Below are 52,726 nucleotides of genomic sequence, written 5' to 3'. Positions count from 1 at the left end.
ACCTGACGGCGACCCAGCCTGGAGCGGTGGCGCCATGACCTTGGCCCGGGCCGCCCGCCAGCCGTGGCGAACGCCGCGGCGGAAGTCTCCGCTGCACGTCTCGAAAGGCCGGGCCGGCGCGTCCGACGATGCGTGCCTTTGTCCGACGCCGACAGCATGCTGTGGATACCGGCGGCATCACGCAGGCTGCCATTCGGCCGGTGCGGCCGACCCGGCGGCAGGCCAGTGAAGCGCATCCCGCAATCTGCGGGTAAGGCAGCGGACGGCCGGGACTTGATTCCGAAAGAGAATTTCCGGTTTCACCGCCGTGCTCTCATGACACGGAGGGTGGACTGGCCATATGGCATGTCTGGCGGTCCGCGGACCGGACGTCGCGTTCTAGGATCCGGGGCCATGGCTCGGATACGGCCGAGGGCATCGAAATGCCCGGTGCATTGGCCACACAGGGGCAGCAAGCGATTTCGAGGATGAACTTGAGGTCCAGCTTCGAGGGCTGCCGCATCGCTGACTGTCGCAGATGGCGTGCGGCTTGGTGTTCATCCCGCCTTTGGTTCGTCCGATCAGGCGACCACGCTTCCCTTTTGGGCGGCCGTGCTGGTCGCCGTTCGATGGGCCTTGAGGTCTGTCGCGTCGATCATCACGGTCTTCTCTTCGCCGTGTTCCGCCGCCAGCCCTCCCATCATCCGTGCGAAGGTCCTTTTTTCGCTCCATCGCTTCCAGCGGCTGTTAAGCGTTTCCAAGGCTTGCGCGGCCCCACCGCGACCACGGTCCGCTTCAACTGTGTGGACCATTGGCAGAAAGAGCATCTCGCTAGCGTAAGCCATTGCGGTTGATGAAGATAATCCCAATCAATACGCGCCTGTCGTCGACCTGCGGCTCACCATGAGACTTCAGAAAGAGACGGGCCAGACGTGCCATCTGCGCGTCGGTCAGCCAGAAGAGATCGCTCATGTCACCTCTCCGTTATCGGAGTCGTGAGGTCATGCTGCGCGACCGAAATCAAAGCACCCTGACCCGAAACCGTTGCCTTCCCGCTGCGCGATTTGGTAGCGTCCGGGCAGGGAGGAAAGACCAATGAGCCATGAACCGGTTATGCCGGCGGTGACGGCCATAGAGTCCGTTCTGGTCGTTGACGATCACCCGCTCTATTCCGATGCATTGGCCGTCGCCCTTCGACATGCTTTTCCCGATGCCGAGATCCAGACGGCCACGACGCTCGCCGAGGGATTGGGGACGCTAGGCTCCGGGTTTCTGCCGGACCTTGTGATGCTTGATCTCAAGCTGCCAGATGTCGCGGGGATCAGTGGCTTTGCCCGGCTGCGCGAGCGACTGCCGCAGGTGCCGATTCTGGTGATTTCGGCGCTGACCTCGGTCGAGGTGGTGACGGCGCTGATGGACGGTGGTGCGGCCGGTTTCGTGCCCAAGGATGCCTCGATTGACGATCTCAGACTGGCCCTGGCCGAGATCCGCGCCGGCAACCGGTATCTGCCGCTGGCCTATCGCCGCGCCTGCCGGTCGGCGGCGCGCGCGCCGCGGGCTGCCAGCGCGCAGGAAATTGGCCGCCGCATTGCCGAACTGACGCCGCAGCAGGCCCGTATCATGCGGCTGATCTGCGCGGGCAAGCCCAACAAGCAGATTGCCTATGAGCTTTCGTTGGCCGAGGCCACCGTCAAGGCGCATATCACGGCGCTGTTGCGACGGCTTGGGGTGCAGAACCGGACCCAGGCGGCTGTGCTGATCGAAAGCGCCACGGTCGATGTCGGGGCGGGGTTCTCGGAGGCCGATGCCCGGTCCTTCCTCAGCCAGTAGCGTCCGGGATGGCGCCGCGCCGCGGCCGGACCCCGGTCCCGGGACCCCCGGCGTCGGCTTGTCGCGGTCGGCCGACCCGGCGCGTGCCGCGTCCGAGGCGGCAGCGCAGATCGACCGGACCCAGGCGCGCTTCGTGCTGGCCTTCATTCCCGACCGGCTGGCATGCGCGTCGCTGGCCGAGGCCCTGGCGCAGCAATTGCCGGGCCTGCCCGTTTTCGGATGCAGCTCGGCCGGGCAGATCACGCCCGAGGGCTATGAGGACGACGCGCTGCTGCTGCTGGCCTTTCCGCGCGCCCATTTCCGCTGTGCCACGCGACTGATCCGGCCACTCTCGCCGTTTTCGATCGAGGAGGTCTCGACCGAGGCCCGCCGTCTGGCCGCCCAATTTGCACATAGCGCACGGTGGAACCGACTGGCGCTGATCTTCGCCGACGGCCTGTCCAAGCAGGAAGACCTGCTGGTCGCCGCGCTGGCGGCGGGGCTTGAGGACGTGCCGGTCTTCGGCGGGTCGGCCGCCGATGCGCTGCGGTTCCGGGAAACCGCGATCCTGCAGGACGGGGCGCTGCACCGCGATGCCGCCCTGCTGGTGCTGATCGAGACCGATCTGGAGTTCCGTGGCCTCGGCTTCGACCATTTTCTTCCGACCGAGCACCTGATGGTGGTGACCGAGGCCGTACCCGAGGAACGGCTGGTGCTGGAACTGAACGGTGCGCCCGCGGCCGAGGAATACGCCCGGCTGGTCGGCTCCCCGGTCGAGGCGCTCAGCCCGCAGGTCTTTGCGGAACATCCGGTGCTGGTGCGCAACAATTCGATCTACCATGTCCGGGCGATCCAGAAGGTGACCGAGACCGGCGCGCTGTCCTTCCTGTCGGCAATCGATGACGGGCTCTTGCTGACGCTCGGACGCGGGCGCGAGATCCTGCGGACGCTTGATGACGAACTTGCCGTGACCGACGCGGCGGGACGGGGGCCGGAGTTCATCCTGGGCTTCGACTGCTTCCTGCGAAAACTCGAGATCGGTCAGAAACAGCTGACCGCGCCGGCCTCCGAGATTCTGCGCCGCCACCGGGTGCTGGGCTTCAACACCTATGGCGAACAGCATTGCGGGGTGCATGTGAACCAGACCTTCGTGGGCGTCGCCTTCTTCGAGCCCCGCACCCGGGGTTTGGCATGATCGACCCGGACGCGCCGCCAAACGTCATCATCGCCCGGCAGGCGCGCATCATCGACGCTTTGATCCGGCGCAGCAACCGCCAGCACGACATGACCGGCAGCGCCTACGGTCTCTTCCAGTCGGCCGTCGCTCTGCAAGGGCAGGTCTGGGCCAAGACGCGCGATCTGGAACGGACCTCGACCGAGCTCGAGCGCGCCCGGGTCGACCGCGAAGAGACGCGCCTGCGGCTGAGCGAGGCGCTTGACGCGATGGAGGGCGGGTTCGCGCTGTTCCACGAGGGGCGGTTGCAGGTCTGCAACGACCTTTTCAGGTTCATCCTGCCCGATATCTCTGCCCGGATCCTGCCCGGTCTGACGGTCGAGGACTATTTCCGCGCGGTGCAGTCAAGCCGGGCGCTGGCCGATCCCGACCGCGCCTGCCGCGACCTGGCCGAGGCCATCACCCGGCGCACCGCCGAGGGCGCGAGCCTGACCTTCGTGCTGGAATTGCAGGGCGACCGCTGGTTCCAGATCGCGCGGCAGCGCACCCGGTCGGACAACCTGATCCTGACCCAGACCGAGATTACCGACATCGTCCGCAAGAACCGGATGGAAAAGGATCTGCTGATCGACATGCAGGCGCATTACCTGCAGGCCGCCTTCGATCACATGACGCTGGGGATCTGCACTTTTTCGCGGACCGGCGAGGTCACGATCCGGAACGGCCGGTTCCGCGAGCTTCTGGCGCTGCCCTACACACTGGTGCAGGACGGCACGACCTTCAGCCAGATCCTGCGCCACGTGAAGGAGAACCGCCTGGTCGCCGAGGCCGACATCGCCGATATCGACCTCTGGCTGACGCGTCTGCGGGCCGAGGGGCAGCTGCGCCGGCGTCTGCGCCACGCGAGCGGCCGGGTACTGGACCTGCATGTGCACCTCTTGCCCGATCGCGGCTTTCTGGCGGACATCTCGGACGTGACGCTGGAATCTCGGGCGACCGAGGTGCTGGAAAAGCGGGTCGAGGAACGCACCTACGAGCTGACCGAGGCCAACCGGCGGCTGCGCGACCAGCATGCGGCGCAGACCCGGGTCGAGGAAGAACTGCGTCAGGCCAAGGCCGAGCTTGAGGCCGCGATGAGTTCCAAGACGCGGTTCCTTGCCGCCGCGAGCCACGATCTGTTGCAGCCGGTCAATGCCGCCAAGCTGATGATCTCGACACTGCGCGACAGCGCGCGCGGCAGCGGGTTAGAGCCGATGGTCGAGCGGTTGCAGGGCTCGTTTGCCTCGATGGAGTCGCTTCTGCGGGCGCTGCTGGATCTGTCGCGGCTGGAAAGCACCGGGGCGGCGCTGACGCCGGGGCCGGTCTGTCTGGGGCCGATGATGCGGGCTCTGGGCGAGGATTACGCGATGGTCGCGGCCGAAAAGGGCATCCGGCTCGATGTGATCCCGGCCGCGCTCTGGGTCGAGAGCGATCCGCAATTCCTGATGCGGTCGCTGCAGAACCTCCTGGTGAACGCGATCCAGTATACCGAGACCGGCCGGGTTCTGGTCGGCTGCCGCCGCCGCCGCGGCCGGGCGCTTTTGCAGGTCTGGGATACCGGGATCGGCATTTCCAGCGAGGATCAGGCGCGGATTTTTGAGGAATTCACCCGGGCGGGCAACGCGCTGCCGGGCTCGGGCATGGGGCTGGGCCTGTCCATCGTCGAGCGGACCTGCCGACATCTGGGCCATGATCTGAGCGTCCGGTCTGCACCCGGGGTGGGGTCGGTCTTCTCGATCGCACTTGACCGGGTGGACCCGCCCGAGGAGGTCTGCCGGACGGGCTGCGACGAGCGGGCAGGCGGCGCGGGCGGCAGGATCGACGGGCTGATCGTTCTGGCGGTGGAGAATGACAGCGATGTGCTTTTCGCCATGACGCGCGCGCTCGAATCCTGGGGGGCGGGGGTGCTGGCCGCGCGCTCGACCGCCGAGGCGCTGGGGCTTGTGGCCGAGATCGGCATGGCCCCCGACCTGATCCTGGCCGACTATCAGCTCGACGGCGAGGATAATGGCGTCCTGGCCATCGACGCGCTGCGCCGCGCCGCGGGCGTGAGGGTTCCGGCGATCATGATCACCGCCGATGCCAGCGAGGACCTGCCGCGGATCGGGGCGGACCGGGGCTTTGCGGTGCTGAGAAAGCCCGTCGATCTGGTGCGGCTCCGGCCGCTGATCGGCCGGACCCTGCGGGAGGGCGCTCCGGTCATGGCCGACGAAAGTCTGGCGTGACAGGCAGGGCCGCGTGGGTAGGCTCGGTGGCAAAGGGAGGACAGGCGATGCGCAGCAGGATGGTGGGTCTTCTGGCCGGGCTTTTGCTGGCGGGGGCCGCAAGCGCGGTATCCGCGGCCGATACGGCGCCCGGCGAGGCCTATGACCTGATCTTCCGGACCGGCACGCTTCACGGGGTGTCCCGCGACGCGGGGCTGGTCTACCAGCGGTCCTTGCAGAACGAGGCCCTGCCGGACGAGGAGGCGGCCGAGACCGGAGAGGTGCGACTGATCTTTCCGCCCGGATCGCCCGATACGGCCGATCTGCGGCTGGTTCAGGGCGAGCGGTTTCGCGCCATCGGCAGCTTTCCGGCCAGGGTCGGCAACCCGGTCGCGATGTATTTCGTCGAGAGCGTGGTGCGCGACATGGCCCGGACCATGGGCGGCAGCCCGTTCTATATCCGCAACCGCCTGAAGGAGGCGCTGATGCGTCCGGCCGAGCGGCGCGCGGTGCAAGTGTCCTGGGGCGCGGGCGAGGTGGCCGCCGAGGTGGTGGTGCTGCATCCGTTCGAGGACGACCCGGCGCGCGCCCGGATGGGGGCCTTCGCCGATATGGAGATCGCGGTGACGGTGTCGGAGGAGGTGCCGGGCTGGTATCGCAGCCTTTCTGCGACGGCCCCCGGACCCTCGGGCGAGGTTTATGCCGTGCGGCTGACCCTGAGCGTGCCGGCCGCGGAGCCCGCGCGATGAGGCGGGCTGTGTTTCTTCTTGCGGCAGCGCTGGGCACCGGGGCGGCCGGGTCGGTGGCGGCCGAGGATGTGGCGGCCGCGCTTAACGACTATCCGACCGCGGTCCGGGCCGATTACGTCTTTGCCTGCATGGCGGTAAACGGGCAGGGGCGCGACGTGCTGCAGAAATGCGCCTGTTCGATCGACACCATCGCCTCGATCCTGCCTTACGAGGACTATGTCGAGGCCGAGACAGTGCTGTCGCTGCAGCAGGTGGGGGGCGAGCGGATGTCGATGTTCCGGACCGCGCCCACGGCCCGGGCCTTCGTGGCCGAGTTGCGCCGCGCCCAGGCCGAGGCCGAGATCGTCTGTTTCGAGTGAGCGCGGGGCTCCCGCCCCCGGCCTGCACGGGGCTTCGCCCCGCTTGTCCGGCGTTGGGCCGGGCCGCGCGCGAGGCGCGCGGCGCCTCCGGCGGGGGTATTGAGGCCAAGAAGAAGACAAGGGATCAGATCTGGCCGTCTTTGGGCAGGTCCTGTTCGAAGACATGGCCGTCGGTATCCTCGGCCCGGACATGCAGGCTGGCGGCGCCATTATCGGAATAGGAGAAGCGGAAGACCGGGTTTTCGCTGATCGAGATGCCGCCCTCGACGCGGAACAGAAGCTCGTCGCCCTGACGCACCTCGATCCGGTCGAGATAGAGCGGCGGGATGAAGAGCTGGGTCACCTGATCGCGTTGCAGGCCGGAATAGTTCGGGTGGCGGATCATGATCTGGGCCTCGCGCCGGGGCGTTGAAAGCGCGGGGGCTGTGTCGGCGAAGGGCTTGAGCCGCATCCGCCCCATTTCGGCCAGTGCCAGTTCGGGGGTCTTGCTGGCCGGGGCCGAGCAGCCGCCCGAGGCCTTGACGAAGCGGCCGTCCATGAAGAGGCCGGTTTCGGTATCGGCGATGACCCGGACGTTGGAATACTGGTTGACGCGGACCCGAAGCTCGAGATCGAGCGGCGCCATGGCCGGGCCGAAGACGATGTCGGCGGCCAGCGGCATCGGGTTTTCATCGATCACCAGGCGGGCGCGGGAGATATGCGCCTCGGGGGCGGTCTGCCGGATCCGGATCGGGACGGTCGCGGCCTCTTCGGCGCGGTAGGGCGCCTCGATCTCGAAGGGCGCGGGGCCTTCGGCGAGGGGGGCGTCCTGGCCGAGGATCTGCGGCCGGATCTCGTCCCAGACCGGGCTTGCGGTCAGCGGGTTGGCGCGGAGGCTGTCTTCGGCGGCTGCGGGCATGGCGGCCAGCGCGGCCAGCGCCGCGGCGATGACGGTCTTCATGGGAACCTCCCTTTTCCGCATGAGATGCCGTTGAGGATGCCATAGCGGCAGGGCTCTGCCCATCGGCCAATGGTCGGTGTCGATCACGGTTGCGGGATCGGGCAGGGTCGGTGCCGGAGGCCCATCGGCAGGGAGGGGGCATGTTCGAGGCGGTCATGACGTTGTGTCTGGCGCTGTCGCGCGAGGTCTGCCGCGAGGTGGCGCTGCCCGGGATCTGGACGGCCGGGGCCGAGGACTGCCGCGCGGCGCTGGCTGCGATGCCCGGGTCCGGTGCGTCTCCGGGGCTTGTGGCGGAGGGGCCGCCGCGCTGCCGGGAGGCGGGGCCCGCGCTGGCCTTCGACGAGATCGCTCCGGGGGTGCTGGTGCATCGCGGTCAGGTGGCCGAGGCCGATGGGGACAACCTTGGCGACATTTCCAATATCTCGGTGGTGATCGGCACGCGCTCGGTCGCGGTGATCGACAGCGGATCGGCGCGTTGGATCGGCGAGGCGGCCTGGCGGGCGATCCGGGCGCGGACCGCGCTGCTGGTCAGCCATGTGATCCTGACCCATGTGCATCCCGATCACGTCTTCGGGGCCACAGCGCTGACCGAGGCCGGGGCCGAGGTGGTGGCCCATCAGGGGCTGGCGCGCGCGCTGGCCGACCGGCAGGCGGGGTATCTCGAGAGTCTCGGTCGGCTGATCGGGTCTGCCGCGCTGATCGGCACCGCCCCGCCGCCGGTCGACCGCGCGGTTTCCGGCGAGGCCGAGATCGACCTTGGCGGGCGGGTGTTGCGGCTTCGGGCATGGCCGCCCGCCCATAGCGGCACCGACCTCACCGTTCTCGACAGCGCAAGCGGCATCCTTTTCGCGGGCGATCTGGTCTTCGACGATCATCTGCCCGCGCTTGACGGCACGGTGCGGGGCTGGGCCGCGGTGCTGGAGGAGATGGGGCAGGACGGCGCCGCCGTCGTCGTGCCCGGCCATGGCGGGCCGGTGCTGCCCTGGCCCGCGGGCGGGGCCGCGACCGCGCGCTATCTGGAGGTTCTGGCGCGGGATGCGCGGGCGGCGGTCGCGACAGGCGAACGGTTGGGCGACGCGATCGGCCATATCGCCGGGGAAGAACGCGGGCACTGGCGCCTGTTCGACGCCTTCAACCCGCGGAATGCCACGGTGGCCTTCACCGAGATGGAGTGGGAGTGACCGCAGCCGCCTGCAGCATCTGCGCGATGGCATAAAGCCGCTTTTCCAGCAGCACCGGCGTTTCGCAGACATAAGTCAGCGATTTCTGCCGGTCGGTATAGATGCGTTCGTCCCAGGCGAGCTGCTCCTCGAGACTGTCGGCGCGGTCGTAGTCCGGCGGGTCGGCCTCCATCGCTGCGTCCATCTCGGCGCGCGCGGCGTCTATCCGTTCGGCGAGAGCGGTCTGTTTCAGCGCGTAGGATTGGATCCCCTTCATGATGGTGCGGCGCTGGGCGGCGAGCCGGTCGAAGCTGGCCTGGAACAAAAGCCCCATAAGCTCGGGCCCGGCCGCCTGCGCGGCTGCGAAATCGGCGACCCGGGGGCCGAGGTCTTCAAGCGAGAGCCGCCGGAGCGCGAGCCGGGCGGCAAGATCCGTCACGGCCGAGCGGGTGTCGGGGTCGAGGGCCGCGAGCCCCTCGGGGTCGATCGGGTCGGGCCACATCAGGCCCGGCGAAAGCCGGTCGACCTTGCGCTGGATGCAGGGCCAGGTCGGGTCCGAGAAATCGGCCGCCGCCGCGGGCAGCGTGCCTGCCAGCGCGCACAGCGCCACCGCCATCGTCGCAATGGTCCGCATGTCAGATCCTCCCATGGGGGACTTTATCGGACCCGCGTCGCCTGTCCACCGGGTCGCATACCAACCAAGGTCGCAATTGCCGGTGGAAGGGGGGGCTTTCATACTCGTAACATAAGAGAATTCTAAGAACCGTCTCCGGAGGAACTATCCCATGAGAACCCGTGCCGCCGTGGCCTTTCAGGCGGGCAAGCCGCTTGAAGTGACCGAGGTCGAACTGGACGGCCCCCGCGAGGGCGAGGTCCTGGTCGAGATCAAGGCGACCGGCATCTGCCATACCGACGAATTCACCCTTTCGGGCGCCGACCCGGAGGGGCTTTTCCCGGCGATCCTGGGCCATGAGGGCGCGGGCGTGGTGGTCGAGGTCGGGCCCGGCGTGAAAAGCGTCAAGCCGGGCGATCACGTGATCCCGCTTTACACGCCCGAATGCCGCGAATGCGACTATTGCCTCAATCCCAAGACCAATCTCTGTCAGTCGATCCGCACCACCCAGGGCCAGGGGCTGATGCCCGACGGCACCTCGCGCTTTCGCACGCTCGATGGCGACCCGATCCTGCATTACATGGGCTGTTCGACCTTCTCGAACTACACCGTGCTGCCCGAGATCGCGGTGGCGAAGATCCGCGAGGACGCGCCCTTCGACAAGGTCTGCTATATCGGCTGCGGCGTGACCACCGGCGTCGGCGCGGTCGTCAACACCGCCAAGGCCGAACCCGGTTGCCGGGCGGTCGTCTTCGGGCTGGGCGGGATCGGGCTGAACGTGATCCAGGGCCTGCGGATGATCGGCGCCGACCAGATCGTGGGGGTGGACCTGAACCCCTCGAAGAAGCAGATGGCCGAACGCTTCGGGATGACCGATTTCGTCAACCCGTCCGAGGTCGAGGGCGATCTGGTGCCCTATCTCGTGAACCTCACCAAGGGCGGGGCCGATTACAGCTTCGACTGCACCGGCAACGTCAAGGTGATGCGCACCGCCCTGGAATGCGCCCACAAGGGCTGGGGCGAGTCGATCATCATCGGCGTGGCGCCAGCGGGGGCCGAGATTTCGACCCGGCCGTTCCAGCTGGTCACCGGGCGCACGTGGAAAGGCACCGCCTTCGGCGGCGCGCGCGGCCGCACCGATGTGCCGAAGATCGTCGAATGGTACATGCAGGGCAAGATCGAGATCGACCCGCTGATTACCCACACGCTCAGCCTCGACGAGATCAACAAGGGCTTCGACCTGATGCATTCGGGCGAGAGCATCCGCAGCGTGGTCCTGTACTGAGGCCGCGCGGGATGGATGTGGTCACCCAGAACAGATGCTTCGACGGGGTGCAGATGGTCTGCACCCACCCGTCCGAGGTCTGCGGCACCGAGATGACCTTCGCGGTCTACCTGCCGCCCCAGAGCGGGACCGGCCCGGTGCCGGTGCTGTGGTATCTGTCGGGGCTGACCTGCACCCATGAGAACGCGATGACCAAGGGCGGCTTTCAGGAACATGCCGCCGCCCATGGTCTGGCCGTGGTCTTCCCCGACACCTCGCCCCGGGGCGACGGCGTCGCCGATGACGAGGCCTACGATCTGGGCCAGGGCGCGGGGTTCTACGTGAACGCCACCCGCGCGCCCTGGGCCACGCATTACCGGATGTACGATTATGTGCTGACCGAATTGCGCGATCTGGTGATGGACCAGTTCCCGCTGGCCGACCGCCACGGGATTACCGGGCATTCGATGGGCGGGCATGGCGCGCTGACGCTGGCGCTGCGCAACCAGGACCGGTTCGACTCGGTTTCGGCCTTCGCGCCGATCGCCAATCCGACCCAGTCCGACTGGGGCCGCAAGCAGCTGAGCGCCTATCTCGGCGATGACGAATCCGCCTGGGCATGCTACGATTCAAGCATTCTTCTTGAGGAATACGGCTGGAAGGACGCGATCCTGATCGACCAGGGCGCGGGCGACCAGTTTCTCGATCTGCTGCGCCCCGAGGCGCTGGCGGGCGTTCTGGCCCGCCGTCGGCAGGCGGGGCTCGTCCGGATGCAGCCGGGCTATGACCACAGTTACTATTTCGTCGCCAGTTTCGCGGGCGATCATGTCGCCTGGCATGCCGACCGGCTGCACCGGCCGCAAAGCTGACGGACCAGAGGGAGGAACCGGCCATGACAGGAGGGGATCGCAGCACGGGACGGCGCGCGGCCCCCGGCTCTGGTCGGCCTGCCTCTCTCGCCGCCGTCGCCGTCGATGACGGACCCGCAGCCGCCCTGACCCGGCCCCGGCGCCGGTCCCGGACCATTTCAGCAGAGGAGGGCAACGCCTGACATTTCCGAACGCGGCGTCGGAGGGAGGACCAAGACACCCGATCGCCGCGCATTCCGGTTTCGAAACGCCAGGACGGTGAGCCCGTCACGCGGCCGAGGCCGGAACAAGGACAAGACCAACGCAAGGGAGTTGAACATGAGAACGATCTACGCCTTGACGTCTGTGATCGCCCTCTCGACGGGGACGGCGGCGCTGGCCAACGAAGCGCTGCAGCAGATGATGGACGACCCGACCCAATGGGCGATCCAGATGGGGGACTACTCGAACCACCGCTATTCCGAGCTCGATCAGATCAACGCCGACAACGTGGGCGATCTGAAGGTGGCCTGGACCTTCTCGACCGGGGTCCTGCGCGGCCATGAGGGCTCGCCGCTGGTGATCGGCGACACGATGTACGTGCATACGCCCTTCCCCAACATCGTCTATGCGCTTGATCTGAACGACAACGGCCGCATCAAGTGGCGCTACGAGCCCAAGCAGGATACCAGCGTCATTCCGGTGATGTGCTGCGATACCGTCAACCGCGGCGTGGCCTATGCCGACGGCAAGATCATCCTGCATCAGGCCGATACCACCGTCGTGGCGCTCGACGCCAATACCGGCGAGGTTCTGTGGTCGGTCAAGAACGGCGATCCCGAGAAGGGCGAGACCAACACCGCCACGGTGCTGCCGGTCAAGGACAAGGTACTGGTCGGCATCTCGGGCGGCGAGTTCGGGGTGCGGGGTTCGGTCACGGCCTATAACCTGGAAACTGGCGAGCGGGAATGGCGGGCCTATTCCATGGGCCCGGACAGCGACACGCTGATGGACCCCGAGAAGACCACCATGCTGGGCAAGCCGGTCGGCGTCGATTCCGGCACCGCGACCTGGGAAGGCGACCAGTGGAAGATCGGCGGCGGCACCACCTGGGGCTGGTATTCCTACGACCCCGAGCTGAACCTCGTCTATTACGGCACCGGCAACCCCTCGACCTGGAACCCCAGCCAGCGCCCGGGCGACAACCGCTGGTCGATGACCATCATGGCCCGCGATCCCGATACCGGAATGGCGAAATGGGTCTATCAGATGACGCCCCATGACGAATGGGACTTCGACGGCGTCAACGAGATGATCCTGACCGATCAGGAAATCGACGGGCAGATGCGCAAGCTGCTGACCCATTTCGACCGGAACGGCCTGGCCTACACGCTTGACCGCGAAAGCGGCGAGTTGCTGGTGGCCGAGAAATACGACCCCGCGGTGAACTGGACCACCGGCGTCGACATGGACCCGAATTCCGACACCTATGGCCGCCCGGCCGTGGTGGCGGAATATTCGACCTCGCAGAACGGCGAGGACGAGAACACCACCGGCATCTGCCCGGCGGCGCTGGGCACCAAGGACCAGCAGCCCTCGTCCTATTCGCCCAAGACCGGGCTCTTCTACGTGCCGACCAACCATGTCTGCATGGATTACGAACCGTTCCGCGTCAGCTACACCGCCGGCCAGCCCTATGTCGGCGCCACGCTGTCGATGTATCCCGCGCCCGACAGCCATGGCGGCATGGGCAACTTCATCGCCTGGGACAACATCAAGGGCGAAATCAAGTGGTCGATCCCGGAACAGTTCTCGGTCTGGTCGGGGGCGATGGCCACGGCGGGCGACATCGTCTTCTACGGCACGCTCGAAGGCTATCTGAAGGCGGTCCGGGCCGATACCGGCGAAGAGCTTTACCGCTTCAAGACGCCCTCGGGCATCATCGGCAACGTGATGAGCTACGAACATGGCGGCAAGCAGTATGTCGCGGTGCTGTCGGGGGTCGGCGGTTGGGCCGGGATCGGGCTCGCGGCGGGGCTGACCAACCCCAATGACGGGCTCGGCGCGGTGGGCGGCTATGCCGCGCTCAGCGACTATACCGCACTTGGCGGCCAGCTGACCGTGTTCACCCTGCCGGACTGATATCCGGCAGCGCTTGCCACAGGGACCGGCGCCGCCTTGCCTGCGCGGCGCGACGACCGGGCGCCGCGCCGGTCCCGACCATAACAGAACAGGGTGCGAAGATGACGAAGATGAAACGCCTGCTTCTCGCGGGCCTTGTGACCGGGATCGCCAGTGCGGGCGCCGCGACCGACAATGCGGCGCAGGAGGCCCGCGGCGACAGTGCCGCCGTCACCGAAGAGAACGGCCGCTATTTCACCGCAGACGGGATTCCCACCTACAAGGTGGCGGCCGACGGCACGGTCGACTGGATGACCTATTCGGGCTTCCGGCGCTACCATTCGGAATGCCATGTCTGCCATGGCCCCGACGGCATGGGCTCGACCTATGCGCCGCCGCTGAAGGATGCGGTCGAGCAGATGGATTATTACGATTTCGTCTATACCGTCTCGAACGGGCGCGAGAATGTCGATGTCTCGCATCAGAAGGTCATGCCCTCCTTCGGGCACAACAAGAACGTGATGTGCTATCTCGACGACATCTACGTCTATCTCAAGGCGCGCGGCGACGGCGCGATCCCGCGCGGCCGACCGGCCAAGAAAGAGGCGAAATCCGATGTCATCGCCGAGGACGTGAATGCCTGCATGGGCTGACATTTTCGCGGCAGCGTCCTGCGCGGCCCTGCTTTGCTCCCTGGCGGGCGCCGGGCAGGCGCAAACCTCGGACCTGGTCTCGAAGACCGCGTTCCGGGTTTGCGCCGATCCGGCCAATCTGCCGGTGTCGGACGATCAGGGCGAAGGCTACGAAAACCGGCTGGCCGACCTCTTCGCCCGCGAGCTGGGGCTGCCGGTGGACTACACCTGGTATCCGATGGCGACCGGGTTCATCCGCAACACGCTTCGGGCCAATCGTTGTGATGTCGTGATGGGCTATGCCCAGGGCGACGAGATGGTGCTGAACACCAACCATTACCTGACCTCGTCCTATGTGCTGGTGGTGCCGCGCGCTGGGCCGCTGGCCGGGGTCGAGACGCTGTCTGACCCCGCGCTGCAGGGCCGCCGGATCGGCATCGTCGCGGGCAGTCCGCCCGCCACCCATCTGGCGCGCGCCGGGCTGATCGGCAGTGCGCATTCCTATCCGCTGATGGTCGACCGGCGCTATGAATCCCCCGCCGAGGACATGCTGAACGATCTTGCATCAGGCGAGACGGCGGCGGCGATCCTCTGGGGACCGATCGGCGGGCCTCTGGTCAAGGCGGGCTATCCCGGGCTGAAGGCGGTGCCGCTGATCCATGAAGAGCTGCCGCCCCGGATGGTCTACCGCATCACCATGGGCGTCCGCCCCGGCGAGAAGGTCTGGCAGCGCAAGCTGAATTCGCTGATCCGCCGCAATCAGGGCGAGATCGACGCGATCCTGCGCGAGGCCGGGGTGCCGCTTCTCAACGACATGGGAACGGCGGTGCTGGACGCAAGCCAGTGAGACGCGGCGCGGCCGCTGTCCTGCTGGCTGCGCTGGCCCTGCCCGCGCTGGCAGGTGTGCCAGAACCATCCGGCTACCGGATGGACGACTTCCGCGCGCCGGTGCCCGGCACGCTGGAAGGCGCCCGCGTGGTTGGCCCCGAAGAGGCGCATGCGCTTTGGGCCTTGGGCGAGGCGGTCTTCGTCGATGTGCTGCCGCGCGCGCCCCGACCCGCGAACCTGCCCGAAGGCGCGTTCTGGCGCGACAAGCCGCGGCTCTCGATCCCCGGCGCGGTCTGGTTCCCGAATTCGGGCTATGGCGCCATCGCCCCGGTGACCGAGACCTGGTTTCGCGACGGGCTGCGCGCGGCCACCGGCGGCGACAGCGCCCGGCCGCTGGTCTTCTTCTGTCTCGACGCCTGCTGGATGAGCTGGAACGCCGCGAAACGGGCGCAATCCTACGGCCATACCCAAGTGATCTGGTTTCCCGAGGGCACCGATGGCTGGACCTTCATGGATTACCCGGTCGAGGCGCTGACCGCTGCGCCGGGCGAGCCCGTCACGCAGTGACCGCCCCCCTCAATAGCCCGGGAAATCTTTCCCCGCATGGGTGATCGTGCCCTCGGTATCGGTCATGGTCGCCTCGGCGTGCCGGGTGCCCGCGGGGACGTTCAGCCCGATCTCGGGGTTTTCCGACAGCGAGATCGATCCGGTGAGCGCAGCGTAAGGCTGGCCGTCAAGTTCGACCTCCAGCCGTTCGACGTAGCGCATCGGGATGAACAGAAGCGTCACCTGATCGCGTTGCAACCCCGACAGGCTCGGATGGCGTATGCCGATCCCCAGCCGCGCCTCCGGCCCGGCATGGGCGAGCGCGGCCAGCCGCCCGGCGGCGCCAAGGGGCGTCATCTCGAGGCTCATCTCGCCCAGCCGGGCCAGCGCTGCCTCGGGGTCGGTGCCGGGCGGCGCGGCGCAGGCGCCCTGGCCCGAGGTCTTGACGAAGCCTTCGGCCAGATAGACCTCGCCATCGGCGGTTTCGGCCAGCACATGCAGGGGTGTCGGTCCGTTGATGCGAAAGGTGACGTCGAAGGCCAGCCAGGGTTCCGGCCGGGCCAGCTCCAGCACCGCCGAGACCGGCATCGGGTTCTCGTCGAGAACGACGGTGACGCGCTCGATCAGCCGCCCGCCCGGGGCTTCGGCCTCGATCCCGATCACGGTGCGGGCGTCGTTCTCGGTGCGGTAGGGGCTGGCGATCCGGATCGCCTCGCCCGCGGGCAGGGGCGTGCGACCCTCCAGCAGCATCGGGGCGATGGCATCCCAGGCGGTCTCGGCGGTCCGGGCCGGGACGGGCGCCGCGGCCAGCAGAAGGCACAGCAGGAACGGGCGCATCAGGGAGCCTTTGCGATGAAGCGCCCGAAGGCGCGGGGGCCGTCGCCGGTTTCGATCTCGCCGGTGGCGGTCAGGGTTTCGGCGTCGATCAGGCTGACGCTGTTGGAAAACCAGTTGGCCACGACGACAGTGCGGCCGTCGCCCGCGCTGTCGATGCCCTCGGGGTATTCGCCGACCGCGATTTCGGCCAGGGGCGCCAGCGTGGCAAGGTCGATGACGCTGACCGTATCGGCATACTGGTTGGTGACGAAGGCGCGCCCGGCCGCGAAGGCCACCCCATAGGGGCGGGCGCCGACCGGCAGCGTCGCGAGGACCTTGCCCGCTTCGGGGTCGAGGACGCTGACATCGTCCGAGCCGACATTGCCGACGAAAAGCCGCCCGTCGGGGGCAAAGCCCAGCCCGAAGGGGCGGCTGCCGACCGGGATACGGGCGTGAAGCCCCAGTGTCGCCAGATCGAAGACCGAGACCTGGTCGGCATCGCGGTCGGCCGAGGCAAGCCAGCGCCCGTCGGGCGAGACCGCAAGCCCGGCGGGCGCGCTGCCCGTGACAAGCTCGGTCGCGACCGTCAGCGCGGCGGCGTCGATGGCCCAGATCCGGGCATTGTACCAGTCCGACACGAAAACCCGTCCGCCCGCCACGGCAACGCCCATCGGCCCGCCCTCGAGCGCAAGCCGCCCGGTCTCGGCGCCCGCCGGATCGAACCGGCGCAGCGTCTTGCCCTCGGGCGAGACGACGAAGACCGCGCCGGGCGCCACGGCCACCCCGGCTGGCTTGCCGGGTACGTCGATCCGGGCGCGTTCGGTCCCGGCCGCGAGATCGAGGATCGACAGCCCGTTGCCGTTCTGCACCGTGACATAGGCCAGATCCTCCGCCGCGGCCGGTACGGCGAGGGTCAGCAGGGCCGCGAGGGCGGCAAGGGGCCTAGGGCGCGCCAAACCGCGCGACCAGCGCATCGAGCCCCGCCTGATAGACCGCCGAGACGGCGGCGATGGCGGCCTCGTCGTTCAGCTCGGGCGGGGGATCGTTGTTGGGGTAGCCGCGATAGAACGCGCCGCGCCATTCGACCTCGGACCCGCCGCCCTCGCGCGGCTTGACGGTCAGGTGCGAGGAATAGTTGGTGACCGGCAGAACCTCGACCTTCACGTCGGTGATCCGGTAGGAATAGCTCATCTTGCTGGCGTCGTACTTGTAAAGCACCTCCGAGATCGTCGGCCCGTCGGCCGTGCCCAGATGCAGAACGCGGGTCGCGTCGATGGCATTGCCGCCCTCGCCGTCGGTGGTGGCGACAGCAGGATGCCAACTCATGTCCTGGAAATTGCCGATGGCGGCCCAGACCTCTTCGGGCGGGGCGGCCAGGTCTGTCGTCAGGGTGATCTTCTGGCGCGTCGGCCCATGGGCCAGCGCCATGGCGGGCATCAGGGCCACAAGGCCCGCCAGGGCCGCGCGTCTTCCGATGGATGTCACGAGTTTCCTCCCTCACTCTTTCCCGAAATAGTGGTTGTCCAGAATATAGCGGATGCCGCGCAGCCAGGACTCGTCGGTGTTCGACCGGATATCGACCGACCGGCCCCGGACCATCCGGCCCTCGGGCATTTCCAGCAGCACCAGGTTCATCGACAGGATCAGGTTCGAGACCTTCTGGACCTCGCCCTCCAGCACATAGGCGGCGCCAAGCTTTCGCCCCATCCGCAGATCGCAGCCATAGCATTTCGCCGGGTTGAGCGTGGCCTCCAGCTCGGCGGCGACCGGGGTCAGGTCCATCAGGGTGAAGCCCTCGGCGCGGAAGCGGCGCGCGACCTCGTCCCGCAGCAGGGCAAGCCGCGCGGTTTCATCGTCGCGGGCGCCGAAATAGGCGCCCTCGGTCGAGGTGTCGAGGAAGGCCACGCCCAGAAAGGCAACCGGCCCCTTGCGGTCAAGCGGCGGACTCTCGGGCGCCCCGGCTTGCGCGGCGCCGAAGGGCAGCGCGGCAAGGAGGACGGTCAGGGCGAAGCGGCGCAACATCGTGCCAGCTTAGGAACGGCCGGGGTCGCTTCAATGCGCCTTTAGTATCGGTTTCCCCCGGCCGGGATCGTCTGCCACAGTCGGGCTGCGGGGCCCGCCAAGAGGCCCGACCGGGAGGATACCCATGCTGCGCCCGATCTGCCTGCTGCTTGCGGCGGCGCTTGCGGTCCTGTCCGCGGGCGGTGCCTTTGCACTTGAGGTCCGGGTGGGCGTGATCCGTGTCGACCGGCCGCAGCTGGCGCCGATCTCGCGCCTTGAAGCATGGCCCCGCGACCTCGGCTTTGCCGGGGGGCGGCTTGCCGACGAGGACAACGCCACCACCGGCCGGTTTCTCGGCCATGCCTATATCACTGAAACAGAAGCGGTTGTGCCGGACGCGGCCCTGGCCGCGCTCGACCGGATGCTGGGCGAGGGCCTTCGGCTGTTCGTGGTGCTGGGGCAGGCCGACGATCTGCTGGCGTTGGCCGACCGGGCCGGGGACGGGGCCTTGGTGCTGAATGCGGGCGCGCGCGAGACACGGCTGCGCGATGCCGATTGCCGGGCCAATCTGCTGCATGTGGCGCCGAGCGAGGCGATGCTGGCCGATGCGGTGGCCGAATTCGCGATCTGGAAGAAGTGGACGCGCTGGGCGCTGATCTCGGGCTCGCATCCCGAGGACCGCGCGATGGCCGAGGCCTATCGCCGGGCGGCCGCGAAATTCGGTGCAAAGATCGTCGAGGAGCGGGTCTTCGAGGATACCGGCGGCGGGCGGCGCACCGATACCGGCCATGTCCTGGTGCAGCGCCAGATCCCGGTCTTTTCCGAGGGGATGAGGGACTACGATCTGGTGATCGCGGCCGATGCCTCGGACGTTTTCGCGCCCTATCTGCCGTTTCACATGTGGGACCCGCGCCCGGTGATGGGCGCGGCGGGGCTGCGCCCTGTCAGTTTTCACGCCGCCACCGAGGCCTGGGGCGCGACGCAGTTCCAGCGCCGCTTCGAGGCGCTCACCGGCCGTCAGGTCCGCGAGGAGGATTATCAGGTCTGGCTGGCGCTGCGGGTCGTGGGCGAGGCCGTGACGCGGACCGACAGCGCCGATCCGGTCGCACTGCGCGACTACATGCTGGGCCCGGGGTTCGAACTGGCCGCCTTCAAGGGCCAGAAGGTGACGTTTCGCGACTGGAACGGCCAGCTGCGCCAGCCGATCCTTCTGTATGACGGGCGGATCAATGTCAGCGTCTCGCCGCAAGAGGGCTTTCTGCACCAGCGCTCGCCGCTTGATACGCTGGGGCTCGATGCGCCGGAATCGACCTGTGCGGCATTCAGATAGGGGGATGGACATGAGAGCGATACCGATCGCGCTGGCGCTGGCGCTGGGGGCAACCGGCGCCGAGGCCAACAAGGTCTTCGTCTCGAACGAGAAGGGCAACACCGTCACGGTGATCGACAGCGACAGCTGGCAGGTCATCGACGAATTCGCCGCCGGCAACCGCCCGCGCGGCATCACTATCAGCCCGGACGGCACCAAATTGTACGTCTGCGCCTCGGACGATGACACGGTGCGGGTCTTCGACACCGCCACCCATGACGAGCTTTATACCCTGCCCTCGGGCCCCGACCCCGAGCTGTTCGTGCTGAACCACAGCGGCAACCCGCTTTACATCGCCAACGAGGACGACAACCTGGTGACCGTGGTCGATACCGAAACCCATGCCGTGCTGGCCGAGATCCCCGTGGGGGTCGAGCCCGAGGGCATGGCGATCAGCCCCGACGGGCGTGTGGTGGTCAACACCTCGGAAACGACCAACATGGCCCATTTCATCTCGACCGAGGATTACCAGATCCACCACAATATCCTGGTCGATCAGCGCCCGCGTTATGCCGAATACACCGCCGACGGCCGCAAGCTATATGTCAGCGCCGAGATCGGCGGCACGGTCAGCGTGATCGACATCGCCGAGGACGGCACGCCCGCGCTGGTCGATACCATCCGCTTCGACGTGCCGGGCGTGCTGCCCGAATGGCTGCAGCCGGTGGGCATCCGCGTGACCTCGGACGGCAAATGGGTCTTCGTGGCGTTGGGCCCCGCCAACCGGGTTGCGGTGATCGACGCGGCGACCGACGAGGTGGTCGATTACATCCTGGTGGGCCAGCGGGTCTGGCAGATGGCCTTCACCCCCGACGAGGCTTTCCTGATCACCACCAACGGCAATTCCAACGATGTCACCGTCATCGACGTGGCGCGCCAGAAGGCGGTGCGCTCGATCCAGGTGGGCCAGCAGCCCTGGGGCGTGGCGGTGACCCCGGACGGAACGCCCGACTGAGCATGTGGAAACGCGCAGCGAGAGGGAGGAGAACGATGCTGAAACGACTGACCGGCGCGGCGCTGGCGGTTCTGGCGCTGCTGGGACCGGCCCGGGCCGAGGATCTGCCGCAGCTGCGCGCGGCGGTGCTGAAGATCGGCACCGTGACCTGGGAGCTTGAGACGATCAAGGCCCATGGCTTCGACCGAGCGCATGGCTTCGAGCTGGTGCTGGCGCCTTATGCCGACAATGGCGCGACCCGGGTCGCCTTCGAGGGCGGCGCGGCCGAAACCATGGTCGCCGACTGGATCTGGGTCGCGCGCCAGCGCGCCGCGGGCCGACCCTATGTGGCGATCCCCTATTCCACCGCGGTGGGCGGGCTGGTGGTGCCCGCGGACAGCGATGCCGAAACGCTGGCCGATCTGGCGGGCCGCAAGATCGGCATCGCAGGCGGGCCTTTGGACAAGTCCTGGCTGATCCTGCGCGCCTATGCGCAGGCCGAATACGGCATGGATCTGGCGGCCCGGACAGAACAGGTCTTCGGCGCGCCGCCGCTGATCTTCAAGGCCGGGATGTCGGGCGAGCTGCAGGGCGCGATCAACTTCTGGCATTTCCTCGCCAGGATGCGCGCGGGGGGCATGCGCGAACTGGTTTCGGTGTCGGAGGCCTCGGCCGCGCTGGGGCTCGACCCGGGCACGCCGCTTCTGGCCTATGTGCTGGACGAGGGCTTCGTCGCCACCCATCCCGGGATCGACCGCGCGCTTTACGCGGCCTCGCGCGATGCCAAGGACCTGCTGGCGACCGACGATGCGGCCTGGGACGAGATCCGGCCGCTGATGAACGCCGGGACCGACGCCGAATTCGAGGCGCTGCGGGCGGACTGGCGCGCGGGCGTTCCCGCGCCCGGTAATGTTGCGCCCGAGGCCGCCGACCGGCTCCTGCGGCTGATGGCCGAGCTTGGCGGCGCCGATCTGGTGGGGGAGGCGACGACGCTGCCCGAGGGCACCTTCGCCGTGGTCGAGTGACCCGCGATGCCGGACCGGATCGTCGTGCCCCTTGTCTCGATCCTGGGGCTTCTCGCGCTTTGGGCGGGGGCGGCCGCGCTGACGGCCGACCCGCAGATCCTGCCCTTTCCCTGGGCGCTGGCCGAGCCCTTCGGCCAAGCGATCCGGTCGGGCGAGCTGCCCTATCATCTGGGCCGGACGCTGACCCGGGTGGCCTGGGCCTTCTGTCTGGCGATGGGGGGCGGGGTTGCGCTGGGGCTGGCGATGGGGCGGCTGCCGCGATTCGACCGCTGGCTCGATCCCTGGCTGGTGGTGTTCCTGAACCTGCCTGCGCTGGTCCTGATCGTGCTGTGCTACCTCTGGATCGGGCTGACCGAGACCGCGGCGATCGTCGCGGTGACGCTGAACAAGATCCCGCAGGTGACGACCGTCATCCGCGAGGGCGCACGGGCGCTGTCGCGCGATCTCGACGCCATGGCACAGGTCTACCGGATGCCGCCTTTGGCGCGGCTCCGCCATGTGGTGTTGCCGCAGCTGGCGCCCTTCATGGTGGCGGCGGCGCGGTCGGGCATCGCGGTGATCTGGAAAATCGTTCTGGTGGTCGAGTTTCTCGGCCGCTCGGACGGGATTGGGTTTCAGATCCACCTGTATTTCCAGCTCTTCGACGTGACCATGGTGCTGGTCTACGCGCTCTCTTTCGTGGCGGTGATGCTGGCGGTCGAATGGCTGTTCCTGCAACCTTGGGAACGCCGCATCCGGCGCTGGCGCGCGGCATGATCTGCCTGCATCTTCTGTCGAAGCGCTTCGGTTCGGCCGAGGTGCTGGGCCGGATCGACCTGCAGATCGCGGCGGGCGAGACCGTCGCGCTGCTGGGGCCTTCGGGGATCGGCAAGTCAACGCTTTTGCGGATCGTGGCCGGGCTCGATGCCGATTTCGAGGGCCGGGTCGAGCGCCCCGGGCGCATCGCCATGGTGTTTCAGGAGCCGACCCTCCTGCCCTGGCGGACGGCGCTTCAGAACCTGCGGCTGGTGCATCCGGGCCTGAGCCGGGCCGACGCGCAGGACATGCTGGCCCGCGTCGGTCTGACCGACAAGGGGCGGGCCTATCCGGGGCAGCTGTCGCTGGGCCAGCAAAGGCGGCTGGCGCTGGCCCGGGCCTTTGCGGGGCAACCGCAAGCGCTGGTTCTGGACGAACCCTTCGCCTCGCTCGACCCCGAGACCGCCGAAGCGATGCTGGCCCTGACCGAACGGCTGATTGCCGAGGCGCGGCCCGCGACGCTTCTGGTCACCCATGCCCGGGCCGAGGCTGAACGGCTGGCCTCGCGCATTCACGTCCTTGACGGCCAGCCGGCCGTGCTGCGGCGGTGAGTGCGATGGCCGAGGCGCTGCGGCTAGAGAATGTGAGCCTGTCCTACGGGGCGCGGCAGGCGCTGGACGATGTGTCCTTCTCGGTCGCGCCGGGGCGGTTCTGCGCGCTGTTGGGGCCGAACGGGGCGGGCAAGTCGACGCTGTTCGGGCTGATGACCCGGCTTCTGGTCACCCGCACCGGCCGGATCGAGATCGCGGGCCATGACATCGCCCGCGCGCCGCGTCAGGCGCTGGCCCGGATCGGGGTGGTGTTCCAGCAGCCGACGCTGGATCTCGACCTGACGGTCGCGCGCAACATGCGCTATTTCGCGGCGCTGCACGGGCTGTCGGGGAGGGCGGCCGAAATCCGGATCGACGCGGCACTGGACCGGCTGGCGATGCGCGAGCGGGCGGGCGAGAAGGCCCGCGCGCTCAATGGCGGGCACCGGCGGCGGATGGAGATCGCGCGCGCGCTGGTGCATGAACCCGACCTTCTGCTGCTGGACGAACCGACGGTGGGGCTCGACGCGATGAGCCGCAAGGCGATCACCGCCCATGTCCACGATCTGGCCGAGGACGGGCTGAGCGTGCTGTGGGCCACCCATCTGGTCGACGAGATCGCGCCCGGGGACGATGTCGTCGTGCTGCATCGGGGCCGCGTGCTGCGGCAGGCCCAGGCCTCGGACATCGCGGGGGCCGAGGGGCTGGCCGAGGCGTTTCTGGCGATGACCGCCGAGGGGGGCGGGGCATGAGCGGCTGGTTTTCTGCGCTCAGGGCCATCGTCGGGCGCGAGGCGTTGCGCTTTCTGCATCAGCGTGGGCGGTTCCTGTCGGCGCTGGTGCGGCCTCTGGTCTGGCTGGTGGTCTTTGCCGCCGGGTTTCGCGCGGCGCTGGGCCTGTCGATCATCCCGCCCTATCAGACCTATATCACCTACGAGGTCTACATCGTTCCGGGGCTTTGCGGGATGATCCAGCTTTTTAACGGGATGCAATCCTCGCTGTCGCTTGTCTACGACCGCGAGATGGGGTCGATGCGGCTTTTGATGACCTCGCCCCTGCCGCGCTGGTGGCTGCTGTTCTGCAAGCTGACGGCGGGCGTCGCGGTGTCGATCCTGCAGGTCTATGCCTTTCTGGCCATCGCCGCCGGTTTCGGCATCGTGCTGCCGCTGGCGGGCTATCTCTGGGCCTTTCCGGCGCTGATCCTCAGCGGGCTGATGCTGGGTGCCCTGGGGCTGTTCATCTCGTCCACCGTGCGCCAGCTGGAAAACTTCGCGGGCGTGATGAATTTCGTGATCTTCCCGATGTTCTTCCTGTCGACCGCGCTTTATCCGCTGTGGAAGATGGCCGAAAGCTCAGGGCTTCTGCGCGACATCTGCGCGCTGAACCCCTTTACCCATGCGGTCGAGCTGATCCGGTTTGCCCTCTACGAAAGCCTGAATGGCTGGGCGCTGCTTTGGGTGGCCTCGGGCTTTCTGGTCTTCTTCCTGCTGGCGCTCTGGGGCTACGACCCGGCGCGCAGCCGCCCCGGGCGGGACTGAGGCGGTCAGCCCGCCGCCGCGCGCCAGAGGATCTCGGGGGCTTCCGCGGTGGCGAAGGCCTCGGCCCTGGCCTGAAGCGCTGCGTGATGCGGTGACTTGATGCAGACCGGGTCGGCCGCCGCCGGATCGCCCGCCAGCGCCATCGCCTGACAGCGGCAGCCGCCGAAATCGACGGTCTTGCGCTCGCAGCCCGCACAGGGCTCGCGCATCCAACCGGTGCCGCGATAGGCGGCGAAAGCGGCGCCCTCATACCAGATTTCGGCCAGCGGACGGTCGCGGATGCTGTCGAAGACAAGGCCCGGGATGGTCTGGGCGGCATGGCAGGGCAGCACCGTGCCTTCGGGCGTGACGTTCAGCCCGGTCGTGCCCCAGCCGCCCATACAGCGCTTGGGATAGTCCGAATGGTAATCGGCCCGGACATAGTCGATGACCAGCACGCCCTTCAGCCGGGCGCGGGCCGCGGCCACGGTGGCATCGGCGGCGCGGGCCTGGGCGCGGGTCGGCATCAACGCTTCGCGGTTCTTCAGCGCCCAGCCGTGGAACTGGACGGTTGCGACCTCGATCCGGCGCGCGCCCATCTCGACCGCCATCTCGATGGCGCGCGGCAACTGGTGCAGGTTCTGGCGGTGCAGCACCGCGTTCAGGGTCAGCGGAAAGCCGATCTTGCCGATCAGCCGCGCGACCTCGAGCTTGCGGTCGAACCCGCCGCGATAGCCGCCGATCCGGTCGGCCATGGCGGCATCGGTGCCCTGCAGCGACAGCTGGATATGATCGAGCCCGGCCGCATCGAGCGCGCGCAGCCGCTTTTCGGTCAGCCCGATCCCCGAGGTGATGAGGTTGGTGTAAAGCCCGGCCGCCCGGGCCTCGGCCACCAACTCGGTCAGATCGCGCCGGGTCGCGGGCTCGCCGCCTGAGAGGTGGAGTTGCAGCACACCCAGATCGGCCGCCTGCCGCAAGATCCCGGCCCAGGCGGCGGTGTCGAGTTCGCTGTCCTTCCGGGTCAGCTCCAGAGGGTTCGAGCAATAGGGGCAGGCCAGCGGACAGCGGTGGGTCAGCTCGGCCAGCATGGCGATGGGGGGCGGAACACTCACCGGCGGACCTCCAGAAAGCGGCGGTCGAGCAATGCGCCCAGAAAGCCCTGGCTGTCGGCGGCGATGGCGGCCTCGGGGGCGTCATAGGTTGCCGCCAGCGCGGCCGCGATGGCGGCGAAGCTGCGGATGCCGTCGATTTCGGCCAGAATCGCCCGGCCGGTCTCGTCAAGCGCCAGCGTGCGTTCGGGCGCCAGCAGCACCCAGCCGCCGCGCAACCGGTCCCGATGCAGACGCACGCCCCGCGGCAGGACGGGAATGTCCTCGGGCCCGATCATGATGCCCGCGCAAGCGCCAGCCCCTCGCCCGGCCGCCAGGCGCCGGGCGGAATGCGGGCGGGTGCGACATAGGCGGAATGGAGCGCGTCGAGCTGCGACCACAGAACATCGGTCTTGAAGATCAGCGCATCGGCGGCGGCATCCTGACGGTCTGCGGTATCGGCGTGATCCAGCACCCAGGCCAGCCCGAAGGCCACGTCCTTCGGCGCCTCGGTCAGACGCTTGCGGAAATAGGACAGGCTGCTGTCATCGGCGAACTCGTAGTTCCGCAGCAGGCCCTCGATCCGCTCGGCATGGATCTTCGGCGCGAACAGTTCGGTCAGCGACGAGGCCACGGCTTCGAGCAGGGTGCGTTCGCGCACGAAGCGCACATAGGCATCGACGGCAAAGCGGGTGGCGGGCAGCACGCCCGCGCAGGAGGCGACATAATCGGGATCGAGCCCCACGGCCGAGGCCAGCCTGAGCCAGCGCGCGATGCCGCCCTCGTTGCCGTCGCTGCCGTCGTGATCCTCGATCCGCGAGCGCCAGGTCCGGCGCAGCGCCGGGTCCTCGACCCGCGACAGGAAGGCCGCATCCTTCATCGGGATGCGGGATTGGTAGTAATAGCGGTTGATGACCCAGGCGCGCACCTGATCGGGGCTGCACTGGCCCCCATGCAGAAGGCCGTGGAACGGGTGCAGGTCGTGATAGCGCTCGGCGCCGATCCGGCGCAGCCGGGCCTCGAAGGCATCGCGTGTCGCGGGGGTGTTCATGGGACGATCTCCAGTCCATCCTGTCCGACGATCCAGCCCGCCGCCTCTGCCTCGGCCCGTTCGGGGCTGGAGGGATCGAGCACCGGATTGGTGTTGTTCATGTGCACGAAGACCTTCTGTCCCACCTCGAGCCCGGCGAAGGCCCGGATCGAGCCCTCGGGACCGCTCATCGAGATATGGCCCATCCGCCGTCCGGTCTTCTCGCCAAGCCCGGCCCGGATCATCTCGTCGTCGCGCCAGAGCGTGCCGTCGAAGAAAACGAGCGCCGCGCCGGTCAGCCGGGCCGCCAGATCGGGGGGGACGGCGGCGCAGCCGGGGATGTAGAAGGCCTCGGTCCCGCCTGCCTCGAGCCGGACGCCCACGGTCTGCTCGCCGACGAGGTCCGTCTCAACCGTGTCGCCCTCGAGATACAGCGGCACCTTGCCCGGCACCGGGAACAGCTCGGCCGTGAGGCCGGGTGCCAGCGCGAAGGGGCGGCCAAGCGCCACCGTCTCGCGCCTGACGAGGCCGGGTTTCAGCGCCGCGAAAATCGGGTTGGCGTCCAGCACCTCGTGGATCGCGGCCGTGGCCATCAGCGCGAAGGGCTGCGCCTCGCGCAGGGTCAGAAGCCCCGCGACATGGTCGATATCGCCGTTCGTCACCAGCACTGACCGCAGCGGCATCTCGCGCAGCCCGGTCGGATGCAGGTCGGGGCAGTTGGCCAGTTGCTGGCGGATATCGGGCGAGGCGTTCAGCACCGCCCAGTCGCGCCCGTTGCCGGTCACCGCCAGCGAGGACTGGGTCTGGGACGGAATCCGGCCCGCGCGGGCCGCATCGCAATTCGGACAGCCGCAATTCCATTGCGGCAGCCCGCCGCCGGCTGCCGCCCCGAGGATGCGCGCGCGAAGCGCCATCGTCGCGCTCCGCGCGCCGACGGGTCAGAACAGGACGCCGTCGTCTTCGCCGCTGTCGGGGCCGTACATGTTGATTTCCATGCCGCATTCGATTTCGCGGATGACGGGGGTCTTCCAGCTCATGTGATCTCCTCCCAGAGTCGGTCTTGGAACAGATCCAGAGTGTCCGGCGGAACCGCATGCCGGTCAAAGACTATGTTCTAAGAAAAATTAAGGATCGGGCGACGAAAGCGGCTTAGTCCGAGGTCAACTGAAGCACAAAGCCGCGATTGCGGAGGGTCTTGATCTCGAGCCCGTAAGTGGCGGCCGGGGCGAGCTTGCGGCGCAGATAGCCGATATAGACATCGACCACGTTTTCCGAACTGGTGCCCTCGCGCGCCCAGAGCCGGTCGAACAGGGCGGCGCGGGGCAGGACATGGCCGCGATGGGTCCAGAGACATTCAAGCAGCGCGAATTCCCGTTCGGTCAGCGCGACGCTGCCCTCTGGGCCGTGCAGGCTGCGCGTGGCCGGATCGAGCCGCGGCACCGGATCGCGCCGCGCCCCGGCGGCACGGCGTTCCTGCACCTTCAGCCGGGTCACCAGCTCGTCGAAGGAAAACGGCTTGGCGATGTAGTCGTCGGCCCCGGCATCGAGCCCGGCGGCCCGATCCTCGACCTCGCTCAGCGCCGACAGCATGACGACCGGGGTCCGGTTCCCCGTAGCCCGAAGCGCGCGGACCAGGGCGATGCCGCTTTCGGAACCGATCCGGACATCGACGATGGCGGCGGCGAAGCGGGCGGCGCCAAGCTGCGCCAGCGCCTCGTCGGCGCGGTGGACGCAGACCGCCTCATAGCCGTGCAGCGCCAGCCCGCGCGCAAGCGCCGAGGTGATCTCGGGGTCGTCGTCGACAATCAGGACAGAGGGCCGGGGGGTGGCGGTCATCGGCGGGGCTCAGTCGGCAAGGGGCACATAGGCGCTGACCAGCGTACCCGGGGCCGTGCCGAGGCGAAAGCCGTCCGGCACCGGGCTTTCAATCGCGATCCGGCCGCCTTGCTGGTCCAGCACCCAGCGGGCCAGCGCCAGACCGATGCCGAAGCCTTCGCCGGGCGGGGCGCCGCTGCCACGGCCGAACCGTTCCAGAACGCGGATGCGGTCCTCTTGCGGGATGCCGGGGCCGTTATCGACGACCCGGACGCAGCCATAGCCCGCCTCTGGCCCGACCGAGAACCCGACCCGGCCGCCCTCGCGGGCGTGGCGCAGGACGTTGCGCGCAAGACCCGCGATCACCTGGCGCAGCCAGTTGGGATCGCCCGTCACCTGAAGCGCCGGGCCCGACGTCACGGTCACCTCCAGCCCGGCTGCCTCAAGCTCGGGCCGGGTTTCTGCCAGCGCTTCGGCCAGCGCGATCCGCAGATCCATCGGTTCGGGGCACAGCTCGATCCGGCCGCTTTCGGACCGCGCGACCCGCAGGAGATCGTCGATCCGTCGGCTGAGCCGCTGCGCCCGCCCCTGGATGGTGGCGAAGGCGTCCTGCGGGGCAGCCCCCTTCAGGCCCAGTTCGGCCTCCATGAGGATCACGGTCAACGGCGTGCGCAGCTCGTGGCTGATATCGGCAAAGAACCGGCGGCGATCCTCGTCGATGCGGGCCAGCGCGGCATTGGCGGCGCGCAGGTCCTCGGTGCGGGCGCGGATCGTGTCGTTCAGTCGGGCGCGGTCGCGGGCCAGCGCTGTCGCCGCGCGGTTGGTCTCGGCGAAAAGCTGGCCGATCTCGTCGGCGGTGCGTTCCGGCAGATCGGCGGCGAAATCGCTTGCGCCGATCCGGCGGGTCGCATGACGGGCGCGGTCGAGCCGGGCGAATTGCGGGCGCAGCAGGCCCAGATAGAAGCCGCCCACCATCACCGCCGCCAGTGCCGCGACCGCGAGCGCAAGCCCGGTCAGCGTCCGGCGCAGGGCGGCGATCCGGGTCAGGATCGCGTCGCGGGTGCGGATCTCGTCGCCGACGGCCTCGTTCAGCAGCGGGTCGAACGCATGGGCAAAGCCGTTCAGGACGCCCTGCAGCCGCTCGCGGTCCCGGGTCTCCGAGGTCAGCCCGGCGCGGGCTGTCCCGAAGAGGGCATCCATCCGCGCGATGGCAATGCCCTGGGTGGCGCGGCGCGATTGTTCGGCAAGCCCGAGTGCTGCGGCCTCGTCGACGGCCGCCGCAAGGTCCTTGCGCATCAGGTCGAACGTCCGGTCAAGGTCCGCGGACACCGGCGAGAGCCGGGCCGCGCGGGCCTCGGGGGGCAGGCCGGACTGGATCGCCTCGGCCGCCACGACGAGGAAGGTCGAGACCTCGGTCGACAGCACCGCGTAGCGGGCGATCCGGCGTTCAGCCTGCAACGATGCCGCGATCCGGTCGCCGACCCGGTCCATGCCGACTACGGTCAGCGCGCTCGACAGAAGCGCGACCATTCCGATCATGCCGGCCCCGGCCGCGAGTCTCGTTTTCAGCGAAACAGCCCGGCGCGGCGGCGCGGCAGGATCATGCTGCGTCGCAGCGAAAGCGCCCGAAGATGAGGCAGGCGCCGGGCAAAGAGGCGCGTTTTCGGGATTCTCCGCGATTTGCGCAGTCGGAGACACCGGCTTCTCCTGGAACGGTCCGGCTGGAACTTTAACCGTTCCAAAATGGAAAGATGCAATACCAAGGGCTGAATTGACAATCGAGGTCCCGCCATGGTCGAATTGCTGTTTGTTGCGTGCATGAGCCTGTCGCAGACCAATTGCGAAGAGCGCAGCCTGATCTTCACCGATGTCTCGCCGATGTCCTGTATGATGGGCGCCCAGCCCGAGCTTGCGAAATGGGTGCGCGACCATCCGAACTGGACGGTTTCTCGGTGGCAGTGCCGGTACCTGAACCGGACCGAGCGCAAGGCCTGATCGCGAGTTTCCGGTGGAACAGGGGCAAACCCGGTGCCCTCCAACGTCGCCCTGCAGCCAGATCGGTCGTCCAAAGCCCCCCGTCAGGTCCCGGTTCGCCGGGCATCCCTTTACGGCGCCGCGTCCGGCCGGGCGTGCCGCGCCCATCGCCGGGATGGCACCGAGGTCTTTGGCCGTCCGCAGCCCTGAAAGGGTCTGACGCTTGCCGCCGGGCCGGGCAGGGCGGTCAAAGACGGTCTGGCGCCGTGCGTGCGGCCGGGAATGGCACAGATTCCGGGGGCAGGTGCCCGACTGACGCCAAGGCGTGCCGCTGCAATCGCAGCACAATTGCGGCCATCTCTTGTTCGCCGCTTTCCGCCGCTCTACATGCGAAGACATGAAACGGTGGCTTCCCTTCGTCAAATCAGATCCGCTCGTCTCGGTCGTCCGTCTTTCCGGCACGATTGCCGCTTCGGCCCGCGCAAACACGCTGTCCGATGTCGCGCTCGCTCCGGTGATCGAGCGGGCCTTCAAGAAGGGCAAGCCCGATGCGGTCGCCCTGATCGTGAATTCGCCGGGCGGGTCGCCCGCGCAAAGCGCGCTGATCGCCGCGCGCATCCGGCGGCTGGCCGAGGAACGCAACACGCCCGTCATCAGCTTTGTCGAGGACGTGGCCGCCTCGGGCGGCTACTGGCTGGCCTGCGCGGGCGACGAGATCTGGCTTGATGCCTCGTCGATCGCGGGATCCATCGGGGTGATCTATGCCGGGTTCGGCTTTCAGGACCTGATCGCGCGGTACGGGGTCGAGCGGCGGGTCCATACGGCGGGTGAAAGCAAGAGCTTTCTCGATCCGTTCAAGCCAGAGAAGCCCGAGGACGTGGCCCGGCTGATCCAGCTGCAGGAGCCCATTCACGAGGCCTTCAAGGCACATGTGCGGGCCCGGCGCGGCGACAGGCTGAAGACCGACCGCGATCTCTTCACCGGCGATGTCTGGGTCGGGCAACAGGCCGTCGAGGTCGGTCTGGCCGACGGCATCGGGCATCTGGTGCCGAAGATGAAGGAGCGCTTCGGCGACAAGGTGCGCTTTGCGCTGCATACGCCGCGGCGGGGGCTCCTGTCGCGGCTGGGCGCCCCGGGCGTTGCCGCTGTGGTGGACGAGGTCGAGGCGCGGCTTCTCTGGTCGCGGTACGGTCTCTAGCCCATGCTGCTGAAGGTCGCGCTACTGTTTCTCGTCGGAATGGCCGTTCTCGGCATGTTCGGAAAGCTGCGTCTGCCGCGCCCGCGTGGCGGTGGGCTCGCCCTGGGGCGCCGCCGCCCCGCTCGATGTCCGCACTGCGGGCGGTTCAGGATCGGCAGCGGGCCCTGCCCCTGCGGCAAGGGGTAGGGCCGGATGGCAAGCGATCTGCTGAACGCGGGACTGGGGCTGGCCTTGTTGCTGTTGGCCGGGGACAGTCTGGTCAAGGGCGCGGTGAACCTGTCGCTGCGCCTTGGGGTTCCGGCGCTGATCGTCAGCCTGACGATCGTGGCCTTCGGGACCTCGGCGCCGGAACTCCTGATCTCGATCAAGGCCGTTCTGGACAATTCGCCCGGCATCGCCATGGGCAACGTGGTCGGGTCGAACATTGCCAATGTGCTGCTGGTGCTGGGGATACCGGCCCTGATGACCGGCATTCGCACCGATGAATGCGACACGCGGCGCACCTATGCGCTGATGGTCGGATCGACGCTCTTCTTCCTCTTCGTCTGCATGATCGGGCCGATCACCTGGATCCACGGCATCGGGCTGATGCTGGCGCTGGGCTTCGTGCTGGTCGATGCGTTCCTGTCGGCGCGCAACCATCGGCGCGAGGCCGCGGTCGCCGCCGAGGCCGCCCGATGCGCGGCCGCGGACGAGGCCGAAGAGGTGGAGGGCGCCGACCCGTCGCTGGGCTGGTTCAAGATCGGCATGTTTCTGGTGCTGGGGCTTCTGGGCCTGCCGCTGGGGGCCGATCTGCTGGTCGATGCCTCGATCAGCATCGCGCACGAAATCGGCGTGTCCGACACGGTGATCGGCCTGACGCTGGTCGCCGTCGGGACCTCGCTGCCCGAACTGGCGACGACGGTGATGGCGGCGTTGCGCCGCCAGGCCGACGTGGCGATGGGCAACGTGATCGGGTCTAACATGTTCAACCTGCTGGCCATCATCGGCATGGCCAGCTTCTTCGGCGATATCGCGGTGCCGCCCGAGATGCTGCGCTTCGATTTGTGGATCATGTTGGGGGCGGCGCTTCTGCTGACGCCCTTCGTGGTCTGGAAGCTGGCCCTGGGCCGCGCCTGGGGGGCGGTGTTCTTCCTGCTCTACGCGGCCTATGCCGGGGTGCTTCTGCTGTGACCGGCCGGGCGCTCGTCATGGGCGGCGCACCGGGGCTGGTCGCGGCGCTGGCGGTGCATCTGGCCAGAGACGGCCATGACGTGGCGCTGCACTGCGCAGGCGGCGCGGAGGCCGCCGCCCGGACAGTCTCCGAGATCCGCGCCCTCGGGCGCGTCGCGGTGGCGCTCGACGCCGATCTCCTCGACGAGGCTGCGGCTTCCGCCCTGGTGCCCCGCGCGGCCAAGGCATTGGGCGGCCCGCTGACCGTGCTGGTGACCGCGGCCTCGGTTTTCGAGCATGACACGTTTCCGACCGCGACCCGCCAGAGCTGGGACCGCCATATCGGGGCCAATCTGCGAGCGCCCTTCGTGCTGATGCAAGCCTTCGCCGCCCAGGCGCCGGAGGCCGGACGCGACGCGGCGGGCGAGCCGCGGGCCGAGGCGCTGGTCGTCAACGTCATCGACCGGCAGGTTCTAAGCCCCACGCCGGATTTCACGACCTACACCATCGCCGAGACGGGACTTTGGGCCCTGACCCGGACGGCTGCCCAGGCGCTTGCCCCCGCGATCCGGGTGAATGCGATCGCCGTGGGCGAGGCCCTGCGCGGGGCCCGGAACGCCGACGACCCCTACGCGGGGTTCCGGGCCAACGCGATCCCGGTCACGGGGCGGGGCCGCGCGCCGAAGGGGCTTGCGGGCGGTCGAGAGGCCGCTGCCGCGCTCGGCTATCTGCTGGCGGCAAAGGCCGTCACGGGGCAGGTGATCTGCGTCGGGGACCGTGATCTTCCGGGGTGAACCGGGGCCGAGGAACTTGCGTCGAAAGACCCTTGCAGGACGCCGCTGCGTCAGCTTTTCCACGCGTCATGCGAGCGTCACAGTTTCGTAATGATTTCTTAAACAATATCAACGTTTTGCCGCGGCGTCAAATAATTTCATTTGAAATCAATGCCTTGAAAAGCTGCCCAAAAAGCGGGCAAACCGAGGAGTTGGGCGGAAAACAATGAAAATTTCGAGACGCCCGCAGCTTATCCGCAACCTTATCCACAGAAGTCGTGGATTTGTTTCCCCTTGCCTCCGGCCAATGCCCGTTGCAGGCAGTCACCGGAATCACGATCTCTGAGCGATGACCCCGACCGCCGACCCCGATACCGCCCCGCGCCCCCGAGGCCATGCCTGCGTCCAGTCCTATCTGGCGACGCTGGACAATTCGCCGGGCGTCTACCGGATGCTCGATGCCGAAAGCCGGGTGCTTTACGTGGGCAAGGCGCGCAACCTCAAGAAGCGGGTCTCGAACTACGCCAAGCCGTCGGGCCATAGCGGCCGGATCGCGCGGATGATCTCGGAAACCGCGTCGATGATGTTTCTGACGACGCGCACAGAGACCGAGGCGCTGCTTCTGGAGCAGAACCTCATCAAGCAGCTCAAGCCGCGCTACAACGTGCTTCTGCGCGACGACAAGAGCTTTCCGAACATCCTGGTGGCCAAGGATCATCCGTTCCCGCAGATCCGCAAGCATCGCGGCGCCAAGACCGAGAAGGGGGCCTATTTCGGTCCCTTCGCCAGTGCGGGCGCCGTCAACCGTACCCTGAACCAGCTTCAGCGGGTGTTCCTTCTGCGCAACTGCACGGATTCGGTCTTTGCAAGCCGCAGCCGTCCCTGCCTGCTGTTCCAGATCAAGCGGTGCAGCGGCCCCTGCGTCGGGCGGATCTCGGAGGCGGACTATGCGGCCTCGGTGCGCGATGCCGAGGATTTCCTGAAAGGCAAGTCCTCGGGCCTGCAGGAGGCGCTGGCGGTGGAGATGCAGGCGGCGTCCGAGGCGATGGAGTTCGAACGCGCGGCCGGGTTGCGCGACCGGATCAGGGCGCTGACGCAGGTGCAATCGGCGCAGGGCATCAACCCCCGCGGCGTGGCCGAGGCCGATGTGGTGGCGTTGCACATGGAAGGCGGGCAGGCCTGCGTGCAGGTCTTCTTCATCCGGGCGCACCAGAACTGGGGCAACCGCGACTATTACCCGAAGACCGGCAGCGGCGCCGAGGCGCCGGAACTGCTGCAAGCCTTCCTCGGCCAGTTCTACGACAACAAGGAGCCGCCCCGGCTGATCCTGCTGTCCCATGACATCGAGGACCGCGAACTGATGGAAAAGGCGCTGTCGCAGAAGGCCGGGCGCCGGGTCGAGCTGGCGGTGCCCCAGAGGGGCGAGAAGGCCGAACTGGTCGAGAACGCGACCCGCAACGCCCGCGAAAGCCTCGGGCGGCGGATGGCGGAAAGCGCGGCCCAGGGCAAGCTGCTGGCAGGGCTTGCCGAGGCCTTCGGGCTCGACGCACCGCCAAAGCGGGTCGAGATCTACGACAACTCGCATATCCAGGGCAGCCATGCGGTCGGCGCGATGGTCGTGGCCGGTCCCGAGGGGTTTCTGAAAAGTCAGTACCGCAAGTTCAACATCCGTGGCGACAGCCTGACCCCGGGCGACGATTTCGGCATGATGAAGGAGGTTCTGACCCGTCGCTTCCAGCGCCTTCTGAAGGAAGATCCCGACCGCGCGAGCGAAACCTGGCCCGATCTTCTGCTGATCGACGGCGGCGCCGGGCAGGTGGGGGCGGTGGCCGAGATCATGGCCGATCTGGGCGTCGAGGATCTGCCCGTCGTGGGTGTCGCCAAGGGCATCGACCGCGATGCCGGCAAAGAGGAATTCCACCGCCCCGGCGAACGCCCCTTCGCGCTGAGGCATAACGACCCGGTGCTTTACTTCGTGCAGCGCCTGCGCGACGAGGCGCACCGCTTTGCCATCGGCACCCACCGGGCGAAACGCGCGAAAGCCATGGGCGCAACGCCCCTCGACGAGATCCCAGGCGTCGGCGCCACCCGCAAACGCGCGCTTCTGACCCATTTCGGCAGCGCCAAGGCCGTCAGCCGCGCTGGCCTCGCCGACCTCAAGGCGGTCGAGGGAATTTCCGACAGCCTTGCCGAAACCATCTACGGCTTCTTCCATGAGCGCGGCTGACGCGCTATGACCCGGCCATGAGATGGACTCTCCCCAATATCCTGTCGGTGCTGCGCCTCGCGGCCGCGCCGCTGTTCCCTCTGGTCTATTTCCTCTGGGACAGCCCCGTCGCCGACTGGGTGGCGCTGGTGCTTTTCGTCGGGGCCTCGGTCACTGACTGGGTTGATGGCTATGTCGCCCGGCGCTGGCAGTTGACCAGCCGCTTCGGCGCCATGATCGACCCCATCGCCGACAAGGCGATGGTGTTGGCGGCCCTTCTGGTGGTGGTGGCCAAGTTCGGCATGCCGACCTGGCTGACGCTGGCCGCGACGGTGATCGTCTTCCGCGAGGTGTTCGTCTCGGGCCTGCGCGAGTTTCTAGGCGCCCAGGCCGGACGGCTGAAGGTCACGAAGCTCGCCAAATGGAAGACGACGGTACAGATGATCGCGATCTCGGTGCTGATCGCCCACGGTATCCTGCCTCATGCGGCCATCGAGGGGCTGGGCACCGCGCTGCTGCTGGCCGCCGCGGCGCTGACCCTGATCACCGGGGCCGACTATTTCGCCAAGTCCTGGCCCTATCTGAGGGATGAAAAGGCGCGATGATCGACGTGCTCTATTTTGCCTGGGTCCGCGAACGCATCGGCCTGCCGAAAGAGCGGATCGAGACCGCGGCCCCGACCGTCGCGGCGTTGGTCGAGGAACTCTCCGCCCGCGAGGACCGCTATGCCGCCGCCTTTGCCGATCTCTCGGCGCTGCGGGTCGCGGTCGATCAGGATCTCGCAGATTTCGATGCGCCGCTTGTCGGCGTGCGCGAGGTCGCCTTCTTCCCGCCGATGACCGGCGGCTGAGATGGACATTCGCGTCCAGTCCGCCCCCTTCGATTTCGGCGCCGAGGCTGGCGCCTTCGCCCGGGGCCGCCGCGACGCAGGCGCTATCGTCACCTTCGCCGGGATCGTGCGCGACGATGGCGGGCTCGCTCGGATGGAGCTTGAGCATTACCCCGGCATGACCGAACGCTCTCTCGAGACCATCGCCGCCGAGGCGACGAGGCGTTTCGGGCTTCTCGACTGCCTCGTCATCCACCGCCATGGCAGCCTGACGCCCGGCGAGACCATCATGATGGTCGCAACCGCGGCGCCGCACCGCGCCGATGCCTTCGCCGCGGCCGAATTCCTGATGGATTACCTCAAGTCCCGCGCCCCCTTCTGGAAGAAGGAATTCGGCGCTGACGGCGCAGCCTGGGTCGCGGCGAAAGACGCGGACGAGGACGTGCTCGGCCGCTGGTCGCAGGACTGATCTTCTTCTTGGGTCAAATACCCAATCCAGGCCGCGACGCGGCCAAGGGATACGGCAAAGGCCCGGTCGCGAGACCGGGCCTTTCCATTTGACTTCAGAAACGAAGGGTCAGCCGATGGCAGCTTCTTTCACATCCTCGTCGATGAAGGGCAGGTACTGGGCGAAGTTCTCCGAGAACATCCTGACCAGTTTCTGCGCTTGTGCGTCATAGGCTTCGGGATCGGCCCAGGTGCGGCGCGGGTCCAGCAGAACTTCGGGCACGTCATGCACCGCCAGCGGCACCTCGAAGCCGAAATTCGGGTCCTTGCGGAACTCGGCGTCGTTCAGCGAGCCATCGAGCGCTGCGGTCAGCAGGGCGCGGGTGGCCCTGATCGGCATCCGCGAGCCGGTGCCATGGGCGCCGCCGGTCCAGCCGGTATTGACCAGCCAGCAGGTCGCGCCATGCTTGGCGATCTTGTCGCGCAGGAGGTTGCCGTAGGCCTCGGGGCGGCGCGGCATGAAGGGCGCGCCGAAGCAGGTCGAGAAGGTGGGCTCGGGCTCGGTCACGCCTTTCTCGGTCCCTGCGACCTTCGAGGTGAAGCCCGACAGGAAGTGGTACATCGCCTGCGCCGGCGTCAGCCGTGCGATCGGGGGCAGCACCCCGAAGGCGTCGCAGGTCAGCATGATGATGTTCTTCGGATGCCCGCCCAGCGAGGTTTCCGAGGCGTTCGAGATGTAGTCCAGCGGATAGGCGCACCGCATGTTCGCGGTCAGGCTGTCATCCTCGAAATCCAGTTCCTTGGTATGCGGGTCGAACACCATGTTCTCGACCACGGTCGAGAATTTCGACGTGGTGGCATAGATTTCCGGCTCGGCCTCGGGGCTCAGGCTGATGGTCTTGGCATAGCAGCCGCCTTCGAAGTTGAAGGTGCCGTTATCCGACCAGCCATGCTCGTCGTCGCCGATCAGCGTACGGGCCGGGTCGGCCGACAGCGTGGTCTTGCCGGTGCCCGACAGGCCGAAGAAGATCGCGGTGTCGACCGGATTGTCCTTGGCGTGGTTGGCCGAGCAGTGCATCGCCATGATGCCCTTGCCGGGCAGGATGTAGTTCATCAGGGTGAAGACCGATTTCTTGATCTCGCCCGCATATTCGGTATCGCCGATCAGGATCAGCTTCTTGGCGAAGTTCAGCGCGACCACGGTCTTGGTGCGGCAGCCATGGCGCTCGGGGTCGGCCTTGAAGCTGGGGCAGTTGATGATGGTGAATTCGGGCACGAAGCTGTCAAGTTGGTCCAGCGCGGGGCGGCGCAGCAGGTGGCGCGAGAACAGGCCGTGCCAGGCCATCTCGGTGACGATCCGCACATCCAGACGGTTGTCGGGATCGGCGCCGGCATAAAGATCCTCGACGAACACCTCGCGGCCCTTCAGGTGCGCCAGCATGTCGGCATGCAGGCGGTCGAAGGCCTGGGGTTCCATCGGGCGGTTGTTTTCCCACCAGATGTGGTCGACCACGTCCGGCGTGCGCACGACGTGCTTGTCCTTGGGCGACCGGCCGGTGTGGACCCCGGTGGTCACGAGGAAGCTGCCGCCCTGGCCCAGCGTGCCTTCGTTGCGCTTGAGAGCCTCTTCGACCAGCGCCGGTTCCAAGAGGTTGTAATAGACCTTGTTCAGCCCTTCGATGCCCTGGGTCTCAAGGCGCTGATTGGGGTTCACACGTCCGAATTCCATGGTCTGTGCTCCTTGCCACCGCACTTCGGTCGGCGCGGCTATAACATGACGCTTCCATGAAACAACAGGGACTGGAGAGGCGTTAGCGCAATCATAGTTCGATTTTTTTACTGATAGCGCAACCATTTTGCGTGGCTTGGGAAAATTCGTTCGCGACTTGCACGGAACAGGCCCCGAATGGTGTTAGCGGTTGGGTAAACGTTTTCCGGCTTCAATGTGCCGCAATGTAATGCTGCGATTCGCAACGGGCCTGCGATTCGAGCTGTGGCGTGAGTAAATGTTGCGTAGAATCAATTGGTTCCGCTTGCGGACAGGATAAGGAACTCTCCCATGTCTAGGATTGCGCTCGTCGACGATGACCGGAACATCCTCACCTCCGTTTCCATGACGCTCGAGGCCGAAGGGTTCGAGGTGGAAACCTACAATGACGGCCAGGCGGCGCTCGACGCGTTCAGCAAGCGCATGCCGGACATGGCGGTGTTCGACATCAAGATGCCCCGGATGGACGGAATGGATCTGCTGCAGCGGGTGCGCCAGAAAAGCACCATGCCGGTGATCTTTCTGACCTCCAAGGATGACGAGATCGACGAGGTTCTGGGCCTTCGGATGGGCGCCGACGATTATGTCAAGAAGCCCTTCTCGCAACGGCTTCTGGTCGAACGGATCCGCGCGCTTCTGCGTCGGCAAGAGGTCATCGCAGCCGATGCCGGGCCCACGCCCGAGGAAAGCAAGTCGATGGTGCGCGGCCAGCTGACCATGGATCCGCTGCGCCATTCGGTGACCTGGAAGGGCATGGATGTGTCGCTGACGGTTACCGAATTCCTGCTGCTGCAGGCGCTTGCCCAGCGGCCCGGTTTCGTCAAGAGCCGCGACCAGCTGATGGATGTGGCCTATGACGATCAGGTCTATGTCGACGACCGCACCATCGACAGCCACATCAAACGGCTGCGCAAGAAGATGCGTCAGGTCGATTCCGACTTCTCGGCGATCGAGACCCTGTACGGCATCGGCTACCGCTACAACGAGGAATAGGCCGACGGTTCGGGGGGGACAGGGCCTGTGCGAGACAGCAAGCGGATGGCGGTTGACGAGGCCGGGTTCGGCGATGATCCCTATGGCTGGGTCGGCGGCCGCGAGATCGACCGCCGCCGGTCGCCCCTGCCGAGCCGCGGCCTCATTTCGCTGAACCGCTCGCCGCTGGCGCGCCGGATCATTGCCGCCAACCTGATCGCCCAGATCGTGCTGATCTCGGGCGTTCTCTATCTCAACCCCGCCCGCGACAGCCTGCTGAGCCTGCGCGAAAGCGGGATGGTGGCCGAGACCAAGCTGGTCGCCGATGTCTTCGAGGCTCGGATCCCCCGGGGTGCCGCAGTCGACCTTGCCGCGTCGGACGGGCTCGATGTTGCGGCCACGCTCGACGCGCTGGAACTGGCGCCGGGGGCCGAGCTTTATGTCTTCGACACCACGCAGGGCCTCGTCGGCCGGGCGACCGGGGTCAGGCGGGCCGACTGGCCGGTGGACGCCTACGACGATGACGGCCGGATCACGATGATCACCGACGCGCTCTACCGGGTCTGGGAAACGATCCTGAGCCTCGCGGGCCCCGACCGCCTTGCCTCCCCGGATACCGCGGACCCGCGGGCCAGGCTGAAGGATCAGGTCGCGGCCACCCTGACCGAAGGGCCGCAGCTCGAGACCGGGGTCGATTCCGAGAACCGCACCACCTTCACCGTCACCGCCCCGATCCTGCAGGAGGGCCGCGTGGTCGGCGTGGTCGCCATGGTCTCGGCCAGCGGCGAGATCGACTGGCTGGTGCGGATCGAGCGTGAGCAGGTGCTTCAGGTCTTCGTGATCGCCCTTCTGGTGTCGATCGGGCTCAGCCTCGTGCTGGCCTCGACCATTGCCAACCCCTTGTCCGAACTTGCTGCCGCGGCCGAGATCGGACAGGATCGCAATGCCCGCTCGATGAGCCCCGGGCGCGTGCGCATCCCCGACCTCAGCGCCCGCCCGGACGAGATCGGTCGCCTGTCGGCTGCGCTGCGCGGCATGGTGGCCGCGCTTTACGACAGGATCGACGCCAACGAACAGTTCGCCGCCGATGTGGCACACGAAATCAAGAACCCGCTGGCCAGCCTGCGCTCGGCCACCGGAACGCTGCGTGTCGCCCGGCGCGAAGACCAGCGCGCCAAGCTGCTCGACGTGATCGAACATGACGTGCGCCGCCTCGACCGCCTGGTCAGCGACATATCGAACGCCTCCCGGCTCGACAGCGAACTGGTCAAGGAAGAGGAAACCACGGTCGATCTGGTGCGGCTGCTGCGCGGGCTTGCGGACCATCTGGGCCAGCAGGCGCGAGAACGCGGGATCGATTTCATCGCCGACCTGCCGCCCGAGCCGATCCAGATCCAGGGGCTCGAGGCGCGGCTGGCTCAAGTGTTTGTCAACCTGATCACCAACGCGATCTCGTTCTGCGAAACCGGCGATGCCGTCCGGATCTGGGCGCGCAAGCGCGACAACCGGGTTCTGGTGGTGGTCGAGGATACCGGGCCCGGCATCCCCGAACAGGCCCTGACCAAGATTTTCAACCGGTTCTATTCCGAACGGCCGGCCGGTCAGTTCGGCAACCATTCCGGCCTGGGGCTTGCCATCTCGAAACAGATCGTCGAGGCCCATGGCGGTGTGATATGGGCCGAGAATATCCGCCCGACCGAGGCCGATCTGACTTCGGAACAGCTGGGCGCCCGTTTCGTCGTGGGTCTGCCGATCTGACGCCCGCGCCCGCCGGAGACCGCCGCACCCGTCATGCCCGACCCCGAGACCTGCATCCTTCATGCCAGCACCGTGGCCCATCGCGGGCGCGCCGTCCTGATCCGGGGCGCCTCGGGGGCGGGCAAGTCGGCCCTGGCGCTGCAGTTGATGGCGCTGGGGGCGAGTCTGGTCGCCGATGACCGCACGGTGTTGACCCGCGGCCCCGAGGGCCTTGTCGCCTCCGCTCCCGAAACGATCCGCGGCCTGATCGAGGCGCGGGGCGTGGGACTTCTGCGCGCCGAGACGGTCGCCGCCGCGCCGGTGTTCCTGGCAATCGATCTCGACGCGGACGAAACCGAGCGGATGCCGCCGCCGCGCGAGGTCGAGATCCTCGGTGTGCCGCTGCCCTTGCTTCGCCGCGTGGATCGGCCATATTTTCCTGCAGCTATCCTGCAGTTCCTCATCGCCGGACCCCGCTTCTGATGTCCAACGCCGCAGAGACCGATCCGGGCCCCCGCCCTCAGCGCATCGTGCTGGTGACGGGTGCGTCCGGGGCCGGGCGGTCGACCGCCCTGAACGTGCTGGAGGATCTGGGGTTCGAGGCCATCGACAACCTGCCGATTTCGCTGATCCCGCGCCTCCTGGACGGCCCCATGCCGGGTCCCTCGCTGGCGCTGGGCGTCGATATCCGCACCCGCGACTTTTCGGCCCGGGCGCTGGCCGATCTGATCCGCGCGCTGGCGGCGGCCCCGGGGCTCGAGGCCGATGTTCTGTATCTCGACTGCCGGCCCGAGGTGCTGCTGCGCCGCTTTTCCGAAACCCGGCGGCGGCATCCGATGGCTCCGGCCGAAAGCCCGGCCGAGGGGGTTGCGCGCGAGCTCGATATCCTCGGTCCGATCCGCGAACTGGCGAGCAGCCTGATCGACACCTCGGATCTCACGATCCATGAGTTCCGGGCCGAGATGACCGCGCGTTTTGCCCCTGGCGGCGCCGCGCCGCTGGCGGTTTCGTTGCATTCGTTCTCTTACAAGCGGGGGTTGCCGCTGGGGCTCGACATGGCCTTCGATTGCCGCTTTCTGCGCAATCCTTACTGGAATCCCACCTTGCGCGCGCTTGACGGGCGCGATCCGGCCGTGGTCGCCCATGTCGCCGACGACCCGCGCTTTGCAGCCTTTCTCGACCGGATCTCGGATCTCGCAGCGCTGGTGCTGCCGGCCCATCGCGACGAGGGGCGCAGCCATATCTCGATCGGCTTCGGCTGTACCGGAGGGCAACACCGTTCGGTCGCCGTGGCCGAGGCCGTGGCAAAACGGCTTGCGGCAACGGAATGGCAAGTGTCTATAAGGCATAGGGAACTGGAGAGGCGGGCGCAGGGCGCGCCCGCAAGGCGAGCGGGAACGGGCGCGTGATCGGAATCGTCATCGTCGCGCATGGGGGGTTGGCGCGAGAATACCTGGCTGCGGTCGAACACGTCGTGGGCCCGCAGCCCGGCGTGCGCGCCATCTCTATCGCACCCGACGACGATCGCGCTGCCAAGCAGGACGAGATCTGCCGCGCCGCGGACGAGGTCGACGAGGGCGGCGGGGTGGTGGTGGTGACCGACATGTTCGGCGGCTCGCCCTCGAACCTGTCGATCCGCGCCTGCGCGCCCGGCGACCGGCGGATCCTTTACGGCGCCAATCTGCCCATGCTGATCAAGCTGGCCAAGTCGCGCCGGATGAGCGTCAGCGATGCCACCGCCTCGGCGCTGGCGGCCGGGCGCAAATATATCGACAGTTTCGACGCAGGCGGCCTGTGAGGACCCATTGACCAGCAACAGCGTGATCCGAGTGTTCGAGATCGTAAACGAAAAGGGGCTGCATGCCCGGGCGTCGGCCAAGTTCGTGGAATGCGTCGAAGAGCACGATGCCAGCGCCGAGGTGTCCCGCGACGGGATGAGTGCGTCGGGCGATTCCATCATGGGCCTGCTGATGCTGGCGGCCTCGAAAGGCACCACTATTCAGGTCGCGACCCGCGGTCCCGAGGCCGCCAAGCTCGCGGATGCGCTGGAACGCCTTGTGGCGAACCGGTTCGGCGAGGACATGTGACGCGAGCCCGCGATGCAGGACATGGCTGACCCCCGCGCGTCGATGGCTGCGCCCGTCCGGACCGAGCCGCACGCGGACGCGTCGGCCGAGCCGCCTTACGACGCGCGCGAGCTGTCCTACGCCCGGACCTTCCCCGACCCGCTCCGTGCCCAGGCGATCCGCGCCATCGAGATCCTGACCGGCAAGCTGACGCTCTTGCGTCTCGTGCGGGAATTCGAGGCGCGGGGCGTTCCCCGGGGCCAGGCCTTCTGGCGTCAGGCGCTGGATGTGATGGGCATTGCCGTCGCGACCCCGCCCGACCAGGTGGCGCGGATCCCGCGCGAGGGGCCGCTGGTGATCGTCGCGAACCATCCTCACGGGCTGGTCGACGGCATGGTGCTGGCCGATCTCGTCGGCCGGGTGCGGACCGATTACAAGATCCTGACGCGCTCGCTGCTGACCGGCGTCGCCGAGGTCGCCGAGTTCATGATCCCGGTGCCCTTTCCCCATGCCGCGGAGGCGCGCGAACAGAACCTCGAGATGCGGCGCGCCGCGATGGCGCATCTTGGCCAGGGCGGCGCCGTGGTGCTGTTCCCGGCCGGGGTCGTGGCCTCGTCGCCGACCTTCTTCGGCCCCGCAATCGAGGCTGGCTGGAATCCCTTCACTGCCAAGCTGATCCAGCGCTCGGGCGCCCGGGTCCTGCCGGTCCGGTTTCCCGGCGCCAATTCGCGCTGGTATCAGATCGCCAACCGGCTGTCGCCGACACTGCGCCAGGGGCTTTTGCTGCACGAGGTCGTTCACGCCCTGAACCGGCCCCAGTCCCCCGCCGTGGGCGAGCCTATCGACCGCGACGTGATCGAGCGCTGGGTGGGCGATCCGCGTGGCTTCGTCGCCTGGCTGCGCGAACGCACGCTGACCTTGGCCTGACTCAAGATCCGGCTTCTTCTTGGCAAAAATACCCAAATGCCGACGGGCGCCGTACGCCCGCGGCGCGCGTTCAGCGCGTGGGAACCGGCGTCTCGCCCCGGTAGTCGTAGAACCCGCGATGGGTCTTGCGGCCCAGCCAGCCCGCCTCGACATATTTGGTCAAAAGCGGGCAGGGGCGATACTTGGTGTCGGCCAACCCCTCATGCAGCACATTCATGATCGCCAGGCAGGTGTCGAGCCCGATGAAATCCGCAAGCTCCAGCGGCCCCATCGGATGGTTCGCCCCAAGCTTCATCGACTCGTCGATCGACCGGACCGAGCCCACGCCTTCGTACAGCGTGTAGACCGCCTCGTTGATCATCGGCATCAGGATGCGGTTGACGATGAAGGCCGGGAAATCCTCGGCCGAGGCGGCGGTCTTGCCCAGCGACTCGACCACTTTCAGCAGCGAATGGTAGGTCTCTTCGTCGGTGGCGATGCCGCGGATCAGCTCGACCAGCTGCATCACCGGCACCGGGTTCATGAAATGGAACCCCATGAATTTCTCGGGCCGGTCGGTGCGGCTGGCCAGCCGCGTGATCGAGATCGACGAGGTGTTCGAGGTCAGGATCGTGGTCGGTTTCAGATGCGGCTGCAGATCCTCGAAGATCGCCGTCTTGACCGTCTCGCGTTCGGTCGCGGCCTCGATGATCAAGTCCGAAGACCCCAGATCGGTCAGTACCGTGGTGGTCGAGATCCGGTCCATCGCGGCCTGCTTCTCGGCCTCGGTGATCTTTTCGCGGCTGACCTGGCGGTCGAGGTTCTTGCCGATGGTGCCCAGCGCCCGGTCCAGCGCTTCGGCCGAGATGTCGTTCAGCTTGACCTCGTACCCGGCCAGAGCAAAGACATGGGCGATGCCGTTGCCCATCTGGCCCGCACCGACTACCCCGACCGTCCTGACGTCCATCTGCATCCCCCGCCTTGCTGGCGGCACATTGGCCGATGCGGCGCTGCCGCACAAGGGCGACGTTATCCATAGAATGCGAACTTTAGCGACTTCGAAACGCCGCATGCCCAACCTGAAAAGCGGTGAGTCGCAAGACGCGAGTGGGTGCAAGATGAGCTTCGATAACATGGGCAGCGGATCGCTGTCCTACTTCCCTTGCCGTTACGGCAATTCGAGATTGCTGTTCAGGGGGCCAAGGAGATCGCTGGACCAGCCCTATTGTGCCGTGGTGGGTGGCACCGAGACCTATGGAAAATTCGTGCCGAAGCCGTTTCCGGCGCTGATCGAAGAGGCGACCGGGCTGCAGATGGTCAATCTGGGCTGCGTCAATGCCGGGATCGACGTCTTCCTGAACGACGTCTCGCTGATGGACGTGGTGGCCGGGGCCAAGGTCTCGATCTTTCAGGCGCTCGGGGCCCATAACATGTCGAACCGTTTCTACGTGGTGCATCCGCGCCGGAACGACCGCTTCCTGCGCGCCTCGGCGATGCTGAAGGCGCTCTATCCCGGCGTCGATTTCACCGAGTTCCACTTCACCCGTCACATGCTGAGCGTGCTGAAGCAGAAATCGCCCTCGGCCTTCGAGATCGTGGTGGCCGAATTGCAGATGGCCTGGCAGGCGCGGATGCGCAAGCTTGCGGGGCGCATCCCGGGCGACAAGATCCTGCTCTGGCTGTCGGGTCACGCGGCGGAAGACGATCAGCCGTCCGACGGTCTGGGCGAGGACCCGCTGTTCGTCACCCAGCACATGCTGGATACGGTGCGGTCCTATTTCACCCGGGTCATCGAGTTCGAGCCCAGCCCCGAAGCGCTTGCCCAGGGCACCGAGGGCATGGTGCATGGCGAGATGGACCATGCCGCGGCCGCGTCGCTGCCCGGACCGGCGGTGCATGATGAACTTGCCGAAGTGCTGACCGTGGCGCTGCACGAGTTGCGCGTGCTCTGACCCCGACCCACCCCGCTTGCCGACATGAAAAGGCCCGCCAGTGCGATCCGGCGGGCCTGTCGTTCCTTGGCGGCGGGGCCTCAGAGCTTGGAGACCAGCTCTGGCACCGCATCGAAAAGATCGGCGACAAGGCCGTAATCGGCGACCTGGAAGATCGGCGCCTCTTCGTCCTTGTTGATCGCGACGATGACTTTCGAGTCCTTCATCCCGGCGAGGTGCTGGATCGCGCCCGAAATCCCCACCGCGATGTACAGCTCGGGGGCCACGACCTTGCCGGTCTGGCCGACCTGCCAGTCGTTCGGCGCAAAGCCGCTGTCGACCGCCGCACGCGACGCGCCGACCGCCGCACCCAGCTTGTCGGCCAGGTCCTCGATCAGCTTGAAGTTCTCTTCCGACCCGACGCCGCGGCCGCCCGAGACGATCACGCCGGCCGAGGTCAGTTCGGGCCGGTCGCTTTTCGCTTCGGTATCCGAGACCCATTCCGACAGTGCGGGGTTGCCCGCAGCCGCCACGTCCGAGACCGGGGCGCCCGCGCCTTCGCCCGCCGCCTCGAAGGTCGAGGTGCGGATGGTCAGGACCTTCTTGGCATCCGAGGACTTGACGGTCTGGATCGCGTTGCCGGCATAGATCGGCCGGTCGAACGTGTCGGCATCGACCACGCCCACGACATCGGTGATGACCATGACGTCCAGCAGCGCGGCGACGCGCGGCATGATGTTCTTGGCGTCGGTCGTCGCGGGGGCCGCGATATGGTCATAGTCGCCCGCCAGCGACACGATCAGATCGGCGGTCGGTTCGGCCAGACGGTGGCCGTAGATCGCATCCTCGGCGACCAGAACCTTCGCCACGCCCTCGATCCTGGCGGCGGCCTCGCCTGCGGCCTTGGCATGTTCGCCGACGCAAAGCGCGGTCACCTCGCCCAGTGCCTTGGCGGCGGTCACCGCCTTGGCGGTCGCGTCAAGTTGCAGTTCGCCCCCGGTGACTTCGGCAAGCAGCAGAACGGCCATCAGAGCACCCCCGCTTCGTCTTTCAGTTTCGCGATCAGCTCATCGACCGAGCCGACCTTGACGCCGGCCTTGCGCTCGCGCGGTTCGGCGGTCTTCAGCACGGTCAGGCGCGGCGCGGTGTCGACGCCGTAATCGGCGGGCGTCTTCTCGTCGAGCTGCTTCTTCTTGGCCTTCATGATGTTGGGCAGCGAGGCATAGCGCGGCTCGTTGAGGCGCAGGTCGACCGAAACGATGGCCGGCAGCTTGACCTTGATGGTCTGAAGGCCGCCATCGACCTCGCGGGTGACCTCGGCCATGTCGCCGTCGATCTCGAGCCCCGAGGCGAAGGTGCCCTGGCTCCAGCCCAGAAGCGCGGACAGCATCTGACCGGTCGCGTTCATGTCGTTGTCGATCGCCTGCTTGCCGCAAAGCACCAGACCCGGCTGTTCCTCGTCGACCACGGCCTTGAGGATCTTGGCGACGGCCAGCGGCTCGATATCGTCATGGATGTCCTCGGCGGCGACGATCAGGATCGCCCGGTCCGCGCCCATGGCCAGCGCCGTGCGCAGGGTTTCCTGGGCTTGCTTGACCCCGATCGAGACCGCGACGATCTCGGTGGCCTGACCCTTTTCCTTCAGGCGGATCGCCTCTTCGACGGCGATCTCGTCGAACGGGTTCATTGACATCTTGACGTTGGCGAGATCGACCCCCGTTCCGTCCGCCTTCACGCGGACCTTCACGTTGTAGTCGATCACCCGCTTAACAGGCACAAGGACCTTCATCGGCGTGTGTCTCCCTTGCAGTCGCGCCCCCGTCCGGGGGCAAGTCAAACGTTCCGGGCAGTGTTAGCGAGTCTCAAACCGAGGGAACAGACCAAAAGCGTCGGGAAAGTATATTTCGTCAGGGAAGGTTGCTGCGGCCGTTTTGTTGCGCGTTGTGTCTTCGGGCGCGTGGTCCGGGCGCCGCGTCCCGCCTAGCCCTTGTCGATCAGCCAGTCGAACGCGGGCGTGGGCAGCACCCGCCGCGCGATGTTCATCAGGTAGGTGGGCGTCGTCACGAAATAGCGCGGGCGCGGGTGTCGCGCTTCCAGCGCATGGACCAGCTTGCGGCTGACCGCCGAGGGCGGCAGTTCGAACCTGTCGCGGCCGCGATCCTCGTAAAGCCGTTGCAGAAGCGAGGTGCGGTACTGATCGGCCCGGGCGCTGGCCGTCCAGTCGACCCAGCGTTCGAAATGCGGGATCGAGTTCACCCGGATCTTCGAGGTCACCGGGCCGGGCTCGATCAGGATCACCCGGATCGGGGTGTCGCGCATCTCAAGCCGCAGCGTGTCGGTCAGCCCTTCCAGCGCGTATTTCGTCGCCGAATAGGCGCCGCGCCATTTCAGCGGCACGAGCCCCAGCACCGAGGAACAGTTGACGATCCGGCCATGGCCCTGCGCGCGCATCGCGGGGATCACCCGCCGGGTGAGGTCGTGCACCCCGAAAAGGTTGGTCTCGAAAATCTCGCGCAGCGCGCCGCGCGGCAGGTCCTCGACCGCGCCGGGACAGCCGAAGGCGCCATTGTTGTAAAGCGCGTCCAGCGTGCCGCCGGTGCGCGACAAGGCCTCGTCGACCGCGGCGGCGATGCTTTCTTCGCTGGCGTAGTCGAGCGGGAAGCTTTCCAGCCCCTCGCTGCGCAGGCGCGCGCAATCGGCTTCCTGGCGGCAGGTGGCGAACACCCGCCAGCCCCGCGCGGCGAGCGCATGGGCGGCATCATGGCCGATGCCAGAAGAACAGCCGGTGATCAGGACGCTGCGTGCCATGACGCGCTGTTGGCATCCGGCGCGCGCCCTGTCCAGCCCCGAGCTGTCCTGCTAGTTCACCGGGCAGCCCGAAAGATCGTCGGCGCAGGTCACCAGCGTGCCGGAACAGCTGACCGGTCCGACTTCGGTGCAGCCCGAGCAGGACACGCCCCCCGGTCCGCCCGGGTCGCTGCTGCAGCCGTCGCAGCAGAAGGACCGCGACTCTGCCCCCATGTCGATTATGGCGAATCCGGTCCCGACCGAAACGCGGGCCCCGCTGCCGGGATTGGCCCGCAGCGTACCATGGCTGCCGGCCTGTGTGCCGGCCGACATGGACTGGTTCTGGGCGAGGGCGGGATCGGGAAGGGCGGTAAGGACAAGAGCGGTGCCCAAGGCGATTGGTGCAAAAAGTTTCATTGGGGTTCTCCCTAAAAAGAAGGGAAGTGTACCCTTTTCGCGCCCAAATTGCTACGCGCGGGGCGGCGGCCGGGTTGGGCCCTGCGGGCGGGTTCCGCCTCTGGACTTGTCTGCGCGCCTTATCTAGACGACCTGTATGTCAGACGCCACCGAAGACCCCAAGATGGACGCCGTGTCCGAACCGCTCCGCCGTGCCATCGGCGACCGGTATCTGACCTATGCGCTGTCCACGATCATGGACCGGGCGCTGCCCGACGCGCGGGACGGGATGAAACCCGTGCACCGCCGGATCCTGTTCGCGATGCGCGAACTCAAGCTGAGCGCGACCGGAGGCTTCCGCAAGTCGGCCAAGATCTCGGGCGACGTGATGGGCAACTATCACCCCCATGGCGACGCCGCGATCTATGATGCGATGGCGCGGCTGGCGCAGGATTTCAACGTCCGCTACCCGCTGGTGGACGGGCAGGGGAACTTCGGCAACATCGACGGCGACAACCCCGCCGCCAGCCGCTACACCGAGGCCCGCCTGACCGCCGCGGCCGAGGCCCTGATGGAGGGGCTGTCGGAAAACGCGGTCGATTTCCGCCCCAATTACGACGGCACGCTGGAAGAGCCCGTCGTGCTGCCCGCGGCCTTTCCGAACCTGCTGGCCAACGGCGCCAGCGGCATCGCCGTGGGGATGGCGACGAACATTCCGCCGCACAATATCGACGATCTGGTCGGCGCCTGCCTGCACCTGATCAAGTCGCCCGAGGCCCATGACGACACGCTGCTGCAATATGTGCCGGGACCCGATTTCCCGACCGGCGGCGTCATCGTGGAGCCGCGCGACAGCATCGCCCAGGCCTACCGGACCGGGCGCGGCAGCTTTCGGCTGCGTGCGCAATGGGCGGTCGAGGATCTGGGGCGCGGCCAGTGGCAGATCGTGGTCACCGAGATCCCCTATCAGGTGCAGAAATCGAAGCTGATCGAGCGCATCGCCGACCTGATCCAGACCAAGAAGATCCCGATCCTGGCCGATGTCCGGGACGAAAGCGCCGAGGACATCCGGCTGGTGCTGGAGCCCCGCTCGCGCAATATCGACCCCGAAGTGCTGATGGGCACGCTGTTCCGCAACTCGGATCTCGAGATCCGGTTCAGCCTCAACATGAACGTGCTGATCGACGGGCGCACGCCGAAGGTCTGTTCGCTGAAGGAGGTGCTGCGCGCCTTCCTCGATCACCGGCGCGACGTGCTGATCCGCCGGTCCGAGCACCGTCTGGACAAGATCGACCACCGGCTCGAGGTGCTGGAGGGGCTGCTGATCGCCTTCCTCAACCTCGATCGCGTCATCGACATCATCCGCTATGACGACGAGCCCAAGGCCGCGCTGATGGCCGAGGACTGGGCGCGGCCGCGCGCCAAGGCGATGTCTGACCGCGACTATGTCTCGCCGCTGCCTGCCGACGGGCCGGGAACGCTCACCGAGGTTCAGGCCGAGGCGATCCTGAACATGCGGCTGCGCTCGCTCCGGCGGCTCGAAGAGATGGAACTGACCGCCGAGCGCGACCGGCTGACCGAGGAACGCGCGGGCCTGCGCGATCTGCTGGACCACGAAGACCTGCAATGGAAGCGGATCGCCGAGGAACTGCGCGAGGTCCGCAAGACCTTCGGCGCCAAGGCGCCGGGGGGCGCGCGCCGGACCCGGTTCGCCGAAGCCGCCGAGGTGGCCGAGGTGCCGATCGAGGCGATGATCGAGCGCGAGCCGGTGACCGTCGTCTGTTCGAAGATGGGCTGGATCCGGGCGATGAAGGGCCATCTGGCCGACGGCTCGGCGCTGAAGTTCAAGGACGGCGACGAGGGCCGCTTCTTGATCCCGGCCGAGACCACCGACAAGCTGATCCTGTTCGGTGCGAACGGGCGGTTCTACACCCTGCCGGTGGCCCAGCTTCCCGGCGGGCGCGGCATGGGCGAGCCGGTGCGGCTGATGGTCGATCTGCCCAATGAAAGCGAGATCGTCGCGCTCTTCATCCATCGCCCCGGCGAAAAGCTTCTGGTGGCCTCCAGCGCGGGCGACGGCTTTGTCGTCGGCGCCGACGAGGTGCTGGCCCAGACCCGGGCGGGCAAGCAGGCGCTGAACGTCAAGGCGCCGGTCGCGGCCAGGGTCTGCGTGCCGGTGTCGGGCGATCACGTCGCCTGCGTCGGGCAGAACCGCAAGGTGCTGGTCTTCCCGCTGGAGGAACTGCCCGAAATGACGCGGGGCAAGGGCGTTCGGTTGCAGAAATATAAGGATGGCGGTCTGGTCGATGCCACCACCTTCACCCTGGCCGACGGGCTCAGCTGGCGCGATCCGGCCGGGCGCACGCGCACCGAGACCGACCTGTCCGAATGGTTGGGCAAGCGCGCGGGCAGCGGGCGGATGGCACCGCGCGGCTTCCCAAGGGACAATCGCTTCACCTGAGCGCGAGCGTTGCGTGATCGCGGCCCTTGGGCTATTCCGGGGCGGCGATACAACATCTTGCGGGGACTCCATGAGCCGTCTGTTCACGACCTTGAAGCCCGTTCTGCTTGTCGCGGCGCTGGCGTTCGTTTCGGCTTGCGGCGCCAAGGACGATCTCGACGAGCCGCCGGTGCCGCTGGGCGATTTCAGGCTGGGCTATGCCATCGTCGTGGCCAAGAACGCCAAGGACATCCCCCCCTCTCGACAGGCGACGGCGGAAGAATGGGAGACGGTGCTGAAGGAAGAGCTGGAACGCCGCTTCGGCCGCTATGACGGCGACAAGATCTACCATCTGGGCATCGCGGTCGACGGCTATGCGCTGGCGGTGCCGGGCGTTCCGGTGGTGCTGGCCCCGAAATCGATGCTGGTCATGTCGGCCAATCTCTGGGACGACGCGGCGGGCAAGAAGCTGAACGCCGAATCCGAGCAGCTGTCGGTGGGCGAAGGTCTGAACGGGGCCACCCTGATCGGCACCGGGCTGACCCGCACCAAGGAGGAACAGATGCGCGCGCTGGCCCGGAACGCGGCCAAGCGGATCGAGCGCTGGCTGGTCGAGCACCGCGAGGACTGGCTGAACTACGACCCCGATGCCGCCGTGTCCGACGTGGGCCTGGCCGGGGTCGAGGCCGGATCGGCGGTCGACCCGCTGGCCGCCGCAGCGCCCGCATCGGCAGACGAAATCGTGACGCGTCCGCTGGATGCGACCGCGGAACCGACCTCGACGACCCCGGCGGCGGACCCGTCCGGGGCCAACTGACGCTTGATTTCCGGCGGGCCAGAGACTAGAGAGCCCGCGATGTTGAATCGGGCCCGGAGGCGGCCCCCTAATCCATGAGGCGCCCAAGATGGGTAAGGCAAAGTTCGAACGGACGAAACCGCACGTTAACATCGGCACGATCG

General features: G+C 67.5%; 56 protein-coding genes and 1 pseudogene. 37 read left to right on the top strand and 20 right to left on the bottom strand.

Annotated features, from left to right (window positions below; genetic code table 11):
* Positions 1-507: 507 nt before the first annotated feature.
* A pseudogene (locus BYZ73_RS17950) lies at positions 508-951 on the bottom strand (transposase family protein); the annotation flags it as partial.
* Between the two features lie 123 nt (positions 952-1,074).
* On the opposite strand from BYZ73_RS17950, the gene BYZ73_RS17945 reads away from it, so the two are divergent.
* From BYZ73_RS17945 to BYZ73_RS17925, 5 genes are read left to right on the top strand one after another with little or no spacing between them, the layout of a single operon-like run.
* Positions 1,075-1,809, top strand: a complete 735-nt coding sequence (locus BYZ73_RS17945) for a response regulator (protein WP_108028707.1) — start codon at positions 1,075-1,077, stop codon at positions 1,807-1,809.
* A 58-nt stretch (positions 1,810-1,867) separates the two neighbouring features.
* Positions 1,868-2,983, top strand: a complete 1,116-nt coding sequence (locus tag BYZ73_RS17940; RefSeq protein ID WP_245943219.1) for an FIST N-terminal domain-containing protein — start codon at positions 1,868-1,870, stop codon at positions 2,981-2,983.
* Entirely contained in the window at positions 2,980-5,226 is a 2,247-nt protein-coding gene (locus BYZ73_RS17935; RefSeq protein WP_112317096.1) for an ATP-binding response regulator, read from the top strand. The genes BYZ73_RS17940 and BYZ73_RS17935 overlap by 4 nt, the downstream gene beginning before the upstream one ends.
* A 47-nt stretch (positions 5,227-5,273) precedes the next feature.
* On the top strand, positions 5,274-5,954 hold the full coding sequence (locus tag BYZ73_RS17930) for a hypothetical protein (RefSeq protein ID WP_245943218.1): 681 nt from the start codon (positions 5,274-5,276) through the stop codon (positions 5,952-5,954).
* Positions 5,951-6,313, top strand: a complete 363-nt coding sequence (locus BYZ73_RS17925) for a hypothetical protein (RefSeq protein ID WP_112317094.1) — start codon at positions 5,951-5,953, stop codon at positions 6,311-6,313. The genes BYZ73_RS17930 and BYZ73_RS17925 overlap by 4 nt, the downstream gene beginning before the upstream one ends.
* 124 nt (positions 6,314-6,437) lie before the next feature.
* On the opposite strand, the gene BYZ73_RS17920 is transcribed toward BYZ73_RS17925, so the two are convergent.
* A complete protein-coding gene (locus tag BYZ73_RS17920; protein WP_245943217.1) occupies positions 6,438-7,253 on the bottom strand; it encodes a quinoprotein dehydrogenase-associated SoxYZ-like carrier in 816 nt (271 codons plus the stop codon).
* A 140-nt stretch (positions 7,254-7,393) separates the two neighbouring features.
* Between BYZ73_RS17920 and BYZ73_RS17915 the strand changes: the two genes are divergently transcribed.
* Entirely contained in the window at positions 7,394-8,434 is a 1,041-nt protein-coding gene (locus tag BYZ73_RS17915; protein WP_112317092.1) for a quinoprotein relay system zinc metallohydrolase 2, read from the top strand.
* On the opposite strand, the gene BYZ73_RS17910 is transcribed toward BYZ73_RS17915, so the two are convergent.
* Positions 8,412-9,047, bottom strand: a complete 636-nt coding sequence (locus BYZ73_RS17910) for a hypothetical protein (protein ID WP_112317090.1) — start codon at positions 9,045-9,047, stop codon at positions 8,412-8,414. The two genes, BYZ73_RS17915 and BYZ73_RS17910, sit on opposite strands and share 23 nt — an antisense overlap.
* A gap of 151 nt (positions 9,048-9,198) precedes the next feature.
* On the opposite strand from BYZ73_RS17910, the gene BYZ73_RS17905 reads away from it, so the two are divergent.
* The 6 genes from BYZ73_RS17905 (at position 9,199) to BYZ73_RS17880 (ending at position 15,286) form a co-directional block, all read left to right on the top strand.
* A complete protein-coding gene (locus tag BYZ73_RS17905) occupies positions 9,199-10,311 on the top strand; it encodes an S-(hydroxymethyl)glutathione dehydrogenase/class III alcohol dehydrogenase (RefSeq protein WP_112317088.1) in 1,113 nt (370 codons plus the stop codon).
* Positions 10,312-10,322: 11 nt separating this feature from the next.
* The gene (gene fghA / locus BYZ73_RS17900; RefSeq protein ID WP_112317085.1) at positions 10,323-11,159 is read left to right on the top strand and encodes an S-formylglutathione hydrolase; all 837 of its coding nucleotides are present in this window, start codon (positions 10,323-10,325) and stop codon (positions 11,157-11,159) included.
* 318 nt (positions 11,160-11,477) lie between these two features.
* Entirely contained in the window at positions 11,478-13,280 is a 1,803-nt protein-coding gene (gene xoxF5, locus BYZ73_RS17895) for a lanthanide-dependent methanol dehydrogenase XoxF5 (RefSeq protein ID WP_112317083.1), read from the top strand.
* A gap of 110 nt (positions 13,281-13,390) precedes the next feature.
* Positions 13,391-13,912 carry a c-type cytochrome, methanol metabolism-related gene (locus BYZ73_RS17890; RefSeq protein ID WP_425440062.1) on the top strand — a complete coding sequence of 174 codons (522 nt, stop codon included), beginning with the start codon at positions 13,391-13,393 and terminating at the stop codon, positions 13,910-13,912.
* Entirely contained in the window at positions 13,896-14,738 is an 843-nt protein-coding gene (locus BYZ73_RS17885) for a substrate-binding domain-containing protein (protein WP_108028717.1), read from the top strand. Before BYZ73_RS17890 ends, BYZ73_RS17885 begins: the two co-directional genes overlap by 17 nt.
* Positions 14,735-15,286, top strand: coding sequence for a PQQ-dependent catabolism-associated CXXCW motif protein (locus BYZ73_RS17880; RefSeq protein ID WP_112317082.1), 552 nt, complete (start codon positions 14,735-14,737; stop codon positions 15,284-15,286). Before BYZ73_RS17885 ends, BYZ73_RS17880 begins: the two co-directional genes overlap by 4 nt.
* Before the next feature lie 9 nt (positions 15,287-15,295).
* Here BYZ73_RS17880 and BYZ73_RS17875 read toward each other — a convergent pair whose 3' ends face one another.
* Genes BYZ73_RS17875 through BYZ73_RS17860 form a run of 4 tightly spaced genes read right to left on the bottom strand, consistent with a single transcriptional unit; the run spans position 15,296 to position 18,103 of the window.
* Positions 15,296-16,102 (bottom strand): quinoprotein dehydrogenase-associated SoxYZ-like carrier, encoded by an 807-nt coding sequence (locus BYZ73_RS17875; protein WP_112317080.1) that lies wholly within the window; start codon positions 16,100-16,102, stop codon positions 15,296-15,298.
* Complete coding sequence (locus BYZ73_RS17870; RefSeq protein WP_112317078.1) at positions 16,102-17,055, bottom strand: YncE family protein; 954 nt, start codon at positions 17,053-17,055, stop codon at positions 16,102-16,104. Before BYZ73_RS17870 ends, BYZ73_RS17875 begins: the two co-directional genes overlap by 1 nt.
* Complete coding sequence (locus BYZ73_RS17865; RefSeq protein WP_181498099.1) at positions 17,024-17,518, bottom strand: SRPBCC family protein; 495 nt, start codon at positions 17,516-17,518, stop codon at positions 17,024-17,026. Before BYZ73_RS17865 ends, BYZ73_RS17870 begins: the two co-directional genes overlap by 32 nt.
* A gap of 60 nt (positions 17,519-17,578) precedes the next feature.
* Positions 17,579-18,103: a DUF3280 domain-containing protein gene (locus BYZ73_RS17860; RefSeq protein ID WP_112317075.1), complete on the bottom strand. Its 525-nt coding sequence runs from the start codon at positions 18,101-18,103 to the stop codon at positions 17,579-17,581.
* Between the two features lie 124 nt (positions 18,104-18,227).
* On the opposite strand from BYZ73_RS17860, the gene BYZ73_RS17855 reads away from it, so the two are divergent.
* The 7 genes from BYZ73_RS17855 to BYZ73_RS17825 are packed head-to-tail and all read left to right on the top strand — an operon-like array spanning position 18,228 to position 24,272.
* Positions 18,228-19,412, top strand: a complete 1,185-nt coding sequence (locus BYZ73_RS17855; RefSeq protein WP_108028722.1) for an ABC transporter substrate-binding protein — start codon at positions 18,228-18,230, stop codon at positions 19,410-19,412.
* A 10-nt stretch (positions 19,413-19,422) separates the two neighbouring features.
* Positions 19,423-20,406 (top strand): YVTN family beta-propeller repeat protein, encoded by a 984-nt coding sequence (locus tag BYZ73_RS17850; RefSeq protein WP_112317106.1) that lies wholly within the window; start codon positions 19,423-19,425, stop codon positions 20,404-20,406.
* A gap of 35 nt (positions 20,407-20,441) precedes the next feature.
* Positions 20,442-21,410, top strand: a complete 969-nt coding sequence (locus BYZ73_RS17845; protein WP_112317072.1) for an ABC transporter substrate-binding protein — start codon at positions 20,442-20,444, stop codon at positions 21,408-21,410.
* Between the two features lie 6 nt (positions 21,411-21,416).
* Positions 21,417-22,166 carry an ABC transporter permease gene (locus tag BYZ73_RS17840; protein WP_112317069.1) on the top strand — a complete coding sequence of 250 codons (750 nt, stop codon included), beginning with the start codon at positions 21,417-21,419 and terminating at the stop codon, positions 22,164-22,166.
* Positions 22,112-22,756 carry an ABC transporter ATP-binding protein gene (locus BYZ73_RS17835; protein WP_245943216.1) on the top strand — a complete coding sequence of 215 codons (645 nt, stop codon included), beginning with the start codon at positions 22,112-22,114 and terminating at the stop codon, positions 22,754-22,756. The genes BYZ73_RS17840 and BYZ73_RS17835 overlap by 55 nt, the downstream gene beginning before the upstream one ends.
* 5 nt (positions 22,757-22,761) lie before the next feature.
* On the top strand, positions 22,762-23,487 hold the full coding sequence (locus BYZ73_RS17830; protein WP_112317066.1) for an ABC transporter ATP-binding protein: 726 nt from the start codon (positions 22,762-22,764) through the stop codon (positions 23,485-23,487).
* Positions 23,484-24,272 carry an ABC transporter permease gene (locus tag BYZ73_RS17825; RefSeq protein ID WP_112317064.1) on the top strand — a complete coding sequence of 263 codons (789 nt, stop codon included), beginning with the start codon at positions 23,484-23,486 and terminating at the stop codon, positions 24,270-24,272. The genes BYZ73_RS17830 and BYZ73_RS17825 overlap by 4 nt, the downstream gene beginning before the upstream one ends.
* A 5-nt stretch (positions 24,273-24,277) precedes the next feature.
* On the opposite strand, the gene pqqE is transcribed toward BYZ73_RS17825, so the two are convergent.
* The 7 genes from pqqE to BYZ73_RS17790 all read right to left on the bottom strand — a co-directional run bounded on the left by pqqE (position 24,278) and on the right by BYZ73_RS17790 (position 29,723).
* Positions 24,278-25,363 (bottom strand): pyrroloquinoline quinone biosynthesis protein PqqE, encoded by a 1,086-nt coding sequence (gene pqqE, locus BYZ73_RS17820; RefSeq protein ID WP_112317061.1) that lies wholly within the window; start codon positions 25,361-25,363, stop codon positions 24,278-24,280.
* Positions 25,360-25,638, bottom strand: coding sequence for a pyrroloquinoline quinone biosynthesis peptide chaperone PqqD (pqqD, locus tag BYZ73_RS17815; RefSeq protein WP_112317059.1), 279 nt, complete (start codon positions 25,636-25,638; stop codon positions 25,360-25,362). Before pqqD ends, pqqE begins: the two co-directional genes overlap by 4 nt.
* Positions 25,635-26,390, bottom strand: coding sequence for a pyrroloquinoline-quinone synthase PqqC (gene pqqC, locus BYZ73_RS17810; RefSeq protein WP_112317057.1), 756 nt, complete (start codon positions 26,388-26,390; stop codon positions 25,635-25,637). The genes pqqD and pqqC overlap by 4 nt, the downstream gene beginning before the upstream one ends.
* Positions 26,387-27,283, bottom strand: a complete 897-nt coding sequence (gene pqqB / locus BYZ73_RS17805; RefSeq protein ID WP_112317055.1) for a pyrroloquinoline quinone biosynthesis protein PqqB — start codon at positions 27,281-27,283, stop codon at positions 26,387-26,389. Before pqqB ends, pqqC begins: the two co-directional genes overlap by 4 nt.
* A 24-nt stretch (positions 27,284-27,307) precedes the next feature.
* Positions 27,308-27,406, bottom strand: coding sequence for a pyrroloquinoline quinone precursor peptide PqqA (pqqA, locus tag BYZ73_RS17800; protein ID WP_075784616.1), 99 nt, complete (start codon positions 27,404-27,406; stop codon positions 27,308-27,310).
* 112 nt (positions 27,407-27,518) lie between these two features.
* Entirely contained in the window at positions 27,519-28,205 is a 687-nt protein-coding gene (locus BYZ73_RS17795) for a response regulator transcription factor (RefSeq protein WP_112317054.1), read from the bottom strand.
* A 9-nt stretch (positions 28,206-28,214) separates the two neighbouring features.
* The gene (locus BYZ73_RS17790) at positions 28,215-29,723 is read right to left on the bottom strand and encodes a sensor histidine kinase (protein WP_112317052.1); all 1,509 of its coding nucleotides are present in this window, start codon (positions 29,721-29,723) and stop codon (positions 28,215-28,217) included.
* 279 nt (positions 29,724-30,002) lie between these two features.
* On the opposite strand from BYZ73_RS17790, the gene BYZ73_RS17785 reads away from it, so the two are divergent.
* The 8 genes from BYZ73_RS17785 (at position 30,003) to BYZ73_RS17745 (ending at position 36,785) form a co-directional block, all read left to right on the top strand.
* Entirely contained in the window at positions 30,003-30,179 is a 177-nt protein-coding gene (locus BYZ73_RS17785) for a hypothetical protein (RefSeq protein WP_342768222.1), read from the top strand.
* Between the two features lie 376 nt (positions 30,180-30,555).
* Positions 30,556-31,356: a S49 family peptidase gene (locus BYZ73_RS17780; protein ID WP_112317050.1), complete on the top strand. Its 801-nt coding sequence runs from the start codon at positions 30,556-30,558 to the stop codon at positions 31,354-31,356.
* Positions 31,357-31,548: 192 nt separating this feature from the next.
* A complete protein-coding gene (locus BYZ73_RS17770; RefSeq protein WP_112317049.1) occupies positions 31,549-32,529 on the top strand; it encodes a calcium/sodium antiporter in 981 nt (326 codons plus the stop codon).
* A complete protein-coding gene (locus tag BYZ73_RS17765) occupies positions 32,526-33,302 on the top strand; it encodes an SDR family NAD(P)-dependent oxidoreductase (RefSeq protein WP_425451097.1) in 777 nt (258 codons plus the stop codon). Before BYZ73_RS17770 ends, BYZ73_RS17765 begins: the two co-directional genes overlap by 4 nt.
* A gap of 328 nt (positions 33,303-33,630) precedes the next feature.
* Positions 33,631-35,508: an excinuclease ABC subunit UvrC gene (gene uvrC, locus BYZ73_RS17760; protein ID WP_112317046.1), complete on the top strand. Its 1,878-nt coding sequence runs from the start codon at positions 33,631-33,633 to the stop codon at positions 35,506-35,508.
* A 17-nt stretch (positions 35,509-35,525) separates the two neighbouring features.
* The gene (pgsA, locus tag BYZ73_RS17755; protein ID WP_108028741.1) at positions 35,526-36,092 is read left to right on the top strand and encodes a CDP-diacylglycerol--glycerol-3-phosphate 3-phosphatidyltransferase; all 567 of its coding nucleotides are present in this window, start codon (positions 35,526-35,528) and stop codon (positions 36,090-36,092) included.
* The gene (gene moaD, locus BYZ73_RS17750) at positions 36,089-36,337 is read left to right on the top strand and encodes a molybdopterin converting factor subunit 1 (RefSeq protein ID WP_108028742.1); all 249 of its coding nucleotides are present in this window, start codon (positions 36,089-36,091) and stop codon (positions 36,335-36,337) included. The genes pgsA and moaD overlap by 4 nt, the downstream gene beginning before the upstream one ends.
* A 1-nt stretch (position 36,338) precedes the next feature.
* Positions 36,339-36,785 carry a molybdenum cofactor biosynthesis protein MoaE gene (locus BYZ73_RS17745; protein ID WP_112317044.1) on the top strand — a complete coding sequence of 149 codons (447 nt, stop codon included), beginning with the start codon at positions 36,339-36,341 and terminating at the stop codon, positions 36,783-36,785.
* A gap of 108 nt (positions 36,786-36,893) precedes the next feature.
* Here BYZ73_RS17745 and BYZ73_RS17740 read toward each other — a convergent pair whose 3' ends face one another.
* Entirely contained in the window at positions 36,894-38,492 is a 1,599-nt protein-coding gene (locus BYZ73_RS17740) for a phosphoenolpyruvate carboxykinase (protein WP_112317042.1), read from the bottom strand.
* A gap of 330 nt (positions 38,493-38,822) precedes the next feature.
* Between BYZ73_RS17740 and BYZ73_RS17735 the strand changes: the two genes are divergently transcribed.
* From BYZ73_RS17735 to BYZ73_RS17705, 7 genes are read left to right on the top strand one after another with little or no spacing between them, the layout of a single operon-like run.
* Positions 38,823-39,524, top strand: a complete 702-nt coding sequence (locus BYZ73_RS17735; RefSeq protein ID WP_108028745.1) for a response regulator transcription factor — start codon at positions 38,823-38,825, stop codon at positions 39,522-39,524.
* A gap of 45 nt (positions 39,525-39,569) precedes the next feature.
* Positions 39,570-41,261, top strand: coding sequence for a sensor histidine kinase (locus tag BYZ73_RS17730; RefSeq protein WP_108028746.1), 1,692 nt, complete (start codon positions 39,570-39,572; stop codon positions 41,259-41,261).
* A 33-nt stretch (positions 41,262-41,294) separates the two neighbouring features.
* The gene (locus BYZ73_RS17725) at positions 41,295-41,723 is read left to right on the top strand and encodes an HPr kinase/phosphorylase (protein WP_112317041.1); all 429 of its coding nucleotides are present in this window, start codon (positions 41,295-41,297) and stop codon (positions 41,721-41,723) included.
* Complete coding sequence (gene rapZ, locus BYZ73_RS17720) at positions 41,723-42,649, top strand: RNase adapter RapZ (protein ID WP_112317039.1); 927 nt, start codon at positions 41,723-41,725, stop codon at positions 42,647-42,649. Before BYZ73_RS17725 ends, rapZ begins: the two co-directional genes overlap by 1 nt.
* Positions 42,646-43,038 carry a PTS sugar transporter subunit IIA gene (locus BYZ73_RS17715; RefSeq protein WP_075784632.1) on the top strand — a complete coding sequence of 131 codons (393 nt, stop codon included), beginning with the start codon at positions 42,646-42,648 and terminating at the stop codon, positions 43,036-43,038. Before rapZ ends, BYZ73_RS17715 begins: the two co-directional genes overlap by 4 nt.
* Positions 43,039-43,063: 25 nt before the next feature.
* Entirely contained in the window at positions 43,064-43,327 is a 264-nt protein-coding gene (locus tag BYZ73_RS17710; RefSeq protein WP_425451098.1) for an HPr family phosphocarrier protein, read from the top strand.
* Between the two features lie 42 nt (positions 43,328-43,369).
* Positions 43,370-44,233 carry a lysophospholipid acyltransferase family protein gene (locus tag BYZ73_RS17705; RefSeq protein ID WP_112317035.1) on the top strand — a complete coding sequence of 288 codons (864 nt, stop codon included), beginning with the start codon at positions 43,370-43,372 and terminating at the stop codon, positions 44,231-44,233.
* Positions 44,234-44,303: 70 nt separating this feature from the next.
* Here BYZ73_RS17705 and BYZ73_RS17700 read toward each other — a convergent pair whose 3' ends face one another.
* Positions 44,304-45,179: a 3-hydroxybutyryl-CoA dehydrogenase gene (locus BYZ73_RS17700; protein ID WP_112317100.1), complete on the bottom strand. Its 876-nt coding sequence runs from the start codon at positions 45,177-45,179 to the stop codon at positions 44,304-44,306.
* Between the two features lie 151 nt (positions 45,180-45,330).
* On the opposite strand from BYZ73_RS17700, the gene BYZ73_RS17695 reads away from it, so the two are divergent.
* Positions 45,331-46,164 (top strand): DUF6473 family protein, encoded by an 834-nt coding sequence (locus BYZ73_RS17695; protein WP_112317034.1) that lies wholly within the window; start codon positions 45,331-45,333, stop codon positions 46,162-46,164.
* A gap of 80 nt (positions 46,165-46,244) precedes the next feature.
* Here the strand turns inward: BYZ73_RS17695 and BYZ73_RS17690 are convergent, their stop codons facing one another.
* The 4 genes from BYZ73_RS17690 to BYZ73_RS17675 all read right to left on the bottom strand — a co-directional run bounded on the left by BYZ73_RS17690 (position 46,245) and on the right by BYZ73_RS17675 (position 49,347).
* The gene (locus BYZ73_RS17690; protein WP_108028751.1) at positions 46,245-47,171 is read right to left on the bottom strand and encodes an electron transfer flavoprotein subunit alpha/FixB family protein; all 927 of its coding nucleotides are present in this window, start codon (positions 47,169-47,171) and stop codon (positions 46,245-46,247) included.
* Positions 47,171-47,932: an electron transfer flavoprotein subunit beta/FixA family protein gene (locus BYZ73_RS17685; RefSeq protein ID WP_108028752.1), complete on the bottom strand. Its 762-nt coding sequence runs from the start codon at positions 47,930-47,932 to the stop codon at positions 47,171-47,173. The genes BYZ73_RS17690 and BYZ73_RS17685 overlap by 1 nt, the downstream gene beginning before the upstream one ends.
* 191 nt (positions 47,933-48,123) lie before the next feature.
* The gene (locus BYZ73_RS17680) at positions 48,124-48,951 is read right to left on the bottom strand and encodes an SDR family NAD(P)-dependent oxidoreductase (RefSeq protein ID WP_112317032.1); all 828 of its coding nucleotides are present in this window, start codon (positions 48,949-48,951) and stop codon (positions 48,124-48,126) included.
* A gap of 51 nt (positions 48,952-49,002) precedes the next feature.
* On the bottom strand, positions 49,003-49,347 hold the full coding sequence (locus BYZ73_RS17675) for a hypothetical protein (protein ID WP_112317030.1): 345 nt from the start codon (positions 49,345-49,347) through the stop codon (positions 49,003-49,005).
* Positions 49,348-49,483: 136 nt separating this feature from the next.
* Here BYZ73_RS17675 and BYZ73_RS17670 point away from each other — a divergent pair, with 136 nt between their 5' ends.
* Positions 49,484-51,787, top strand: a complete 2,304-nt coding sequence (locus BYZ73_RS17670; RefSeq protein ID WP_112317028.1) for a DNA topoisomerase IV subunit A — start codon at positions 49,484-49,486, stop codon at positions 51,785-51,787.
* A 70-nt stretch (positions 51,788-51,857) separates the two neighbouring features.
* On the top strand, positions 51,858-52,583 hold the full coding sequence (locus BYZ73_RS17665; RefSeq protein WP_245943214.1) for a hypothetical protein: 726 nt from the start codon (positions 51,858-51,860) through the stop codon (positions 52,581-52,583).
* Positions 52,584-52,726: the final 143 nt, after the last annotated feature.

Source organism: Rhodovulum viride, from assembly GCF_003265965.1.
Lineage (GTDB): Bacteria > Pseudomonadota > Alphaproteobacteria > Rhodobacterales > Rhodobacteraceae > Rhodovulum > Rhodovulum kholense.
This window is presented reverse-complemented; position numbering and strand designations above follow the sequence as displayed.

Bases quoted from the DNA above. Each gene is read 5' to 3' on its own strand.
- BYZ73_RS17945 (WP_108028707.1), top strand. From the start codon at position 1,075: ATGAGCCATGAACCGGTTATGCCGGCGGTGACGGCCATAGAGTCCGTT.
- BYZ73_RS17935 (WP_112317096.1), top strand. From the start codon at position 2,980: ATGATCGACCCGGACGCGCCGCCAAACGTCATCATCGCCCGGCAGGCG.
- BYZ73_RS17930 (WP_245943218.1), top strand. From the start codon at position 5,274: ATGCGCAGCAGGATGGTGGGTCTTCTGGCCGGGCTTTTGCTGGCGGGG.
- BYZ73_RS17925 (WP_112317094.1), top strand. From the start codon at position 5,951: ATGAGGCGGGCTGTGTTTCTTCTTGCGGCAGCGCTGGGCACCGGGGCG.
- BYZ73_RS17920 (WP_245943217.1), bottom strand. From the start codon at position 7,253: ATGAAGACCGTCATCGCCGCGGCGCTGGCCGCGCTGGCCGCCATGCCC.
- BYZ73_RS17915 (WP_112317092.1), top strand. From the start codon at position 7,394: ATGTTCGAGGCGGTCATGACGTTGTGTCTGGCGCTGTCGCGCGAGGTC.
- BYZ73_RS17910 (WP_112317090.1), bottom strand. From the start codon at position 9,047: ATGCGGACCATTGCGACGATGGCGGTGGCGCTGTGCGCGCTGGCAGGC.
- BYZ73_RS17905 (WP_112317088.1), top strand. From the start codon at position 9,199: ATGAGAACCCGTGCCGCCGTGGCCTTTCAGGCGGGCAAGCCGCTTGAA.
- fghA (WP_112317085.1), top strand. From the start codon at position 10,323: ATGGATGTGGTCACCCAGAACAGATGCTTCGACGGGGTGCAGATGGTC.
- xoxF5 (WP_112317083.1), top strand. From the start codon at position 11,478: ATGAGAACGATCTACGCCTTGACGTCTGTGATCGCCCTCTCGACGGGG.
- BYZ73_RS17890 (WP_425440062.1), top strand. From the start codon at position 13,391: ATGAAACGCCTGCTTCTCGCGGGCCTTGTGACCGGGATCGCCAGTGCG.
- BYZ73_RS17885 (WP_108028717.1), top strand. From the start codon at position 13,896: ATGCCTGCATGGGCTGACATTTTCGCGGCAGCGTCCTGCGCGGCCCTG.
- BYZ73_RS17875 (WP_112317080.1), bottom strand. From the start codon at position 16,102: ATGCGCCCGTTCCTGCTGTGCCTTCTGCTGGCCGCGGCGCCCGTCCCG.
- BYZ73_RS17870 (WP_112317078.1), bottom strand. From the start codon at position 17,055: ATGCGCTGGTCGCGCGGTTTGGCGCGCCCTAGGCCCCTTGCCGCCCTC.
- BYZ73_RS17865 (WP_181498099.1), bottom strand. From the start codon at position 17,518: ATGCCCGCCATGGCGCTGGCCCATGGGCCGACGCGCCAGAAGATCACC.
- BYZ73_RS17860 (WP_112317075.1), bottom strand. From the start codon at position 18,103: ATGTTGCGCCGCTTCGCCCTGACCGTCCTCCTTGCCGCGCTGCCCTTC.
- BYZ73_RS17855 (WP_108028722.1), top strand. From the start codon at position 18,228: ATGCTGCGCCCGATCTGCCTGCTGCTTGCGGCGGCGCTTGCGGTCCTG.
- BYZ73_RS17850 (WP_112317106.1), top strand. From the start codon at position 19,423: ATGAGAGCGATACCGATCGCGCTGGCGCTGGCGCTGGGGGCAACCGGC.
- BYZ73_RS17845 (WP_112317072.1), top strand. From the start codon at position 20,442: ATGCTGAAACGACTGACCGGCGCGGCGCTGGCGGTTCTGGCGCTGCTG.
- BYZ73_RS17840 (WP_112317069.1), top strand. From the start codon at position 21,417: ATGCCGGACCGGATCGTCGTGCCCCTTGTCTCGATCCTGGGGCTTCTC.
- BYZ73_RS17835 (WP_245943216.1), top strand. From the start codon at position 22,112: ATGGCTGTTCCTGCAACCTTGGGAACGCCGCATCCGGCGCTGGCGCGC.
- BYZ73_RS17830 (WP_112317066.1), top strand. From the start codon at position 22,762: ATGGCCGAGGCGCTGCGGCTAGAGAATGTGAGCCTGTCCTACGGGGCG.
- BYZ73_RS17825 (WP_112317064.1), top strand. From the start codon at position 23,484: ATGAGCGGCTGGTTTTCTGCGCTCAGGGCCATCGTCGGGCGCGAGGCG.
- pqqD (WP_112317059.1), bottom strand. From the start codon at position 25,638: ATGATCGGGCCCGAGGACATTCCCGTCCTGCCGCGGGGCGTGCGTCTG.
- pqqC (WP_112317057.1), bottom strand. From the start codon at position 26,390: ATGAACACCCCCGCGACACGCGATGCCTTCGAGGCCCGGCTGCGCCGG.
- pqqB (WP_112317055.1), bottom strand. From the start codon at position 27,283: ATGGCGCTTCGCGCGCGCATCCTCGGGGCGGCAGCCGGCGGCGGGCTG.
- pqqA (WP_075784616.1), bottom strand. From the start codon at position 27,406: ATGAGCTGGAAGACCCCCGTCATCCGCGAAATCGAATGCGGCATGGAA.
- BYZ73_RS17795 (WP_112317054.1), bottom strand. From the start codon at position 28,205: ATGACCGCCACCCCCCGGCCCTCTGTCCTGATTGTCGACGACGACCCC.
- BYZ73_RS17790 (WP_112317052.1), bottom strand. From the start codon at position 29,723: ATGATCGGAATGGTCGCGCTTCTGTCGAGCGCGCTGACCGTAGTCGGC.
- BYZ73_RS17785 (WP_342768222.1), top strand. From the start codon at position 30,003: ATGAGCCTGTCGCAGACCAATTGCGAAGAGCGCAGCCTGATCTTCACC.
- BYZ73_RS17780 (WP_112317050.1), top strand. From the start codon at position 30,556: ATGAAACGGTGGCTTCCCTTCGTCAAATCAGATCCGCTCGTCTCGGTC.
- BYZ73_RS17770 (WP_112317049.1), top strand. From the start codon at position 31,549: ATGGCAAGCGATCTGCTGAACGCGGGACTGGGGCTGGCCTTGTTGCTG.
- uvrC (WP_112317046.1), top strand. From the start codon at position 33,631: ATGACCCCGACCGCCGACCCCGATACCGCCCCGCGCCCCCGAGGCCAT.
- pgsA (WP_108028741.1), top strand. From the start codon at position 35,526: ATGAGATGGACTCTCCCCAATATCCTGTCGGTGCTGCGCCTCGCGGCC.
- moaD (WP_108028742.1), top strand. From the start codon at position 36,089: ATGATCGACGTGCTCTATTTTGCCTGGGTCCGCGAACGCATCGGCCTG.
- BYZ73_RS17745 (WP_112317044.1), top strand. From the start codon at position 36,339: ATGGACATTCGCGTCCAGTCCGCCCCCTTCGATTTCGGCGCCGAGGCT.
- BYZ73_RS17740 (WP_112317042.1), bottom strand. From the start codon at position 38,492: ATGGAATTCGGACGTGTGAACCCCAATCAGCGCCTTGAGACCCAGGGC.
- BYZ73_RS17735 (WP_108028745.1), top strand. From the start codon at position 38,823: ATGTCTAGGATTGCGCTCGTCGACGATGACCGGAACATCCTCACCTCC.
- BYZ73_RS17730 (WP_108028746.1), top strand. From the start codon at position 39,570: ATGGCGGTTGACGAGGCCGGGTTCGGCGATGATCCCTATGGCTGGGTC.
- BYZ73_RS17725 (WP_112317041.1), top strand. From the start codon at position 41,295: ATGCCCGACCCCGAGACCTGCATCCTTCATGCCAGCACCGTGGCCCAT.
- rapZ (WP_112317039.1), top strand. From the start codon at position 41,723: ATGTCCAACGCCGCAGAGACCGATCCGGGCCCCCGCCCTCAGCGCATC.
- BYZ73_RS17705 (WP_112317035.1), top strand. From the start codon at position 43,370: ATGGCTGCGCCCGTCCGGACCGAGCCGCACGCGGACGCGTCGGCCGAG.
- BYZ73_RS17700 (WP_112317100.1), bottom strand. From the start codon at position 45,179: ATGGACGTCAGGACGGTCGGGGTAGTCGGTGCGGGCCAGATGGGCAAC.
- BYZ73_RS17695 (WP_112317034.1), top strand. From the start codon at position 45,331: ATGAGCTTCGATAACATGGGCAGCGGATCGCTGTCCTACTTCCCTTGC.
- BYZ73_RS17690 (WP_108028751.1), bottom strand. From the start codon at position 47,171: ATGGCCGTTCTGCTGCTTGCCGAAGTCACCGGGGGCGAACTGCAACTT.
- BYZ73_RS17685 (WP_108028752.1), bottom strand. From the start codon at position 47,932: ATGAAGGTCCTTGTGCCTGTTAAGCGGGTGATCGACTACAACGTGAAG.
- BYZ73_RS17680 (WP_112317032.1), bottom strand. From the start codon at position 48,951: ATGGCACGCAGCGTCCTGATCACCGGCTGTTCTTCTGGCATCGGCCAT.
- BYZ73_RS17675 (WP_112317030.1), bottom strand. From the start codon at position 49,347: ATGAAACTTTTTGCACCAATCGCCTTGGGCACCGCTCTTGTCCTTACC.
- BYZ73_RS17670 (WP_112317028.1), top strand. From the start codon at position 49,484: ATGTCAGACGCCACCGAAGACCCCAAGATGGACGCCGTGTCCGAACCG.
- BYZ73_RS17665 (WP_245943214.1), top strand. From the start codon at position 51,858: ATGAGCCGTCTGTTCACGACCTTGAAGCCCGTTCTGCTTGTCGCGGCG.